This is a genomic window from Dyadobacter subterraneus, assembly GCF_015221875.1.
Taxonomy (GTDB): Bacteria; Bacteroidota; Bacteroidia; order Cytophagales; family Spirosomataceae; genus Dyadobacter; species Dyadobacter subterraneus.
This window is the reverse complement of record NZ_JACYGY010000001.1, coordinates 5,523,742-5,581,412: the sequence shown is the minus strand read 5'-3', so window position 1 is coordinate 5,581,412 and position 57,671 is coordinate 5,523,742. Positions and strand designations below refer to the sequence as shown.

Annotated in this window: 52 protein-coding genes (2 of these 52 only partly in view); 18 read left to right on the top strand and 34 right to left on the bottom strand. The window is 39.5% G+C overall.

The genetic code is table 11. From position 1 onward, the window contains the following. From IEE83_RS23365 to IEE83_RS23355, 3 genes are all read right to left on the bottom strand, one after another. Positions 1-717: the 5' portion of an SDR family oxidoreductase gene (locus tag IEE83_RS23365; RefSeq protein WP_194122888.1), read on the bottom strand. The gene continues 174 nt to the left of window position 1, outside the view; the window shows 717 of its 891 coding nt (coding positions 1-717); its start codon is at positions 715-717; its stop codon lies beyond the left edge, outside the window. Positions 718-806: 89 nt separating this feature from the next. Continuing rightward, the gene (locus IEE83_RS23360) at positions 807-1,616 is read right to left on the bottom strand and encodes a crotonase/enoyl-CoA hydratase family protein (RefSeq protein WP_194122887.1); all 810 of its coding nucleotides are present in this window, start codon (positions 1,614-1,616) and stop codon (positions 807-809) included. A gap of 253 nt (positions 1,617-1,869) precedes the next feature. Further along, positions 1,870-2,790, bottom strand: a complete 921-nt coding sequence (locus IEE83_RS23355; protein ID WP_194122886.1) for an aspartate carbamoyltransferase catalytic subunit — start codon at positions 2,788-2,790, stop codon at positions 1,870-1,872. Positions 2,791-3,088: 298 nt separating this feature from the next. Here IEE83_RS23355 and IEE83_RS23350 point away from each other — a divergent pair, with 298 nt between their 5' ends. After that, positions 3,089-3,535, top strand: coding sequence for a transcription elongation factor (locus IEE83_RS23350; protein ID WP_194122885.1), 447 nt, complete (start codon positions 3,089-3,091; stop codon positions 3,533-3,535). Positions 3,536-3,608: 73 nt separating this feature from the next. Here IEE83_RS23350 and IEE83_RS23345 read toward each other — a convergent pair whose 3' ends face one another. Then, positions 3,609-4,325, bottom strand: coding sequence for a YebC/PmpR family DNA-binding transcriptional regulator (locus IEE83_RS23345; RefSeq protein WP_194122884.1), 717 nt, complete (start codon positions 4,323-4,325; stop codon positions 3,609-3,611). A 260-nt stretch (positions 4,326-4,585) separates the two neighbouring features. Between IEE83_RS23345 and IEE83_RS23340 the strand changes: the two genes are divergently transcribed. Both IEE83_RS23340 and metF read left to right on the top strand, forming a co-directional pair. Beyond that, entirely contained in the window at positions 4,586-5,053 is a 468-nt protein-coding gene (locus IEE83_RS23340) for a GNAT family N-acetyltransferase (protein ID WP_194122883.1), read from the top strand. Positions 5,054-5,463: 410 nt separating this feature from the next. Then, on the top strand, positions 5,464-6,420 hold the full coding sequence (gene metF, locus IEE83_RS23335; RefSeq protein WP_194122882.1) for a methylenetetrahydrofolate reductase [NAD(P)H]: 957 nt from the start codon (positions 5,464-5,466) through the stop codon (positions 6,418-6,420). A gap of 11 nt (positions 6,421-6,431) precedes the next feature. Here the strand turns inward: metF and IEE83_RS23330 are convergent, their stop codons facing one another. Next, on the bottom strand, positions 6,432-6,752 hold the full coding sequence (locus IEE83_RS23330) for a heavy metal-binding domain-containing protein (RefSeq protein ID WP_194122881.1): 321 nt from the start codon (positions 6,750-6,752) through the stop codon (positions 6,432-6,434). Between the two features lie 161 nt (positions 6,753-6,913). Here IEE83_RS23330 and IEE83_RS23325 point away from each other — a divergent pair, with 161 nt between their 5' ends. Together IEE83_RS23325 and IEE83_RS23320 are read left to right on the top strand one after the other, a co-directional pair. Beyond that, positions 6,914-7,489 carry a nitroreductase family protein gene (locus IEE83_RS23325; RefSeq protein WP_194122880.1) on the top strand — a complete coding sequence of 192 codons (576 nt, stop codon included), beginning with the start codon at positions 6,914-6,916 and terminating at the stop codon, positions 7,487-7,489. A 123-nt stretch (positions 7,490-7,612) separates the two neighbouring features. After that, a complete protein-coding gene (locus IEE83_RS23320; RefSeq protein ID WP_228101943.1) occupies positions 7,613-8,578 on the top strand; it encodes an ABC transporter ATP-binding protein in 966 nt (321 codons plus the stop codon). Positions 8,579-8,585: 7 nt separating this feature from the next. Here IEE83_RS23320 and IEE83_RS23315 read toward each other — a convergent pair whose 3' ends face one another. The 6 genes from IEE83_RS23315 to IEE83_RS23290 form a co-directional block, all read right to left on the bottom strand. Next, a complete protein-coding gene (locus IEE83_RS23315; RefSeq protein ID WP_194122879.1) occupies positions 8,586-11,096 on the bottom strand; it encodes a DUF5686 and carboxypeptidase-like regulatory domain-containing protein in 2,511 nt (836 codons plus the stop codon). 37 nt (positions 11,097-11,133) lie between these two features. Further along, positions 11,134-11,787 carry a SanA/YdcF family protein gene (locus IEE83_RS23310; protein WP_194122878.1) on the bottom strand — a complete coding sequence of 218 codons (654 nt, stop codon included), beginning with the start codon at positions 11,785-11,787 and terminating at the stop codon, positions 11,134-11,136. Positions 11,788-11,939: 152 nt separating this feature from the next. After that, positions 11,940-14,681 (bottom strand): DNA gyrase/topoisomerase IV subunit A, encoded by a 2,742-nt coding sequence (locus tag IEE83_RS23305; RefSeq protein WP_194122877.1) that lies wholly within the window; start codon positions 14,679-14,681, stop codon positions 11,940-11,942. A 175-nt stretch (positions 14,682-14,856) separates the two neighbouring features. Continuing rightward, entirely contained in the window at positions 14,857-15,501 is a 645-nt protein-coding gene (locus IEE83_RS23300) for an NUDIX hydrolase (protein ID WP_194123526.1), read from the bottom strand. Between the two features lie 144 nt (positions 15,502-15,645). Beyond that, the gene (locus tag IEE83_RS23295) at positions 15,646-17,223 is read right to left on the bottom strand and encodes an NAD(P)/FAD-dependent oxidoreductase (protein WP_194122876.1); all 1,578 of its coding nucleotides are present in this window, start codon (positions 17,221-17,223) and stop codon (positions 15,646-15,648) included. 98 nt (positions 17,224-17,321) lie between these two features. Beyond that, the gene (locus IEE83_RS23290) at positions 17,322-18,731 is read right to left on the bottom strand and encodes an SGNH/GDSL hydrolase family protein (RefSeq protein WP_194122875.1); all 1,410 of its coding nucleotides are present in this window, start codon (positions 18,729-18,731) and stop codon (positions 17,322-17,324) included. A gap of 219 nt (positions 18,732-18,950) precedes the next feature. On the opposite strand from IEE83_RS23290, the gene IEE83_RS23285 reads away from it, so the two are divergent. From IEE83_RS23285 to IEE83_RS23275, 3 genes are all read left to right on the top strand, one after another. Then, on the top strand, positions 18,951-20,789 hold the full coding sequence (locus IEE83_RS23285) for a glycoside hydrolase family 9 protein (protein WP_194122874.1): 1,839 nt from the start codon (positions 18,951-18,953) through the stop codon (positions 20,787-20,789). A gap of 111 nt (positions 20,790-20,900) precedes the next feature. Beyond that, positions 20,901-21,821 carry a sugar phosphate isomerase/epimerase family protein gene (locus tag IEE83_RS23280; protein ID WP_194122873.1) on the top strand — a complete coding sequence of 307 codons (921 nt, stop codon included), beginning with the start codon at positions 20,901-20,903 and terminating at the stop codon, positions 21,819-21,821. Between the two features lie 100 nt (positions 21,822-21,921). Beyond that, positions 21,922-23,085 carry an acyl-CoA dehydrogenase family protein gene (locus IEE83_RS23275; protein WP_194122872.1) on the top strand — a complete coding sequence of 388 codons (1,164 nt, stop codon included), beginning with the start codon at positions 21,922-21,924 and terminating at the stop codon, positions 23,083-23,085. On the opposite strand, the gene IEE83_RS23270 is transcribed toward IEE83_RS23275, so the two are convergent. The 3 genes from IEE83_RS23270 to IEE83_RS23260 all read right to left on the bottom strand — a co-directional run bounded on the left by IEE83_RS23270 (position 23,078) and on the right by IEE83_RS23260 (position 26,617). Then, complete coding sequence (locus tag IEE83_RS23270; protein WP_194122871.1) at positions 23,078-23,992, bottom strand: sterol desaturase family protein; 915 nt, start codon at positions 23,990-23,992, stop codon at positions 23,078-23,080. The two genes, IEE83_RS23275 and IEE83_RS23270, sit on opposite strands and share 8 nt — an antisense overlap. A gap of 264 nt (positions 23,993-24,256) precedes the next feature. Continuing rightward, entirely contained in the window at positions 24,257-25,747 is a 1,491-nt protein-coding gene (locus IEE83_RS23265; RefSeq protein WP_194122870.1) for a helix-turn-helix domain-containing protein, read from the bottom strand. A 207-nt stretch (positions 25,748-25,954) separates the two neighbouring features. Beyond that, positions 25,955-26,617, bottom strand: a complete 663-nt coding sequence (locus IEE83_RS23260) for a porin family protein (protein WP_194122869.1) — start codon at positions 26,615-26,617, stop codon at positions 25,955-25,957. 387 nt (positions 26,618-27,004) lie between these two features. Here IEE83_RS23260 and leuS point away from each other — a divergent pair, with 387 nt between their 5' ends. After that, entirely contained in the window at positions 27,005-29,830 is a 2,826-nt protein-coding gene (gene leuS / locus IEE83_RS23255; RefSeq protein WP_194122868.1) for a leucine--tRNA ligase, read from the top strand. 84 nt (positions 29,831-29,914) lie between these two features. Here leuS and IEE83_RS23250 read toward each other — a convergent pair whose 3' ends face one another. Further along, positions 29,915-30,295, bottom strand: coding sequence for a T9SS type A sorting domain-containing protein (locus IEE83_RS23250; protein ID WP_194122867.1), 381 nt, complete (start codon positions 30,293-30,295; stop codon positions 29,915-29,917). A gap of 371 nt (positions 30,296-30,666) precedes the next feature. Beyond that, positions 30,667-30,897, bottom strand: coding sequence for a helix-turn-helix domain-containing protein (locus IEE83_RS23245; protein ID WP_194122866.1), 231 nt, complete (start codon positions 30,895-30,897; stop codon positions 30,667-30,669). A gap of 284 nt (positions 30,898-31,181) precedes the next feature. Here IEE83_RS23245 and IEE83_RS23240 point away from each other — a divergent pair, with 284 nt between their 5' ends. From IEE83_RS23240 to IEE83_RS23205, 8 genes are all read left to right on the top strand, one after another. Beyond that, positions 31,182-31,985 carry a glycoside hydrolase family 25 protein gene (locus tag IEE83_RS23240; RefSeq protein ID WP_194122865.1) on the top strand — a complete coding sequence of 268 codons (804 nt, stop codon included), beginning with the start codon at positions 31,182-31,184 and terminating at the stop codon, positions 31,983-31,985. A gap of 275 nt (positions 31,986-32,260) precedes the next feature. Further along, complete coding sequence (locus IEE83_RS33650) at positions 32,261-32,956, top strand: CPBP family glutamic-type intramembrane protease (RefSeq protein ID WP_369009349.1); 696 nt, start codon at positions 32,261-32,263, stop codon at positions 32,954-32,956. A gap of 42 nt (positions 32,957-32,998) precedes the next feature. Next, positions 32,999-33,241, top strand: a complete 243-nt coding sequence (locus tag IEE83_RS23230) for a hypothetical protein (RefSeq protein ID WP_194122863.1) — start codon at positions 32,999-33,001, stop codon at positions 33,239-33,241. A gap of 3 nt (positions 33,242-33,244) precedes the next feature. Continuing rightward, a complete protein-coding gene (locus IEE83_RS33645; RefSeq protein ID WP_194123525.1) occupies positions 33,245-33,553 on the top strand; it encodes a CPBP family glutamic-type intramembrane protease in 309 nt (102 codons plus the stop codon). A 12-nt stretch (positions 33,554-33,565) separates the two neighbouring features. Then, positions 33,566-33,973: a hypothetical protein gene (locus tag IEE83_RS23220; protein WP_194122862.1), complete on the top strand. Its 408-nt coding sequence runs from the start codon at positions 33,566-33,568 to the stop codon at positions 33,971-33,973. Positions 33,974-34,228: 255 nt separating this feature from the next. Beyond that, a complete protein-coding gene (locus tag IEE83_RS23215) occupies positions 34,229-35,149 on the top strand; it encodes a carboxypeptidase-like regulatory domain-containing protein (protein ID WP_194122861.1) in 921 nt (306 codons plus the stop codon). Beyond that, entirely contained in the window at positions 35,079-36,125 is a 1,047-nt protein-coding gene (locus IEE83_RS23210; protein WP_194122860.1) for a hypothetical protein, read from the top strand. Before IEE83_RS23215 ends, IEE83_RS23210 begins: the two co-directional genes overlap by 71 nt. Positions 36,126-36,223: 98 nt before the next feature. Next, positions 36,224-36,943, top strand: coding sequence for a hypothetical protein (locus tag IEE83_RS23205; protein WP_194122859.1), 720 nt, complete (start codon positions 36,224-36,226; stop codon positions 36,941-36,943). A 66-nt stretch (positions 36,944-37,009) separates the two neighbouring features. Here the strand turns inward: IEE83_RS23205 and IEE83_RS23200 are convergent, their stop codons facing one another. From IEE83_RS23200 to IEE83_RS23165, 8 genes are all read right to left on the bottom strand, one after another. Then, on the bottom strand, positions 37,010-38,068 hold the full coding sequence (locus tag IEE83_RS23200; RefSeq protein WP_194122858.1) for an agmatine deiminase family protein: 1,059 nt from the start codon (positions 38,066-38,068) through the stop codon (positions 37,010-37,012). A 185-nt stretch (positions 38,069-38,253) separates the two neighbouring features. Beyond that, positions 38,254-38,847, bottom strand: a complete 594-nt coding sequence (locus tag IEE83_RS23195) for a hypothetical protein (RefSeq protein WP_194122857.1) — start codon at positions 38,845-38,847, stop codon at positions 38,254-38,256. Between the two features lie 13 nt (positions 38,848-38,860). Beyond that, positions 38,861-39,955, bottom strand: a complete 1,095-nt coding sequence (locus tag IEE83_RS23190) for an AEC family transporter (protein WP_194122856.1) — start codon at positions 39,953-39,955, stop codon at positions 38,861-38,863. Positions 39,956-40,104: 149 nt separating this feature from the next. After that, on the bottom strand, positions 40,105-41,292 hold the full coding sequence (locus IEE83_RS23185; RefSeq protein ID WP_194122855.1) for a pyridoxal phosphate-dependent aminotransferase: 1,188 nt from the start codon (positions 41,290-41,292) through the stop codon (positions 40,105-40,107). A gap of 956 nt (positions 41,293-42,248) precedes the next feature. Further along, positions 42,249-43,142: a carbon-nitrogen hydrolase gene (locus IEE83_RS23180; protein WP_194122854.1), complete on the bottom strand. Its 894-nt coding sequence runs from the start codon at positions 43,140-43,142 to the stop codon at positions 42,249-42,251. Between the two features lie 52 nt (positions 43,143-43,194). Next, positions 43,195-44,181, bottom strand: coding sequence for a glycosyltransferase family 9 protein (locus IEE83_RS23175; protein ID WP_194122853.1), 987 nt, complete (start codon positions 44,179-44,181; stop codon positions 43,195-43,197). Beyond that, positions 44,178-45,092 carry a lysophospholipid acyltransferase family protein gene (locus IEE83_RS23170; RefSeq protein ID WP_194122852.1) on the bottom strand — a complete coding sequence of 305 codons (915 nt, stop codon included), beginning with the start codon at positions 45,090-45,092 and terminating at the stop codon, positions 44,178-44,180. Before IEE83_RS23170 ends, IEE83_RS23175 begins: the two co-directional genes overlap by 4 nt. An 89-nt stretch (positions 45,093-45,181) precedes the next feature. Further along, on the bottom strand, positions 45,182-46,090 hold the full coding sequence (locus IEE83_RS23165; RefSeq protein WP_194122851.1) for a lysophospholipid acyltransferase family protein: 909 nt from the start codon (positions 46,088-46,090) through the stop codon (positions 45,182-45,184). Positions 46,091-46,193: 103 nt separating this feature from the next. Between IEE83_RS23165 and IEE83_RS23160 the strand changes: the two genes are divergently transcribed. Next, positions 46,194-46,487, top strand: a complete 294-nt coding sequence (locus IEE83_RS23160) for a hypothetical protein (RefSeq protein WP_194122850.1) — start codon at positions 46,194-46,196, stop codon at positions 46,485-46,487. A 28-nt stretch (positions 46,488-46,515) separates the two neighbouring features. On the opposite strand, the gene cobA is transcribed toward IEE83_RS23160, so the two are convergent. The 10 genes from cobA to IEE83_RS23110 all read right to left on the bottom strand — a co-directional run. Continuing rightward, positions 46,516-47,268 carry a uroporphyrinogen-III C-methyltransferase gene (cobA, locus tag IEE83_RS23155; protein WP_194122849.1) on the bottom strand — a complete coding sequence of 251 codons (753 nt, stop codon included), beginning with the start codon at positions 47,266-47,268 and terminating at the stop codon, positions 46,516-46,518. A gap of 198 nt (positions 47,269-47,466) precedes the next feature. Next, positions 47,467-49,689 carry a ferredoxin-like domain-containing protein gene (locus tag IEE83_RS23150; RefSeq protein WP_194122848.1) on the bottom strand — a complete coding sequence of 741 codons (2,223 nt, stop codon included), beginning with the start codon at positions 49,687-49,689 and terminating at the stop codon, positions 47,467-47,469. Positions 49,690-49,767: 78 nt separating this feature from the next. After that, a complete protein-coding gene (locus IEE83_RS23145) occupies positions 49,768-51,012 on the bottom strand; it encodes a sulfate adenylyltransferase subunit 1 (RefSeq protein WP_194122847.1) in 1,245 nt (414 codons plus the stop codon). 77 nt (positions 51,013-51,089) lie between these two features. Then, positions 51,090-52,046, bottom strand: a complete 957-nt coding sequence (cysD, locus tag IEE83_RS23140) for a sulfate adenylyltransferase subunit CysD (RefSeq protein WP_090333866.1) — start codon at positions 52,044-52,046, stop codon at positions 51,090-51,092. Positions 52,047-52,106: 60 nt separating this feature from the next. Beyond that, positions 52,107-52,835 carry a phosphoadenylyl-sulfate reductase gene (locus IEE83_RS23135; protein ID WP_194122846.1) on the bottom strand — a complete coding sequence of 243 codons (729 nt, stop codon included), beginning with the start codon at positions 52,833-52,835 and terminating at the stop codon, positions 52,107-52,109. A gap of 105 nt (positions 52,836-52,940) precedes the next feature. Further along, complete coding sequence (locus IEE83_RS23130) at positions 52,941-53,387, bottom strand: type II toxin-antitoxin system VapC family toxin (RefSeq protein ID WP_228101941.1); 447 nt, start codon at positions 53,385-53,387, stop codon at positions 52,941-52,943. Further along, the gene (locus IEE83_RS23125) at positions 53,384-53,731 is read right to left on the bottom strand and encodes a hypothetical protein (RefSeq protein WP_194122844.1); all 348 of its coding nucleotides are present in this window, start codon (positions 53,729-53,731) and stop codon (positions 53,384-53,386) included. The genes IEE83_RS23130 and IEE83_RS23125 overlap by 4 nt, the downstream gene beginning before the upstream one ends. A gap of 27 nt (positions 53,732-53,758) precedes the next feature. Then, the gene (locus tag IEE83_RS23120; protein ID WP_194122843.1) at positions 53,759-54,946 is read right to left on the bottom strand and encodes a trans-sulfuration enzyme family protein; all 1,188 of its coding nucleotides are present in this window, start codon (positions 54,944-54,946) and stop codon (positions 53,759-53,761) included. Between the two features lie 155 nt (positions 54,947-55,101). Continuing rightward, positions 55,102-56,277: a sulfite exporter TauE/SafE family protein gene (locus IEE83_RS23115; protein WP_194122842.1), complete on the bottom strand. Its 1,176-nt coding sequence runs from the start codon at positions 56,275-56,277 to the stop codon at positions 55,102-55,104. 170 nt (positions 56,278-56,447) lie between these two features. Beyond that, positions 56,448-57,671 carry the 3' portion of an FAD-dependent oxidoreductase gene (locus tag IEE83_RS23110; protein WP_194122841.1) on the bottom strand. It continues 1,053 nt past the right edge of the window, so only the last 1,224 of its 2,277 coding nucleotides appear in the window; its start codon lies off the right edge, out of view — the gene reads right to left on this strand; it ends in the stop codon at positions 56,448-56,450.

The window sequence follows — 57,671 nt, the reverse complement described above, 5'->3', positions numbered from 1 at the left end:
TGCTGCCAGATTAGCTAATTCCTGATGATCACCGACACGTTGTAATGGGATCCGGTTTTCAAAAGAGAATTTTTTTGCCAGTTCTTCCGGGAATAAACGATCCCAGGCGCCTTTTGTAGGAAAGGGACCTGGTGCAATTGCATTCAGGCGAATGCCATGCTCTGCCCATTCGAATGCCAGTGATTTTGTCATGGCCAGAACGCCGGCTTTCGCCATCGCAGAGGGAACAACCCATCCGGAACCTGTCCAGGCATAGGTTGTGGAAATATTCAGGACGGTTCCTTTAATTTTATTTTCAATCCAGTATTTGCCTAGTGCCAATGTAAAATAATATGTTCCGCGCAAAACAATATCGACTACGGTATCAACAGCTTTGTATGATAATCTTTCAGTTGGACTGATGAAATTTCCGGCTGAATTATTTACCAATCCATCAACCTGACCAAATTTTTCGATCGATTTGGTAATAACATTTTCAATTTCTTCCGTTTTTCGCACATCGCAGGCAATTGCTAAAATCTGGCCTCCGGTTTGTTCTTCAAGTTCTTTGGCCGTAGTTTCCAGAACTTCCAGCCGGCGACTGCAAATGACAACATTCGCACCAAGTTTTAAAAAGTAAGTCGCCATTGACTTTCCCAATCCTGTTCCACCACCGGTAACAATGACCGTTTTATTGTCAAGCGCTCCGTCGCGCAGCATTCCTTCTTTATAGCCCATTTTTTAGTTGAAAGTTAAGAGTTGAAAGCGGCCGCTGCGCGGTTAAAAGTGATTTCGCGCGACTGAGTTTTCAGAAATTTTACAATTGATTAATTTCGGAATTCGGGGAGGCGTTTGTCTGATTTTGATTTAAAAGATTCGTTTAAATCTTCTGATAATAACATAGCAGCATTCCAGGTTGCCATGTATTGAAGCCCGTCCGCTACTGAATGATCCCTGCTGTGATTAAGAATATGTTTTGTTCCTCTGATTGAAACAGGAGATTTTGCTGCAATACTGGCTGCAATTTCGGTTACACTGTTAAACAAATTGTCGACTGTCTCATAACATTTATTGATCAGGCCGATTCTTTCTGCTTCGGCACCGAAAACTTCTCTTCCTGTAAATGCCATTTCTCTGGCAAAGCCGTCGGAGATTAATTTTGGTAATCTTTGCAAGGTTCCCAGATCCGCAACCATGCCCATATCGATTTCCTTTACCGTGAAAAATGCATCCTGAGTCGCATAACGCATATCACATGCACAGATAATATCGACGCCGGCGCCAATGCATCCGCCTTTTATGGCAGCTATAACCGGTTTGCTGCAAAGTTCAATTGCAGTTACAGCTGCCTGTAATTCCAGAATTTTTTTACGAAGTTTCTCTCGTTTTCTTGCATCACAGGTTTCTTCCGGCCGTGTAACTTCTGCCAAAAGCGAAATATCAATTCCTGAACAAAAATGTTTTCCTGCACCACTCAGTACAACCACTCTGACTTCTTCATTTTCATCCAGCTCTTCAAAAACAGATTTAAGTTCTTTCCAAGCAACTGCGTTTAACGCATTCGCTTTTTCAGGCCGGTTTAACTTGACAAGCGCAATGTTGTTATCAATCGTAAAGGATATCGTTTCGTAAGCCATTTTAGGTTGTTGAGAATGAAGACGCAGAAAATTTTTGATAAAAATCAATTTTGGTATGCATGCATACTATTACAAAGGTATTGTTTCGTGCCAATAATTTGAGTTATTGAAAGAAATAATTTTGTTAAATGATGAAAATGGGAAAATTAATTTACTGCAACAACTTTTAGAGCAAAGTGGCAGGAAATAGAATTTTTGATCGAATTAATTAAGAATTCGAATGAAGAAATTTGCTTAAAATAAAGTCGGCTACTTACTGCTGCGCTAACAAATATAAAGCTGCCATGCGTACCGCCACACCATTTTCAACCTGATTCAAAATAATCGAATGATCTGAATCCGCTGCGTCAGAGGAAAGTTCTACGCCACGGTTAATTGGTCCCGGGTGCATTAAAACGATTTTTTTATCCAACTCGTCCAGCATTGCTTTGTTGATACCGAAGTACAAAGAATATTCTCTCAAAGAAGGAAAATATTTTATCTGTTGTCTTTCAAGCTGGATTCGAAGAACATTAGCAACATCACACCATTGAAGTGCTTCCTTTACATTATGTCCGATTTTTACGCCAAGATCGGCAAGGAATTTCGGAATTAAAGTTGATGGTCCACAAACCATAACCTCTGCACCTAATTTTTGAAGGCAGAAAATATTGGATAGCGCAACACGTGAATGCAAAATATCACCGATAATCGCGATTTTCTTTCCTGCAAGATCTCCCAATTGTTCCCGCATCGAAAAAGCATCAAGTAAAGCCTGGGTTGGGTGTTCGTGCGTTCCATCTCCGGCGTTGATCACATTGGCAGGAATACGGCTCGACAAGTAATGCGGTGCTCCCGGACTGCTGTGACGCATGACGATCATGTCCACTTTCATTGCCAGGATATTATTCACGGTATCGAGCAAAGTCTCTCCCTTTTTTACCGAACTTCCGGAAGCTGAAAAATTAACAACATCCGCTGAAAGTCTTTTCTCTGCAAGTTCAAAAGAAAGTCTTGTTCTGGTCGAATTTTCGAAAAAAACGTTGGCAATTGTAATATCCCGGAGTGAAGGTACTTTCTTGATCGGACGGTTAATTACTTCCTTAAATTGAGTAGCAGTATCAAGGATTGTTTGAATGTCATTCTCGTTCAGATTTTTAATTCCAAGTAGGTGCCGAACTGAAAGTTTTGTCATTGCGTCTGTTTGGGAAAGTTTTGCAAAGATAATAAGGAAGTGCGCAATGAGAAATTCAGAAAGAGGAAAACTTCAAATCCCGTTGATTGTTACATCTGTTTCGGTCTGGTTATCAGAAAGGATTTATAAAAATCCTGACTTAAAATTTTTTTGAACCATTGAAAAATACGCTTCCTACGGAATAGAATTAATTCTTTCTGTCACTTTACAATTTACCTGATTGAAATAGTAAAATCTTAATCTTCTGACTAAATTGATTAATTATGCAAGAAATTAAAATACCCTGCGCAACACCGATATGAATAAGAAGGAATTAACGGAATACATGAAAGGGCTTTTGGATGAACGTATGCAGGTTGCCTGGGAAGCCATGGAAGCGGCGCAGGATTCCGCTAATGACCAGAGCAAAAGTTCGGCAGGAGATAAATATGAAACGGCACGTTCAATGGGTCAGCTTGACCGGAATATGCACGCCAGACAATATGAACAGGTAAGACAGGAGCGGGTAATTCTGGAAAGGATTGGAGAGACAGAAACTTTATCGCGCGGTGCAGTAGGAGCGCTGATGGAAACCACGGCAGGCTGGTTTTATATTTCCGTTAGTCTTGGAGCTGTAAAATTTGATAATCAAACCGTTCTTGCCGTATCCTCTTCATCACCGGTCGGACTTTCGTTTTTGGGAAAAGAGGCTGGGGGAGAATTTCAGTTTTTAAATAAACCTCATAGAATTATTGCGATACATTAAATGGCTTTCGACGATCGGCTGTCAGTTAACGGGATTAAGTAATTCTTGCCCATAAACTGACAGCCGACAGCTTTTACGCCATATTATGATAGACGCGCTGAACGTCGTCGTCGTCTTCAATTTTTTCAATCAGTTTTTCTACATCCGCGATTTCTTCTTCGCTTAGTGATTTGGTATCGCTTGGAATGCGTTCAAAATCCGCTTCCACGATTTCAAAACCGTTTTCTTCCAGATAATGCTGAAGAGTACCAAATGAAGAAAATTCTCCGTAAATGTTGATCTGATTTGTTTCTTCGTCTAGGAAAACTTCTTCTCCTCCTACGTCGATCAATTCAAATTCCAATTCTTCCATGTCACGCTTTCCGTCATTTTTAACCTTGAAAATACATTTCCGGTCAAAAATAAAATCAAGCATTCCCATAGTACCCAGACTTCCGCCCAGTTTATTGAAATAACTGCGAACATTTGCTACGGTACGCACTGGATTGTCGGTAGTACTTTCAACCAAAATAGCAACACCGTGTGGTCCGTAACCTTCATAAACCATTTCTTTGTAATCTTCCTGATCCTTGGATGTTGCCCGTTTAATTGCACGTTCAACGGTTTCCTTAGGCATGTTGGCAGCTCTTGCATTTTGAAGCAAAACTCTCAGACGTGCGTTGGTGTTTGGATCAGCTGTTCCGCTTTTTACAGCAAGAACAATATCCTTTCCAATTCGGGTAAATGTTTTTGCCATTTTATCCCAACGCTTAAACATCCGCGCTTTTCTATATTCATAGGCTCTTCCCATGCGTATTGTACTTAAGTTTTAATAGATTTTAAACTGATATGAAATTTTACTACTTCAAAATGCTAAGTTCGAGTCAGATTTGGATTGGAAAAAGTGCGGAAATGCTGCACTTTCGTTTGGTAAAAATCTGATTAACAAATATTTAAAGTAATGTTTTGCAATTGTTCAGGATCACAGTTACCCCGAATAATTTGCAAAAATACAAAAGACTGTGAAACTCAGGCAAAAATAAGAACCTTTCAATCTCTTTTTACTTAAAAATGAATCAAAAATTACAATGGGATATCAAATCCTTTGATGTGCTTTCCAATCAGGAATTATATGAATTGCTCCGTTTGCGAAATGAAGTTTTTATTGTGGAGCAAAACTGCATTTTTCCGGATCTTGATGGTAAGGACCAAAATTGCTATCATTTGCTTGGAAGGGAAAATGGTATTTTAATGGCTTATTCCAGAATTGTACCTCCCGGAATTTCTTATGAATACGCATCCATCGGCCGCATTTTAGTTTCACCGCTTGGCAGAGGAAAACAGTTTGGTATTGAATTGATGGATATTTCAATACTTAAACTCGAAGAAATTTATGGAAAGTCGGTCATAAGAATCGGAGCACAGCTTTATCTTAAAAAGTTTTATGAGTCATTTGGATTTGTTCAGTCGGGCGAGATCTATGATGAAGACGGAATTGATCATATTGAAATGACCCGGACAAATAATATTGTGGAATAGTGGGAAACACTATGCATCATTGTGTAGAATTATTCATCAAAGAATGGTTTGAATTCTCTTGGTTTTATGACATTTACCATGGGTAAAGGAATTTTTGAAATAAATAAAATAGCCATTCTAAGCTTAGAATTGACCAAAAGCAATGAATGATTGAATCTTTTTTAGTCAATATATAGTAATGTATCTATCTGGCATGAATATTTTGTATTTAGAAGTCAGTCAAGCAAACTGCAACTCGTATCTGACGCCTGTCAGTTTTACTTTGCAGTTTTGACGAACACTGATAGAGGAGGGTTTACGTGGAATGGCCTACTGTTATGCGGTAGGCCATTTTTTTGTTTTATAGGTTGGTTTGGTTCTATAAATGGTGTTCTTTTGTATACGCTTAAGCAAACCAAGAAAACCAGTACATGACCAAAGTTACCGAATTCATACGCCAGGCTCAGGGCAAGACACTCTTTTCGATTGAGATTATCCCACCTTTAAAAGGACAAAATATAACCGAATTACTGGATTCTATTGAGCCATTGATGGAATTCAAGCCGCCTTTTGTTGATGTCACTTACCATAGAGAAGAACTTATTGATATTAAAGGACAAAATGGCCTTATCGAGAGAATTCCTATTCGGAAGCGTCCGGGAACTGTTGGTATTTGTGCCAGGTTAATGGAGCGATTTAAAGTGGATGCCGTTCCTCATGTGATTTGCGGAGGTTTTACAAAAGATGAAACAGAAGATGTTTTGTTCGACCTTCATTATTTGGGAATCGATAATGTACTCGTTTTGCGTGGTGATCCAGAGAAATCTGCGGGTGTATTCAAAGCAAAATTAGGCGGACATACCTACGCCTCTGAACTTGTCACGCAGGTTGACAATATGAACCATGGCATTTTGCTTCACGCTGAAACCGAAGCTGCCCACACGAATTTCTGTATTGGAATTGCCGGATATCCTGAAAAACATTTTGATGCAGAAAGTCTTGATACAGATTTTGAGCATCTGAAAAGAAAAATAGATCTGGGCGCAAATTATATTGTCACCCAAATGTTTTTCGATAATCAGAAATATTTCCGTTTTGTTGACCGCTGCCGTGCAGAAGGCATAACGGTTCCAATTATTCCGGGTTTAAAACCTTTGGCTACCAAACGACAACTTACCGTGCTTGCTGATATTTTCCATCTTGAATTTCCACAGGAACTTGTTAACGAAGCTGAAAAATGTGCTTCGGATAAAGAAGTTCGCCAGCTTGGCGTGGAATGGGGCGTTCAGCAATGTAAAGAATTGATTGAATACGGAGTGCCGGTTTTACATTTTTATACCATGGGAAAAGCTGACAATGTTGCCAAAATTGCCAGTCAGGTTTTTTAGTCTGATAGAAATTATTCCAGGCAGACGGCCGTTCCGTTGCAGCTAACCATAAGCATGGAACCGCTTCCGCCAATGGTTTCAAAATCAAGGTCGACACCAATAACGGCATGAGCACCCAAGCGTTGGGCCTGGTCCATCATTTCGCGGAGCGCAATACTTTTAGCTTCGCGAAGGCTTTGTTCGTAAGCGCTCGACCGGCCGCCAACCACGTCGCGCACGTTGGCCATAAAATCTTTGACAATGTTGGCTCCAATAATAGCTTCACCATTTACGAGCCCGATATATTTTATGATTTTTTTACCTTCAATATTTGGAGTGGTAGTAACAAGCATGGAGATATTAGTTAGTTAAAGGTTTGAAGTAATTCATATTAACGGGCACAATTTACAGTTTTTTGACGTAGTCATATAATAATTACTATTTCAACGGTTAACAGAGCTTTTATGCAGCTTTCACACCATATAAACGGATAGAATAAATTTTAAGCAATCTCATGAGTACCATTTTAGAATCAATCAATCAGGTCATTCGTAACCGCCGCAGTATATTTCCACCAAGTTATATTGAAAAAGAGATTCCAAAAGAATTGATACAAACGATTCTTGAAAATGCCAATTTCGCTCCCACGCACAAACTGACAGAACCATGGAGATTCCGTGTTTTTACAGGTGCAGGCTTAGTGCAGCTGGCCGATTTTATGGGTGCAGCTTATAAGGCTAACACAATGCCGGAAACTTTCTCGGAGGCGAAATACGAAGGCACGCGGTCTAAATCTTTGAAGTCAGCAGCGGTAATAGCGATCATCATGGAAACCCACGCCGAAAAAATTCCGGAATGGGAAGAAGTTGCAGCCGTAGCCTGCGCAGTGCAAAATATGTGGCTTACAGCTACCGCAAATAATATCGGAGCGTATTGGAGCAGTCCATCTGTGACTGACGCTTTGAAAGCCTTTTTGGAATTAAAGGAAAATCAAAAATGCATCGGCTTCTTTTACATGGGATATCACAATCTGGGTGAAATTTCGGTACGTCGGACACCAATTGAAGATAAAGTTACCTGGATTAATTAATTGGCTGTCGGCTTTCGGCAGTCAGCTATCAGACGTAGAATGATTCAAAATCATTCAAATTTCCAAAGCCTGACCGCCGACCGTCGAAAGCCGAAGTTGAATTTCATCATTATAATGTTCCCAATGCCTGTTCTTCGCGCTGAATCAGTATCAAAAAAATTCGATTCCAAAACTGTTTTGTCTGATGTTTCACTGGAATTAAATCCAGGAGAATGGCTGGGGATTTTAGGAGAAAGCGGATCGGGTAAAAGTACATTTTTAAGAATTCTGGGCAGATTTATGGATGCTGATTCCGGCGATGTCTATTTTCAGGAATCACTATTAACTTCAGTTAAAGGAGAACTTATTCCCGGGCACGATTCCATAAAGTTGATTCACCAGGAATTTGAGCTTTTCCCAAACCAAACCGTAGAAGAAAATATTTCGTATTCAGTTCGTTTTTACGAGCCGGATTACCGGAAGCAGAAAGTGGAGGAATTATTGAAAATTACCGGCCTGTCAAACGTTCGTGGACAAAAAGCCAAACTTTTGTCGGGAGGAGAAAAACAAAGAACTGCGATTGCAAAATCCCTGGCCGAGCAGCCGGATGTTTTGTTGCTCGACGAACCATTTGCTCATTTAGATAACAGAAATCGCAGGATCCTGGCTGAGGCTATTGAACAGATGAGGCAGGAACAACAAATGGTTTGTATTTTCGTAACCCATGAAGCCGCGGATGCACTGGCCTGGTCAGATAAAATTGCTGTTTTAAGAGACGGAAAAGTAATTCAGATCGGAACTCCGCAGGAAGTCTATAATCAGCCAAATGACGGCTACGTTGCAGAACTTACGGGTGATATAAATTGGCTTGGTGAAAATCCTGAACTTAAAAAATCTTTCATTCGTCCGGAGAAAATCAAGCGTACCAAATTTTTCGAAAAAAGTAAATGGACGGGAATTGTTGAAGCCATCCGTTTTCATGGAAATCACTGGGAAATCCGTTGCAGAAACGAAAAAGGGTTACTGGTTTTTTATCGAAACAAAAAAGATGTAGAAATAGGGGAAGAAGTTTTTCTGACTTATTCGGGCAAAGATTTGAGGACGATTTAATTATCACCTACAAGCTAAACCAGAAAGAAATCTTCAACGCAAAGGGAGTAACGTTAGGATTGTTTTTATAAGTAAGTCTGTGGATAGCATCGATCCGACCAAATTTAAAGATGTTATCAATACCGTAACCCAGTTCCAGATAAGGCATATTTCCAAGTTCATTAAATGTCTGAATTGGATTTCCCTGCGCATCCACAGTTGAAGCCAACGCAAGATTTTGTTTGCTCACCTGACCATAAAAAACTCTTCCTGTCGCCAATAATCTCCATTTCAATTTTCTTACCGCCGGAATACGGTTCAAGATAAATCCTTCGTCGTTATGTTCAACACGAAGTGTCAGATATCGATCGCTGATAAATTCGAAATACTTCATCAGGTTGAATGCATTATCCACATAAAACAGCGATTCATTACCCAAAGGTGTGTATAAGAGTGTGTAAGGAATTGTTGAAGGAATATATCCGACTGTAAGGTTATAGTAAGTCCGGCCAAAAACACCTGCCCGGAAAGTCTGTTTCACGTTAAGTGCAAACTTGTGATAATTAAAATCACCTTTCAGGAAATTTTTCATGCCCATCGTATACCGAAATGTAAAAGCCGGGGAATTTCCTGTTCCCATACTGATACGTTCATTATCGTTTTGCAAAAATGTTTCATTGCCGGCCAGTCGGGTTTCAACATTAAGCTCGGTAATTTCATACTTGCTTTTCAAAGGAGAATCGGCTCCCATTTGTGGTTCTGAACGATAAGCAAAATCAAATAGAGGATCGAAATTTCTGTGTCGAAGCTGAATATTTGCCGTAAATCCTTTCACAATTTCTCTCTTGAGATACATAGAAAAGTCTTCCTGATAATAAGCTCTCCTGAAAGTCCCGAATTTTGAAAATGCTCCAAAAAGCGTATTGGTACCAATTGTTTCGGCAGAAAGTCCTAATCTTTCCAGATCTTTTGAATAGGAAATCCCGGCCATTGTCCATGGTTTTCGGGAGAAAATATAGTCTAAACCACCGCCATATTTAAATTTCTGATCCTTAAACCCATAAGCACCATAACCGCTGACAATCCACTTTCTGCTGAATCCGGGATCAGTTTTAAAACCAAGTCTGAGCCGGTTTCCTTCAATATTATTATTGGCATATAAAAACAGATACGGACCGATATCTATATTCCATTTGTCAATTCTTTTATAGCCGTTAACAAAAATGTTCAGTATTTCGGTGTACGTTTTTACAACAGGTAAAACCTTTAAAGAATCAACCAATTGAAAACTTAACTTTTCGGATTTGGAAAGAGATTCAGGACGACTTTTATTCCAGAAAGTAGAATCATGCACCATATAATCTTCTTTCAGTTCGATGGCTGTATCGAAAAATTTTGGTCCTTTTGGGACATTCAGTTTGTAATTTGAATTGGAGGAATAAAACTTCAATAGCAAGCCGGCGGTTTGTTTTGTTGGTTCATCTACATCAATTAAAACCCTGGTTTTAGTCGGAACCCAGGTACTGTCATCTTCAAAAAGATCGTACGAAGTCTGGATTTTTATTCTTTCGATGAAATTCAAATTGGCTTTTTTCCCAACATTCGCATCCATTTGGGTTAGTGCATAGGTTTTTCCATCAATCCAGAAAGAGCCGCTAAAAGCAAGATCTTGTTCCTGACGTGGTTCAAAATCAATCTGGTAATCGTAATTTGTTCCGTTTGAAATACTGTCGGCCAGATAATAATCATAGTATAATTTCCAGCTGTCGGAAATCGGCGAAATAAAATCTTTTTCCAAAACATTCAGCCAGTTATTGTAAAAGTTATATTGCTGAAAAGATGAACCTACAATTTGAGAAACAAAACTTCCATCCGTTAATCCTACACCGGAAACCTTTGTTTTATTGATAATCTCCTTTTTCTTCTTGGGATCTCTTCTGAAATAAACATTGGAAACAGATTCAGAAATGAAAATCGGAATAACTGTTTGGCCGTCATCACCTTTGACTTCATCATATTTGTCCACGATATGCGTCATTTTTTTTACGGCGCGACGATTTCTGAATTTCTCTGAAAGGTTATCTATATCAATCTGGATCTTGTTATAACTTTCAAATTCATAAGCATCCAGATTTTCAGTATTGTTATGTTTCCTGTTAGCAACAATCTTGCGCATAATTGCCCAGGCTGGATTTTCTCCGGCAAATATTTTGACTTCCCTAAGCTGCAAGGCGCCGGGAGTCAGCTGAACGTCAATGGTCTGAAAGGTTGTGTCGGCAATGGCTTTACTTTTTGTAGTATAGCCAATGTATGTTACAAGAATTGAATCAGCGGGTGGTGTGAAGGTAAGCGTATAAAAACCGTCGAAATTTGTTGTTGTTCCAGCCGGAGTATTTTTTACGCCAATATTGGCAAACGGGACCGGATCACCGGAAGTTGCATCTGTTATTCTGCCTTTTATAGTATGTGTGGTTTGTGCGAAGGATCGGACAGATAATAGTATAATTACAAAAAAGATGATTGGTCTAATTATTTTCATATCTGATATCTCCGGTGAGTAAAATCTTTCGCTTCGTTCAGGGTCCTTTTTTCTTTTTTATCTCAACATTAGACGTAACATCTGCTTTTGGTCTCAAAAAATGTACGTCCAAAACTGCTTTTGGCCTCGCCAGATATTCCCGGATCAGGGTACGAATTGAGTACCCGTCGGGAACGTCCTGAGCAGCAAATGATATCGCGTTTATTCCTTCGTTATGCGCAATGTATAATGCCCGTGCATTGTGGAAATTTTGGGATATAACTGTAAAATTATCCTGGTTAAAAACTTCCTTGCAGCGAACCACCGAATCAAAGGTCCGGAAACCGGCATAGTCCAATGTCATCACATTTTCCGGAATTCCCAAATTGAGCAAAGCTCTTTGCATATCCAGCGGCTCATTGTAATACTGTGAGTCGTTGTTTCCGCTCAAAATAATGTATTTGATTTTACCTTCCTTGAAAAGTCGTGCCGTGGCCTCCATCCGGTACCTGAAATACAGGTTTTCTTTTCCTCTTTCCGTATTCCTGCTGGTCCCCAAAACCAGCGCGACGTCATTTGAAGGAAGGTCGTTAATTGAAAAATAGTTATACTGCTTGGTACAGTATACTACCCAGAAGTTGCACAGCAGGATAAAAACCAGGCTGGCAAAGAGAAGGGCAATAACTATTTTTATCAATTTTTTCACGAGCATCCTTAAAGTTAACCTCTAAGTTGATGTATATAATATGAGGGTATTGCAAATCTTCCACAGGTTGCCGTTTATTTTCTATACGCTTTCAACATGGTATTTTGTTGCTAATCGTAGAAAAACGTTTGAATAACATGTGTATTAAAAGACACATGTTATTCAAAAAGACCAAGTTGTGATTTTGGATCAGTACCTTTTTTGGGTTCCTTTTTTGGTTTGGAATCATCCGGGGTTTCCTCATCCTTCTTATTTTCTGGTTCAGTATCCTCCTCGTTTGTCTCGGATTCACTGTTCTCAGATTCCTGTATTTCGTTATTTTCTGCTGTTTCGCTGCCACTTTCTTCTGTGTCATGATGAAGATCCGGAATATCAATAACCAGCTCATCTTCTACCAGAACTGCCAGAGATTCCAGCCAGCGGATTTCTTTATATTTATCAATGGATAATTTGTAACCCATTGCTTTCCATCCTCTTACATCAACAAGATCTTCAACCACGAATTCTTCATGCAGCTGATCACGTTTTTCGTTTTTAGCATGAACAACTTCAAAGCGAGGACGTTTGTCGGTCGAAGCAAGGATTAATTTACTGTTTTTTGCATCACTGATAAACAGGAATTTCTTATCCAGTGAAGAAGTTTCTATCGTGAAACGTTTGACAAAATAATGTTTCTGTCCTCCGTCATAATACAAAGCCGTAACCGGAAGTTTTGGATCAAACTTTTTGACCAGTAAAACTTCATTGGAAACATAATGATTGGTCAGGTCAAAGTTGGTCAGCTCGTAAGATCCTTCTTTGTAAATAACCAGAATGCTATCCGTAGACCCGAAATTCCCCAAATATTCTCCACGTTCGTCACGGTTTAAACGGCCGATAATCGGATCAAACCACATGTCAACACCACCCAAAGTAGAGCGGCCGGCTTGTTTCATTACAATTTTACGAACCGGATATTTTGTCAGAATATTTCCCATCGCGCTCCGGTTTTTGATCAGCAGATCAGCAAAATTGAAATCAAATTGTTTCACTTTTGCTTTGCTCTGAGCAGTCAGGCTGACAGTTATAATCTCAGCTTCACCATTTTCATTGGAAGTGAAATAGGTGATTTTTGATTTTGGCGTACCTTGTGTCAGATCATATTCCCTGTCACGCGTAACTGCTGTAACCTGGAATCTTTTGATGTAAGAAACACCGGTTTTTCCGTCGAGATAGGTTAAGTTATAAACTTTCCGCTCGTCATTTTTAAGAAAAACGGCACAGTAAATAATGTCTTTTCCTACAAATATTTTATCCTGAACTTTGGTAACCAGACATTTGCCGTCGGCTCTGAAAACGATGATATCGTCAATATCAGAGCAATCCATGACGTACTCATCTTTTTTCAAACCAGAACCAATAAAACCTTCGGCACGGTTGACGTAAAGTTTCTGGTTATTGGCAGCAACGACGTTCGCAGAAATCTGGTTGAACGCTCTGATTTCAGTTCTTCTTTCTCTGCCTTTTCCGTATTTCTTTAAAAGATCTTTGAAATAATCAATTGCAAAACGGGTAATATTGGCCAGGTTGTCTTCCGTTTCCGCAAGTTCTTCCTGCCATTTGCGCATCAGTTCATCCGCTTTATATCCGTCATATTTTGAAATACGTTTGATACGGATTTCCGTCAGCTCAACGATATCATCGTCTGTAATTTCTCTGTAAAATTGTGGCTTGAAAGGTTCAAGTCCCTTATCTATGGTCCGGATTACATCTTCAAAAGTTTCACATTCTTCAATGTCCCGGTAAATGCGGTTTTCAATAAATATTTTTTCCAGCGAGCCGTACAGGATTTTTTCCAGTAAAGCCAGTCTCCGGATTTCCAGCTCACGTTTTAAAAGATGAACCGTCTGCTGCGTATTGTAACGTAAAATATCCGTTACGCCGACAAAGTGAGGTTTGTCCTCAATAATGACACAGGCGTTGGGAGAAATGGAGACTTCACATTCCGTAAACGCATAAAGTGCATCAATGGTAATATCCGGCGAAACCCCAGGAGCCAGATGCACCTGAATTTCTACATCCGCTGCCGTATTATCAACAACCTTTTTAATCTTGATCTTTCCACCATCATTTGCCTTGATGATAGAATCGATCAGGGATGATGTGGTTGTACCAAAAGGAATATCACGGATGACAAGCATTTTCTTGTCTTCCTCTTCGATTTTAGCACGAACCCGTACTTTTCCGCTACGATGGCCATCGCCATAATTGGAAACATCGATCTGTCCGCCGGTAAGAAAATCAGGATAAATGATAACTTCCTTACCCTGCAAAATATCGATGGATGCGGCAATCAGCTCACAAAAGTTGTGCGGTAATATTTTGGTTGAAAGTCCAACCGCAATTCCTTCAACACCCAGCGATAGTAAAAGCGGGAATTTTACAGGAAGTGTAACCGGTTCCCGTTTCCGTCCGTCATATGATAATTGCCACTCGGTGGTATCGTTATTGAAAACAATTTCCTTGGAAAATCTTGAAAGGCGAACCTCAATATAACGCGCTGCTGCGGCACGGTCGCCGGTGCGCAAATCGCCCCAGTTTCCCTGTGTATCGAAAAGAAGTTCCTTTTGACCAAGGTTAACGATGGCGTCATTAATGGAAGCATCACCATGCGGGTGATACTGCATGGTTGAACCGATCACGTTGGCAACTTTGTTGAAGCGGCCGTCGTCCATCTCATTCAATGCATGCATGATCCTGCGCTGAACCGGCTTTAAACCGTCTTCAATGGCAGGCACTGCACGTTCCAGAATTACATAGGATGCATAATCAAGAAACCAACTTTCGTAAAGGCCCGAGACGGGTAACTGACTGTGTAATTCGCTATCTTCTACGTTAGGCGTAGCTCCGTTTTCGTCCATAAATTGAGGCGGAAACTAAGGGTTTATATGCTGAAAATTTAAGTAAGATCAGCCTCTTATCGGATTTCCGCACATGGATAATCGATTTTTTCAGGATTAAAATGCACGAAGAAAGCCGGGAGGCATGGATGAAAATACTCGCTAATATAGGAATAAAAGGGATTATTTCCCAGTTTCAGACTTCCAAATCTACCGTTCCAATGACAGAAAGTAGTTCACTGATCATCATGGCTGTTGCTCCCCAGATCTTATACCCGTTTACTTCATAATGCGGTGCAACAATCTGTACACCGCGAATCTGAATTTCGCTGCTGCCAATTATGGATGCGTCAGAGATTTCTTTTAATTTAATCTGGAAAATGTCTTCAACTTCCCTTGGATCAGGATAAAAATCCGGGCGATAAGGGATGGTTGCAACAACGGGCAAAACGTAAAAATTGCTGGCAGGAATAAAAAGTTCGGTTAGTATGCCCAGCACTTTTACATCATTCAGGCGTAATCCGATTTCTTCCTGCGCCTCTCTTAATGCAGTCCGGATAAGATTTTCATCTGTTTTTTCATAACGTCCACCCGGAAAAGCTACCTGGCCGGAATGTACGCCATCATATGCCGGCCGTAAGATCAGTGGGAAATAAATTTCGTTGGCGTAAGGATAAAACAAGATCAATACGGCACTTTTTCTGGTTCTTTCGTTTGGTTTAACAGTAAATCTCAGTTTTGAGGTTGACTGCATAACCTGATGGGCCGTTTCACCGGGAAGCGGATCTTTTAATTTTTGAAATAATTCATTCGTGAAAACCGAGAAAGATCCCTGAGCCATAGAGGCGAGTATAATTAATTTTAATTGGTGTCTGTATTTTACAACAGCAGAAGTGTTATGCTTCACGCATTTTAATAACGTTCCACGAAAGGTTCTGGTGTTTGAACAATGATACTAAATATTTTGATGTTAGGCAAATGAGCTTTATACCGAGGCGTATAGTCCGACAAGCTGTTCCGCACATCTTTGTCCATCCATCGCAGCTGACATAATTCCACCTGCATAACCCGCACCTTCGCCACATGGAAAAAGTCCTTTTACGACCGGATGTTCACAAGTTTCACGTTCCCTTGGAATTCTGACGGGTGAAGAAGTACGGCTTTCTACGCCAATTAATTGCGCTTCCCCTGATAGATATCCTTTCATTTTTCTTCCAAAATCGGAAAAAGCATCTCTTAGTGGAAAAGCAATATTTGGAGGCAAAACTTCGTACAAATCAACCGGTATAATACCTGGCTGGTAGGAAGTTTCACGAAGCTGGCCAGACATTTTTTTATTGACAAAATCAGTAACAAGCTGTGCGGGTGCTGTTTGTGTTTCTCCCGCGAGTTTACACGCGGCTTGTTCCACTTCTTTTTGATATTGTAAACCGGCCAATGCACCAAATTCTTTATAAGGCTGTAAATCAATATCTTCAACAGAAACTACAATTCCAGAATTGGCGTAAGCAGAATCACGGCGGGAAGGCGACATCCCATTCACAACCACTTCTCCGGAAGCCGTTGCTGCCGGAACAATAAATCCTCCCGGACACATGCAAAAAGAAAAAACGCCACGCTGTACACCCTGGTAACGGGTTTGGGTAACGAGGCTGTATGAAGCTGCCGGTAGATATGGTCCGCGATCTGTCTGGCAATGGTATTGGATCTGGTCAATTACACTTTGCGGATGTTCTATCCGAACGCCCATGGCAAAAGATTTACTTTCAATCAGAATATTTCTCTGGTCCAGTAATTCGTAAATATCCCGGGCTGAATGTCCTGTGGCCAGAATTACACCGATTCCGGTATGCTCGGTTTTATCCTCTGTAATAACGCCTTTTAAAGTATTTCCTTCTAAAATGAAGTCGGTAACTTTTGTGTCAAAATGAATTTCTCCGCCCGCTTCCAGAATACTTTTTCGCATTTCACTGACAACCATCGGAAGTTTATTGGTGCCGATATGCGGATGGGTATCAATCAGGATTTGTTCATTGGCACCGTGGCCAACAAATATTTCCAAAACCCGGCGAATATCCCCACGTTTGTTGGAGCGTGTATATAATTTTCCGTCCGAATAAGTACCGGCACCGCCTTCTCCAAAACAATAATTGGATTCGGGGTTGACGATATGTTCTTTATTAATAGCAGCCAGATCCCGTCTTCTTGCACGGACATCTTTTCCGCGCTCAAAAAGAATCGGTTTAATGCCGAGTTCAATTAAACGCAAAGCCGCAAACATACCAGCCGGGCCGCAGCCGACAATTAAAGCCTGTGGACGATTACTTACATCCGGATATTCCAGTGGCGTTTCAATGAGTGAAGGCGGCTGTTCATTGACATAAACTTCTGCCTGAATATTGACTTTTACCTGCCTGCTTCTCGCGTCGATAGACTGACGCGTTTTCCTGATAAAAGGCTGATCAGTAACCCGGAGGTTAAGTTTTTTATTGATATACTGACGAAAAGCGTCATCATCCAGAGCAATCTCTGGTACGAGTGTAAGTGTAAGATTATGCTGCATTTTTAGAAAGGGATTTATCCTTTAATAATGCAAATATAAGAATTTTAATATTTAAACCCGGCCACAAATCAAGCAAGCTTTTAACCGGGTTCGAAGATTTATTTGACTTTTGAAATTTCAGTAGCGTAAATCCCGATATTGATCAGGGGAATCTGAGCGTGATAACTGCTGTTCAAAACCTTGATCACTTCATTTGCCAAAACAGCCTGACCAATGGCAGAAGGATACAAACCATCAGCGGAAAAGAAATTTCCGTTAGGGTAGGAAGGATCAATTTTAAAACCGTCCTCCGAAACGTAATTTCCTGCAATAACCTTTTTGTAAACCGCATAAAAATCAACAAGCGGTTGATTGTATTGTTTTGACCACATGAGCAATAGCTCGTTATATTTTTCGGGTTTCGAAATTTCATCTTTTCTGATCACATCTTCATCCGTAAGATAGGAATACTTGAAATTACCGTTATAAAGATTGACCACATTCGTCGTTGGAAGAAATATAATATCGGATGTAGCTGCTGCGGGTGTTGAGACATCGCTGACCTGGATACCAATTGGCTTACCGGTTTTCTTCATTAGATTTTCATAAGTATACCACTTGAAATAAGGAAAATTAAGCACCTCAGGCACTGTGGCTAATATTGATTTTGTACCTTTTTCTTTCAGATAATTGAGAATCTGCCGTTCCCAGATAAATTCACTTCCACCGAATAATCCACTTCCGCCTCCACGCAAATTATTTAATATATAAACATCAATTCCAGTTTCGAATAAAGCGATTTCAGGAGTAATGGTTTTGGCATATTCCCATGCGGAATTGTATCCGGCTCCCACGTATCGGCTAAAAAGTGAGGCATTTAAATAACCGTTTACCCACAAATAATTGGTATTTGAAAGATAAGCGGGCTGCGGATTATTGATGTAGAAATTATTTTTATAAGCCAGTTCTTGCGCCGGGTTTGCAGCGAATATATTACGACCGCCAAAAGGTGCGGAAAAATTGTCCGTGATCTTTCCCGAATAAGGCTTCATAAGCGTAGAGCCTTTTTCAGTATAAGCAAGGTTATTAGTGACTTCGTTGAAAATAGGAATTGCACCAGAGTTACTTCTGACCAAATAACCGGTACCATTGCCATTTTCCTTTTCAAAAAGTGCCTGGTCAAAACCGGCAAGTCCCATTTGGCGTGCAACCAGATTTGGATAAGAAGTTAGCTGACCCTGACGATATAAACCGCCATCACGATAACCAGCCTCCACACCTTCGCCAATAGAAATCATCAATGGTTCGGTAGAAGAATTTCCTTTAAGATCACCAAGATTGACCGAGCCAATAGCAGGTGCCCAGCTAAACGAAGGATCTGCTTTTACAGGAGCAGATATTTCTCCTGATTTTAACGGATTGTTGATATCTGTCGGTACAGTTGGCGCGTCATCGTTGTTTTTATCTTTGCAGCTTAATGTGCTAAATAACAGAAATGTAGCGAAAAATAGGATGGAGAATTTTTTCATTGACTTGTCAGGAATACGTGAGTAGCACTATTAGTATATTAAAAGTGACTAAAAATATTATTATTCGCAATAATTAGTCGAAATATTTTGTGAATCAGGCACTTGCAGGTCTGTTTTGGTATTCCAACTTGATTTTCCTGAATTATGATTTTCCGGGCTGATATACTTGTTGAAATAATTTAGAGCGATATTGTATTAAAAATAAAACTCCTATACCTGATGATTAATTTTTCCAAACAAAAATGGACAATTCTGTTTTTCCTGTTCTTCTTTCCATTACTTCTAAACGCGCAATCCTCGAAAATCCTGACAAATCATGTCGGTTATGAAGATTCAAAAGCTAAGAAAGCGATCATCATAAGTGATAAAAAATTGGATTTTACGGCCTTTCAACTTGTCGATGCAGAAACCGGTAAAGTTGCCTTTTCCGGAAAACCTGTATTTAGCGGTCCTGTGAATAAATGGAAAAACTGGCTTTTCTGGACGATTGATTTTAGCCCGTTCACTAAAAAAGGAAATTATCTGATCAAAGCGATTGGTTCGGGTAACACAGTTGCTTCTTATCCTTTCGTCATTGATAAGAATGTTCTGGAACAATCGACCCTTTCCAATGTTGTCTACTATTTCAAAGGGCAGCGGAGTTCGGGATTGTTGGACAAAGCGGACCGGACTTTGATACTTTCCGGTCATCCAAAAGATACGATTGATGCGCACGGAGGCTGGTATGATGCTTCGGGGGATTATGGAAAACATTTGTCACACCTAACTTTTTCTTCCTATTTCAATCCACAGCAAATTTCGCTGACGGCCTGGACTTTGTTTAAAACCTATGAACTTTCGGCAAAAAGGAAGGGAAATGATTTTCGTCAATATAAAAGAAGATTATTGGACGAAGCCATGTTTGGTGCTGATTATCTGTTGCGGATGCAGGCGAAGGATGGATCGTTTTACCGTTCTGTTTCTGCGCCGGGAGCTGGAAAATTTGCAAAAGACCGGGTCATTCGTGCAGAAGATCAAAGTTATAGAATTAAAAAAACAGAAGGGCAGGCATTTAGTGACAGTGACAAATCGGACGACTGGAAAAAATACCAGGTGAGTTACCGTTCCGGCGGAGGCGTAAGTATTGCGGCTTTGGCCATGGCTTCGGCATATGATTCTTCGGGGGATTTTTCCAATAAGGATTATCTGATAGCTGCGGAAAAAGCGTTTGACTTTTTGGAAAAACATAATGTGGAAATGACCAATGATGGAAAAGAAAACATCGTCGACGATTATTGTGCACTGACCGCAGCCACAGAATTATTCAAAGCAACAGGAAAAGAAGTTTACGCAAAAGCAGCCGAAAAACGTGCTAATAGTCTGGTTTCCAGGTTGACGTCATGGAATAAGGAAACAAACTTCTGGCGCGCGGATGATAAAGATCGCCCGTTTTTTCACCCGTCCGATGCAGGATTTCCAATTGCCAGTCTGAGTTATTATTATCCTTTGGCGCCAAAGGCTGATCAAGCCAGAATTAAGGAAACAATCAGAAAATCGCTGGTGCATGAACTGGAAATTACCAAAGAAGTGAACAATCCATTTGGATACAGTCGCCAGCTTGTGCAGGATACGATTGGAAATAAGCGGACAACATTTTTCTTCCCGCATGGCAGCGATGCTTCACCGTGGTGGCAGGGAGAAAATGCGAGATTGGCCTCCATTGCCGCGGCAGCCAGACTTGCTGCTCCTTTATTTAATGAGGATAAAATATTCAAAAACAGTCTTGAAACTTTTGCGTTGGACCAGTTAAACTGGATTTTGGGTTTAAATCCTTACGATGCCAGTATGCTGCAAGGTTCAGGTCACAACAATCCGACTTACGGTTTTTTCGGAACTTTTGAATATACCAACGCGCCGGGAGGAATCGCAAATGGGATTACTTCGGGATTAAATAATGAAGATGATATTGATTTCAATTTGTCATACGCCAAAACGGGTATGGATAATGATTGGCGCTGGGCTGAACAATGGCTTCCGCACGCAGCCTGGTATATGCTGGCGATATCTGTAAATGAATAACTATTTGTTAAGAATTAGCTTTTAGCAGTTATCTTAACAAAACATGGTATTTATGATTTGAATCTGGCTTTATGTTTAAAAGCATATTGTCCGATTTAAATCATACATCTTATGGGACTGAACCGTCGTCAATTTATAAATTCGGCTTTGTTGGCAACCGGATCTGCGCTGCTTCCGGAAACTGTTTCTTCGAGAGAAAGTTTAGAATCATTTCCAATTTCCTGTAATCAATACGACTGGATTACTTTTTACCAAAGAGATGGAAAAGACTGGTTTTCGAATCTGGATGCTTCTCTGGCAGATTTTGCTTCAACCGGCTTGAAGGCTTATGAGCCCGGCTTGAATACGGTTGACGATGTGAAAAAACTGCTTCCATTACTTCAAAAACATAAATTAGTAATGCCTTCGGTTTATGTCAACAGCTCTTTGCATGAACATGATGAAGGACAAAAATCAATACAGACCGTGTTGTCTATTGCCGATGCCTTGAAACCTGTCAATACCAAAATTGTAGTTACCAATCCAAATCCGATTCAATGGGGCGGACAGCAAAATAAATCTGACTCACAACTTACGGAACAAGCCAAAAACCTGGATTTGCTTGGAGCTGAATTGAAAAAACGGGGAATGACTTTGGCTTATCATACGCATGATGTTGAATTACGTGCCGCCGGACGTGAATTTCATCATATGCTCCTGGCCACAAGTCCACAAAATGTTTCGCTTTGTCTTGATGTGCACTGGGTTTATCGCGGGTCGGGCGATTCACAAGTTGCGTTATTTGATATTGTTAAATTGTATGGCAAAAGAATCGTAGAACTTCATTTGAGACAATCGAAAGGTGGAATCTGGCAGGAAACTTTTGGTGAAGGTGATATCGATTACAAGCTTTTGATGAGTCGTTTAAAAGAAATTAATATCAAACCGCATCTGGTTATCGAGCAATGTCTGGAAAAAACATCGCCCAAAACCATGAATGCAGTGGAAGCACATAAAATTAATTTAAAGTCTGTTTCAGAACTCAAATTTTGATTAAAACTCGATTTGAACAAAATCTACAATGCTTTGGTAAGGTTTTTTCAGAGGAATCAGAAGCAAGTTTTAAATTCTTCTCCATCTAAATGAATTGCTTATGCTGACCACCGACTTTTTTCAAATAGAAGAATTACTCACGCCGGAACAGCGTTTGATTACTCAGGTTGTTAAGGAATTTTCAGATATTGAGATAAAACCTGTCATCGAAGGATACGCCCAACGGGCAGAATTCCCGATACAATTTGTTAAGAAATTTGGAGAACTGGGCGTTTTTGGTCCGACAATTCCAAAAGAATATGGCGGTGGCGGGCTGGATTATTTAAGTTACGGTCTGATGTGTCAGGAAATTGAGCGGGGAGATTCTTCCATGCGTTCAACAGTTTCCGTGCAAAGTTCGCTCGTCATGTGGCCGATTTATCAATTTGGTTCGGAAGAACAAAAACGTAAATATTTGCCGGGACTTGCAACGGGAGATATTTTGGGATGTTTTGGATTGACAGAACCCGATCACGGTTCTGATCCTGGCGGATTAAAAACTTACATATCAAAAACACAGGGCGGCTATTTACTCAATGGATCCAAAATGTGGATTTCAAATGCGCCTTTTGCAGATATCGCAATAGTCTGGGCCAGAAATGAGGATGGCCGCGTTCAAGGCGTCATTGTGGAAAGAGGAATGCCGGGCTTTTCAACACCAACAATTCATGGGAAATGGTCGTTAAGGGCAAGTTCCACGGGAGAATTGGTTTTTGATAAAGTACTTATTCCAAAAGAGAATATTTTACCGGATGCCTTGGGTTTGAAAGCGGCTTTGCAATGTCTAGATCATGCAAGATACGGAGTGGCCTGGGGAGGAATCGGGGTTGCGCTGGATTGTTATGAAACTGCTTTAAGATACTCAGGAGAAAGATTTCAGTTCAATAAACCAATTAGCTCTTTTCAATTGGTACAGAAAAAACTGGCCGAAATGCTGACTGAAATCACCAAGGCACAATTGCTGGCCTGGCGTTTAGGTATTTTAATGAATGAAGGAAGAGCGACGACCACACAGATTTCAATGGCCAAAAGAAATAATGTGGAAATGGCGTTGGCTGTTGCCCGCGATGCACGTCAGATTTTGGGTGCAATGGGCATCACGGACTCATTCCCGATTATGCGACATATGATGAATCTGGAATCTGTCACCACTTATGAAGGAACTCACGATATTCACCTGCTGATTTTAGGTGCAGAAATTACAGGAAATCCGGCTTTTAAATAACAATTTCGTTTGCCGGACCTTTTTCAAGAATTTCTTTTTGAAGCTCTTTGCTGGTTTGTCTGGATCCATCCGGCGACCAGCCGGGAGCTTTAATCAAATATTTCAGCTTGGTTTTTAAGTCGATCGGCTGCTCAAAATCCTTTTTGATTTCTTTCCATTCATGAAAAACCGTTTCGGATAATCCTTCCGTTTCAGTATGTTTTGTCAATCCGTAACGTGGAGGAACGGAAGGCATTTCTTCCTGAAAAGTACCAAATAATCTATCCCAGATAATCAGACACATGCCCATGTTTTTATCCAGATACTGAATATTGCTGGCATGATGAACGCGGTGATGTGATGGTGTGACAAAAATATATTCGAGCCAGCCAAGTTTATCCACATATTCGGTATGCACAATTATACCGTAAATCTGCGTCAATGAATACATAATCACGATATCTGCCGGATTGAAGCCAACCAATACCAACGGAATAAAATAGACAAAGCGATACAAAGGCTGAAAGACGGATGAGCGAAATCCTGTCGTTAGATTGAAATGTTCCGAAGAGTGATGTGTCACATGAACTGCCCAGAAAAGCCGACTATGATGATCCACATAATGTAAAGTATAAAATGCCAGATCTTCAAAAAGGAAAAGTGAAAACCAGTACAGATATGGATTAGCAATGGGCTCAACAATCCGCATGTTATAAAACCAGATCAGCACACCCACATAAACAGCCCGGAAAAGTAAATCAATGCTGCCATTGATCAGCATTAAAGCTGCGTTGGTAAAAGTATCTTTCAAACCATATGAAACTCTGTGCGACCGGTACGTAATAAATATTTCCAGGCAGATCAGGGAAATATAAAATGGCGTGGAGAGTTTTAAAAGAAGATCTTCAAATGCGTAAGTACCTGGCATAATTCTGCAAATATTTTACAAAGATAAGACGTAAGGTTGACGTAATGTGGTTGTCGTTCTTTTTTAAGAATATTCTAATAAATGCGTTTGGAGTACTCAAATCGAGATTTCCTGAATAGTCTGTTTGATAAAGTCTTGTACTTCTTAAACAATAATAAGATTTTTTCCATCGAATTAGTTCTTCAAGACGTTTCAAACGATTTTATTAAAAGGATATCAGCAAAAATTGGTTCCGGAAAATTTAAAGTACTTCACTTTTTTGATTTAGTTAATCAATCGTCTCAGCGCTTTTCTTAATTCCTCGTTTTTGTGTTTTTTCTGTAAAATCACAGGCGCGGCAATACGTTCTTTGCAATCAAAAAGAGAACATCTCTCGCAGGTTTCATTGACATCTCTGGAAGGGATGGATGGATCGTTCAGGAACCGTATCGTTTTACTGGTTTGCTCGTCCAGATAAACGCCCATCGAAACACTTACATTGAGATTTGGTGTTGTCGCCGTTGGTTGTGCAAAACTGATGATCAGATAATTATCCTGTGTATCTATATATCTGGATTTCTGCGCTTTACAGATTGTATTGACGTAAGTTTTATTTTTCACAGATTCAGCCAGATCATTTAAAACTGTGAGCGCTATCCATCTTCTGCAATAATGTTCATCCTTAACTGTATGTGGATTATGCTTACGGGAAATGTGCATTTCCTTTGTCATTTCAAAAAGATTCTGGCCGGCAAAATTGTTGAATCGGGAGAAGAAAATTTGTTTGATACCGAAATTGGTAGGTAACACATTGCTCAGCCGGTAACAGAATGATTCCGGCGTGGTATTAAATTCCTCGACCAGTGAAACCAGTTTTTCAGGCTGCCAGGTAGTAAGTGCAAAAAAATCTTTCAGTTTTGGGATAAGCAAACTTCGTTTTATGATAACCGCACTGGCGAAATAGGACGCCTTAAAATTGTTCAATAACTGTTCAAACGATTCTGCTTCTACCAAAGCTGTTGTGTGAAGCCTGTTTTTTAATTTCAAATAAACATATCCGATTTCTCGCCCATATATAAACGCCCGCTGCACTGATGATAAATGGACATTGATGAGCAACCGATTTCCTTGCGGACGCGTTATCGTGAGTGATCTGACACTTGCAAACTCAGGATTCAGCTTTTCATTGATATTCTCAATTTTATAATTGTATTCTGTTTTCAGGATTTCTGCCAGATAAGTTTCGTCCAGTAATTTGTCGGCCGGAACTCCTCTTTCCTCCATAAATCTTTCAGCTTCCAGCTCAATATCCTCAAAACAATTGTCGTGCATTTCCTGATAAGTCCGCAGCGCAGAGAAATAAAATTTCTCGACCGACATATTATAATTTCTTGCAATTTCAATGAGCGTGCCAACAAAAGCGCTGATTTTGGTAGGAGCGTCGGATAGTAATTCCAATAAGCTGGCGGGGTCAATGCCAAAAAGTTCAAGTGGAAGTTCTGTAAGAATATTGGAGCTTAATAACTCAGAAATCGGTTCGAGCCTTTTGCTGAGCTTTAACGAAACCAATGTGTCATAATCAACATCCATCGCCCCGGCCAGAGCAATTATTTTATCAGATTTAGGATATTTTTTCCCTTTTTCAATTTCATTAATATAGGAAATAGACAACCCCGACTTTTGGGAAAGTTCATTCAGCGATAGCCCTTTGTCGAGGCGGAGCTGTTTCAGTTTTAGTCCAAAAACCAGTCGTACGTTGTCGGTATTTAAAGCCACGTTAATTATTCAGTTGATTCCAATATCGTCAAATTATGTCATTTGACATAATTTTGACATAAAGGGCAAAATTACTTTATCTCAGTCAATTCCCTAAACAACAAAACAAATTAACCATCCTGATCAGATTTCGATTAACCTGAAAATCAAAAAGGGCCATTCGATTGAATAGCCCTCCTGATTATTTTCTTTTAGCTCTAACTCAGATCAGAAAATTGCAAAGCCCAAAGTTGCCTGGAACAAATTGCTTTTTTTACCGAATTGAGCTGCTGTTGTTGCATTGTTGTAGTTGATTTTAACAATGTCGTTGAAATTTCCTTCATAACGAACATCAAGACTTAAGCGTCCAAAGTCAAAACCTACACCTGCCTGATAACCGAAAGCCAGTTTGTCGTTAAACTCAGCTTTTGAATCAGTATTTGTTGCGTCATTAAACGAATCATTAAGTTTTCCGTTACTCGACAATCTGTAAGAAGCCATTGGTCCAGCATTGATACGGAAGAATTTAGCGATACGAACCCCGAAAAGTACAGGTACATCTAAATTTGAAAATCTTACATCAACTTTGCCATCATTTACTGAATTATCAAAGTTGAATTTTGCACCTTTTTGAGAAAGTGAAACTTCTGGCTGCACATAAAAATTACGCCCAAAACGGAAGAAAACACCGCCTGTAAATCCAAGCGTGCGATCTGAATTATCTTTGAAATTGAAGGCATTGGTACCTGAACCCAAAGCAAGATCATTACCATTAATGTTTGATAAATTGGCACCTGCTTTGATACCAAAACGGAATGCCGGATCATATTGTGCGGAAGCTGAAAAACTGATTCCAATTGCGCAGAGTGCTATTAATAATACCTTTTTCATAATCTGTTTTTAATTAATTGATGAATTATAATTGCTTTTGTAATTTAAGTTATAAAAATCTTATGCCGCTTGTTTTAGCTAATTTTAGGTAATAAAGTGGGAATTTGTTTCTACATGATCGTTTTGAAAATTAAATATAATTCAGGCCTGCAACAGCATTTGATATAATCCTGTATGGGCAAAAAGTATTGGTTTTGTTACATTTAAAAATAGGATCAAAATAAGATGGGTAAGTTGTAACACATTATTTGTCTTACAAATCAATCTATTTTTGGCAAACTTAAAATTGATATGAATTGGGGCAAAAGAGGGACGAATACAATCAAAAACGCTATTTTTGCGGGCTGTAAAGACCAAAGTTAATTTTAGACTAAATTGTTGAGAAAGATGAGTGAATATAGTCATCGGGAAATCGAAAAGAAATGGCAGAATTTTTGGGAATCAAATGAGGTTTATCGTGTGCAAAACGAGTCAAATCTTCCCAAATATTATGTTTTGGATATGTTTCCATATCCTTCCGGTGCCGGCTTGCACGTAGGGCATCCGCTAGGATATATCGCTTCTGATATTTATTCCCGCTATAAACGTTTGAAAGGATTCAACGTTTTGCATCCAATGGGATTCGATAGTTTTGGTCTTCCTGCCGAACAATATGCTATCCAGACCGGACAGCATCCGGCAATTACAACCGAACAGAATATTACCCGATATATTGAACAATTAAAAAATCTGGGTTTCAGCTATGACTGGAGTCGTGAGGTACGTACTTCTGATCCGTCATATTATAAATGGACGCAATGGATTTTTACCGAGCTTTTTGAAAGCTGGTATAATAACGATGCGCAAAAAGCGGAAAGAATTGAAACACTTGTAGCCATCTTCGAAAAAAACGGTAATCAAAGCGTAAATGCTGCCTGTGATGAAGACGTTGCCTCTTTCACTGCTGATGAATGGAATGCTTACTCCGAAGAGGAAAAATATAAGATCACGCTTAAATACCGGATTACTTATGTTGCGGATGCTACCGTGAACTGGTGTCCGGGATTAGGGTCTGTTTTGTCAAACGACGAAGTTAAAGACGGCGTTTCTGAACGTGGCGGATTTCCGGTAATCCAAAAACTGATGCGACAGTGGATGATGCGGATTACTGCATATTCACAACGTCTTTTGGATGGACTTGACCATGTGGACTGGACGGAATCTTTAAAAGAACAGCAAAGAAACTGGATCGGACGATCGGTTGGAGCATTGGTTAAATTCCCGGTTGCAACTTCAAAAGACGGAGTTGCTGGTGAAGAAACAATTACCGTCTTCACAACACGTGTGGATACGATTTATGGTGTATCATTTATGGTGATTGCTCCTGAGCATGAACTTGTAGATGTGATCACCACGCCTGAGCAAAGAGGAAATATTGACGCTTACATTGATTTAACGAAAAAACGGTCGGAACGTGACCGTACAAGTGATGTTAAAACGGTTTCGGGTGCCTTCACCGGCGCTTATGCGATTAATCCGTTTAATGACGAAAAAATTCCGGTTTATATCGCGGATTATGTTTTGGCAGGTTATGGGACTGGTGCGGTAATGGCGGTTCCGTCAGGTGACCAGCGCGACTGGAATTTTGCAAAACATTTCGATTTGCCAATCATTCCAATTCTTGATTCGCAAAAAGAAATTGATATTCAGGCGGATAATACCAAGGAGGGAAAATATATTAATTCCGGTATGATCAACGGTCTTACTTTTCATGAAGCCAATAAGGTTTTGGTGCAATGGCTTGAAGAAAAGGGTGTTGGTAAAGGAAAAATAAATTACCGTTTGCGCGATGCAGTTTTCAGTCGTCAGCGTTATTGGGGAGAACCTGTGCCTGTTTTTTACAAAAATGACAGCACTGGAGAGCCGTTACCTTATTTGTTGAAAGAAGAAGAATTGCCGCTTAATTTGCCGGCAGTTGATAAATATTTACCAACAGAAAATGGTGAACCACCATTAGGTCGTGCTGCTGGTTGGGCACATGGAAGCGGAAATGGATATGAGCTTAGCACCATGCCTGGATGGGCGGGGAGCAGCTGGTATTGGTACCGTTATATGGATGCAAAAAATGAAAATGAATTTGCATCAAAAGAGGCGATCGATTATTGGAGAAATGTGGATTTGTATATCGGTGGAACGGAACATGCGACGGGACACTTGTTGTATAGCCGTTTCTGGAATAAATTTTTGAAAGACAGAGGTTTTGTGCCGGAAGAAGAACCGTTCAAAAAACTGATCAACCAGGGAATGATTCAGGGACGAAGCAGTTTTGTGTATCGTGTAAAAAGTGACGAATACAGCAAACCTGTATTTGTAAGTGCTGGGTTGAAATCTCAGTATGAAGTTTCGGCATTGCATGTTGATGTGAATATTGTTGAAAATGACATTCTGGATATTGAAAAATTTAAAGCAACGCGACTTGACCTGGCTGCAAATAACGCGGAATTTATCCTGGAAGACGGCAAATATCATTGTGGTGTGGAGGTTGAGAAAATGTCAAAATCCAAATTCAATGTGGTGAATCCGGATGATATCGTTACCAAATACGGAGCCGATACATTGCGTCTTTACGAAATGTTCCTTGGACCATTGGAACAGGCTAAGCCGTGGAATACAAACGGAATTGACGGTACATACCGTTTCATCCGTAAATTCTGGCGTTTATTTTACAACGACCAGGGACAATGGCTTGTAAAAGATGAGGCTGCAAAACCGGAGGAATTGCGTGTTTTGCATAAAACGATCAAGAAAATTGAAGAAGATATTGAGCATTTCTCATTCAATACCGGTGTAAGCGCATTTATGATGTGTGTGAACGAACTGGGAAGTTTGAAATGTAACAAACGAGCAATTTTGCAGGAACTTGTGATCCTGATTTCGCCTTATGCGCCACATTTGAGTGAAGAACTTTGGGACGCGCTTGGTAATGAAAAAGGAACGGTTTCAAAAGCTGCTTTCCCGAAATGGGAACAGCAATATGTTGTGGATGCGATTTTCGAATATCCAATTCAGATCAACGGAAAAGTACGTGTGACTTTACCTTTTGCACTGGATACTGCTGCAACAGAAATTGAAAAAGAAGTACTTGCCAATGAAATTGTAATCAAATGGCTGGATGGAGCGACGCCTAAAAAGGTGATCGTGGTTCCTAAACGTATAGTGAATGTAGTTATGTAATCAACATATAATTATTTAAAATAAGAAAGCAGGAATTATGGCCATCGCGTCATTTAATTCCTGCTTTCATTTTTTATAGGAATTCTAGTTAATTGTAACGGCACGTTCAATTGTTTTTTCGGTTAATTGTAAAACTTTGGTTTGTTTTTCTCCTTTGCTTGAAATTTCAAGCGTATAGTCACCGCTTTTCAAGTCATTCACATCAATTTCACGTCTCAGTTTTTTCGCATTTCTGCCGGCGTTTTCGCTGTAAATAATTTTACCTTTTGAATCCTGAAGAAGGATCGCTGTGCTGGCGTTATTGTATTTGTCGATGTTGATTTTAATTTTTCCATCTTTGGAAGCATAAATACCAGAATCAAACCCGGTAGTTTTTTTTACTTCTTTGTCTTCTGCGTTTGCAGAGAAAATTGTAGTTGCTGCCAGAACAACGGCGATAATTGTGGATTTGAATGAAGTTTTCATGGCTAATAGTATTTAGAGGTTTATGATCTGTTGTTCTTAAAGAACATGATAAAGGTACGTGTTATACTAGGTACTATGCAATGCATAGTACATGAATGGCGATATTTCAAAGTGGACGGCAAAATGGATAGATATTTATATCTGATGTTGAACAATCAAAAAATTCCCGTTATAAAAACGATTTCGTTTTTATAACGGGCTTCAAGTGTGTGTAAAATGGAGGTGTAGAATTTATATTTTGTTGATGAAGTGTTTAAAAGTGTGTGATATAACTTCAACTTTAATGGTGTGTGTATAATATGATTTAACTTTTTCCTGAAATTCCCTATGTAGACGTCAAATCAATAAAGACGTCACATTAAGAATAGAATTTATTTTAAAACATTTTCTTCCCAGGATAGTAATTCTGTAAGAGACATGCCGAAAAATTTCGCAATTGCCGCGGCTCTTCCAATGGTCAGGCTGGTATCTCCGGTCTCTATTTTGCTATACGCTGTCTGACTAAGACCGATCTCACGGGCAATGATTTCCTGTTTGTAACCGTGTAATTGACGAAGTTTTTTAATTCTTCTTCCAATGGTTTCCAGATTTTCTTCTTTCATATCCCGTCTTTTTTGTAGTATCAAAACAAAGAATAATATATGCTACATTTGATTAGACTAACCTGATTTTAATGGGTCACTCTTCAAGATCGGTAAACGACATAATTTTGGCTTATTTTGCTCTCTTAACCGGAATAAGATTAGAATATTCAATATTTGATTGAAAATCAGACAAAGAGTAGGTAACATTCTACAAAATTTTGATGTAGTAGCCTGAATAGAATTCTCATTCAGCAATGGTCATGCAGTCAACCATTCCTATCTTTTCGTACTTTTACAGGCGTATGGCAAAAAAGAAAGTGCGAAGTACCACGGCCGGTAAGCCCGACTATTTGAAACCGCTGCCTCTGAAAGGCTGGCTGATCATAGCTGGTATTGTATTGCTGATTGGTGGGCTGGTGTGGTGGAATGACAGCAAGGATGAAAATCGCTGGACTTATATTGCAAAATTCGGGATCAAACTTCCGCTCAAATATGCGGTGCACGGCATTGATGTGTCGCATCATAACGCGCGTATCAATTGGGATAAATTAAAAAAATCAAGAACCGATGAAGTCGGGATAGACTTTGTATATATCAAAGCTACCGAAGGAGCCACGCACCTTGACCGGGAATTTCAGCGTAACTGGAAGGAAGCCAGGCGGGTAGGGATGAAACGAGGTGCTTATCATTTTTACAATCCGCGGGTGATGTCAGACAGACAAGTTGATAATTTCATCGGACAGGTACAGCTGCTTCCCGGAGATCTCCCACCTGTGCTCGACCTGGAAACGGACGCCAGAAAGCCAAACGATATCATTGTCAAAGGTGTACGTAACTGGCTTGTACTGATAGAAAAACATTATGGCGTGCGTCCGATCATTTACGTGAATGAACATTTTTATAAAAAATACATAGCAGGAAATTTTGACGATTACCCGCTTTGGCTTGCCGGTTATTCAAGAAATCACGTCGACGATCTTGCAGCGGATGCCCACGTTCTTTTCTGGCAGCATAGTGAAAAAGGCTGGGCAGATGGCATTCACGGTTTTGTGGATTATAACGTCTTTCTGCATGAGCCGGGGGATTGGGCTGGGTTGGGGGAGTAATTTTTCCTCTCTTATTCTCTCAAATTTTCATCTACTTATTAATTTTCCGGTCTTTTTGTGTAGACCAATATCGTCGAAGTTTATCGGCAACATCATGACTTTTGTTTAGCTATTATATAGAATTTTGGCTTTCCGGCGATCGGGATTTTCATATAATCAATATAGGAATATCGTAATCAATCTTTGATTAAAGTAGTGTAGAATAGCTGAATGTGATTTCGAATGGAGTTTTTACATTGCAATGTGAATTTGTTAGATACAATTCGCCTATACACATGATCAAAATTTTATTCGAATTCTTCCGAAATCCTTATTCACTTTTTGGTAAAGGTCAAAACGAAACAGTACCAGAAAAGCTCGATTTCTTAAAGAAGGCCATATTGTTCTGTCTTGTTTCTTGCTTCGTCATTTTAATGATAATTATTTTGATGATCGAAATGCCGCTTAGAAATTTACTTGATATTTCTATTTTGGCAAATCTGACACACAACAGACAAGCTTTTCGTGAATCCACCACTCCGTTGGGCGTAATTTTAGATATATGCCTGGCTGCTCCGTTTTTAGAGGAGGGAATTTTTCGGTTTATCCTGATCTTGAAATCCCGCTGCCTGCAAATAATTTCCATTTTGCTAATACTTGATTTTATTACTTCATTTCACTCTTTCTATATTTCTTCCTATCAGTATACTGTTATTGTGCTGCCAATTTTGTGTATGCTCTTTTTTTACAACAAGCTTTTGACACGTCCCGGGGAAGAGGTGTTGCAGAGGAAGTTTTACAATTATGCATGTTGGTTTTCTTGTATAGCTTTTGGTCTTGCTCACATAAGAAATTTTGCCCCACTCCAACTATCGTTAATTTTCTTATACCCTTTTTACGTGCTGCCCCAGATGGTTTATGGCGTTGTTTTAAGTTATGCAGTAGTTAGATACAAATCCATTTTTTTAACTTTTCTGATTCATGCGGAATAAATTCTTCGTCGGAAGTTCTAAGAGTGCTGACCAATAATTAATATGAATCATCTCAACACACTTTTTTTACATTTTGTCGCCTTTGTGCAGAATCCAAATAACCCGGATTATCTTACCATTAGCGACAATAAAAAGCTGAAAGATGTAGGAATTTACATTGCTATACTTGCTTTTGTATTTGGAGAATTATTATGGTACCCTGTAAAGCTTGCAGAGAAACTGAAATGGTATAATCCGCTTGTGGAAATTGATAGTGGCCAACGGATTCTGCTTGTTTTTGTCTAAGCCATTGCCATTGCGCCGCTTGTAGAAGAATTCATTTTCCGGTATTCGCTGGGTAAGATCAGGAACAAGTTATATTTCAAATGTGCCTACTATTTGTCCGCCGTTCTTTTTGGCTGGATACACATAGTGACCTATGAATTTGATTCTTCCCATTATTTGTTCATTCCCCTTATTACGCTTACACAAACTTTTGCAGGCTTTTTATTAGGCTACGTCAGAATAATCTATGGATTTTGGTATGGTGTATTATTACACGCAGTTTATAATACCTTAGCACTTATTTGGATATACACTTTTGATTTTGACTTTTAACACACATACACTATGCTATCTTTTTCCTACAAAAAAATCGGTTATTTATCGGTTGTTCTTGCCATGATGGCCTTAGTGTCAACGCTTACTCCGGTCTTTTCACATTTTACAACGGCTGTAAAGTCTTCAAGTGCATTTGGGTGGTTTCTGGTAGTAGGGCTTATCGTGATCACGTTTTCGAAAGAGAAATATGAAACGAATGAAATTGAAGTATTGCGGTTAAGATGCTTCTTTAAAGGGTTCTCCGCAGCTCTTGCTGGTATTGTCGTGGGTTCTTTAGCGAACTTACTCATCCCGGGAAAAGCCGTTACTTTGGAAAGAGCCATTGGGTATCTGGATGACAATAGCATATTGAAATTATGCGTGCTGACCCTGATTCTGCATTTGATCTTTTTTCGGAAGGAGTTAAAAAAGCTTTAATTTTTCTATTATTAAGTCTCTTGACATTTTGAAAATGATAAGGTTAAATATAAAAAAGGAAAAGGTGCTCAACAATATATCTTTAATATTGCTGGGAGCATTTATCGGTCCGGTGGTGAGTAAGACTTATGTTATTTTCAAAGGTTTTATTATTTCTATTCTGTATTGATGGAAAGAAGATTTCTTACAAAAACATCAATTCCCTAATGATTTATCATGATATCCAAAAGCAAATATTTACAAAATGTATGAGTATTGCTATTAATTTTCATAAGTCATGTCTCTCACGCAAAGGTCGTACATATTAACGGAAGAGTTTTGGATGGGAAAGAACAACCTGTTCCTTTAGTGTCTATTCAAATTGGAGGATCTAATTATGGAACTGTTACCAATGAACAGGGATATTTTAATCTGGCAATTAAAGGTTTTGTTGACGGGATGTTGATCATTAGCTCCCTTGGATATAAAACTTCTTACCAGAAGATCAGCAAGGAAAGCCAAAAGCTTAAAATCATTTTAGAAGCCGACGCGAAGCAACTACATGAAGTCTTTATTTTTCACGATAGCTCATTAAAAGTCCTTCTTGCAAAAGCATACAATAGGATCAATGATAATTATCCACAAAACTCAATTGAGTTAACTGGATTTTACAGATCTTATCACAAATCAGTGAAAGATGATAGCTATCTGGATTTTTCAGAGGCTTCTTTGAAGATTCAGGAAAGTGGATATCAAAACACACAGGAAGATGCCCAGGTGGAAGTGTTAAAAGTGCGTAATCTCAGATTTCCACAAAGGGACAGTGTCGATCACGTAAGATATTACGGCGGCGCATTTATGGCCAATTGGAATGATCCCGTTAAAATGAGGGGGCCTTTTTTAAATCCTGCATCTTTCAATAAACGTTTTATTTATCAGCTGGAATCAATTTCGACTTACAATAAGGGAAACGATTCTGTGTATGTAATTCAATTTAAATCAAATGATAAGCTCTCGACAAAAGAAGGGAGAATCTGGATTGATAAAAAAACGATGGCTTATCAAAAAATAGAATGGAGCGATAAAGATCCTAAAAACCCAAATCCTTTAATTCCAATTAATAGAATTGTCAGAAATTTGCCTAACTATTTATCAGGTACAAGATCAGACGAATGTGCTGAAATATGCTTCCGTTAGTGGTAAGAACTACAATGGAAAGACAAAACAAGAAAATAATTATGTGCTTGAATTTGTGACTACCACCTGTGATCTGAAAAAAAATTCTAAGCCAATACCCTTTAAGAAAAGACTTAAATATGGAGAGCTCTTTACAGAATTAGAGAGTAGCGAGGATGTGCATTTTTGGGATGAGTATACCACAATTGAAATGGATTCCGTATTGAAAATGGTGAGGATTGGCATGCGCGGAAACGAATATTTTAAAGTTACTAATGGTGGTTTTAAAGGAAAGTCCAAAAGATATTTTAAAATAAAACTTTACAATTTAACAAAACGCATAACAATCGGATACGCATTAAATGGAGCTTTCTTTAAATCAATAGACGAGAATCAGGTCTGGTTAGGTTACGTTGGTCAAACTAATAGGAGTTCAAAGGATATCTCCAGTGCAAGAATCATCCCGGCGACAACGTTCGGTTTTGGCTACGAACTAAATCCATATCAACAGTTAAGGATAGATTTTTCGGATGGTTTATTTAATTCTAATTTTTATAAGGACACAGCAATTAGATTTTATCAATATTATCTTATTAAAAAGAGAGGCAATCCACTCTTTATCACAGCCTCAATTGGACTTTCAAATGGCAAAACCGGATTGCGCTTAGGAGAGATTTCTTCCGGGAATGATATAATTGTTAGCGGTAAGAACTTAGGGAAGAAGTCAACAGTTTTTTTGGGTAATCGATATACAAATGGTCAGATTGGTTTAGGGCTTGAATATAGAAAAAAGCGACTTTCTTATTTTGGTGAGTTCAGCTACACGCAAAATATCCATACAAAAGACATATTGCTGCTCAGAATTAAAAAAAATATTTTCTTTACAAAAACTGTTGTCACGGATAACCCGTCTAAAGAAATTTCAATATTACCGGAAAATTTAAATTTAGGTGTTTCTCGCACCTCCATGGCCTTTGGGATACGTTTGCGACTTTAAGTTAGACATTATCTACCGCTCACTCAACTAAGTAATTCTACGCTTAAAACCAGAAATCAGTCTCTCTACTTTTGATGAAATTTAAACTTTTATCAAAAATGAAAAACTATCAACTTGTTGCTATTTTCCTGTTATCCTGTGCGTTAACTTCTTGTAAAACAACCGCAATTCTGACCGACACTTTTGAAAGTGACGTTGTTGGTAACTTACCAATTAAAGATATTCCCGGAGCTCCGTCAGGAGATGAAGTTGTATTTGAAACGGTACTTAATCCAAGGTTGAAGATAACTACTTCCAATAACAGTGCCGGACAAAAGGCTTTGACTTTTTCACAAGCACCCGCAACCGGACTTACTGCCCACAACCAGTTTCTTTCATTTCGGGGAATTTCTACTGATTTCACAAAGCCTTTGTGGTTTTCTTTTGTTGGCACACTATCGGGTTCTGGCAGTGATCTTATGATAGATATTGCGGACGGATCAGCTGGTTTGATTGCCAGGATGTATTTCAGAAATAACGGAGATGTTGAACTGGAAAGGAGTTTGGCAGGAACCCCAGCAGAATTGATAGGAAATATTCCACTAGGTACAATTCACACGGTTGTTTTTACCCTTGATATGAACAAGAAAACATATAATCTGACAATATTTAAATCGGTTGGTAATATCCTTGTGAAGGATCATCCGCTTCTTCTGGAAAATCCATTGGCTTACGCAAATCCTGCACATCCGCAGATTAGTTTTCGTTTTGATGCCAGTACTTTTGAAACGAGAAAGTACGTAATTGAATCAGTGAATATCAGTCGGAAACAACCTTAATCGGGAACGTCCTGATTTAACATTTTCATGTGTTAAATCAGGACGGTATATCTCTGCAAAATATTTTTAGATAATTGGCTCCTGCTGGCTCAAACAGTGGAAGCTTCCCTGCCCCCAGATAATTTCAGTAGCCTCCAAAGGAATTATTTTTCTGTCAGGCATCGCTTTTTCCAGAATATCAATAGCAATCTGATCATTTGGATTGTTGAAAACAGGAACAATTACGCCCGCATTACACATCAGAAAATTGACATAAGAACCCGGTGTACGGAAATCGTCAATGATAACGGCTTTTGGCATTGGAATTTCAATGATATTCAGCTGCTTTCCATTCAACAAACGCATTTCCTTCATCATTTTGAGATTTGTTTGAAGAATCTCAAAATTCTCATCATTCGGATCGTTTTCTAGGGCTGCAATGATGGTGTCTTCGCTGATAAATCGTGCAGTGTCATCAATATGCCCATCGGTATCATCACCTTCAATTCCTGCTTCAACCCATAAAACCTGATCGATTCCATAATAATCAGACAGGAATTTTTCGATCTGATTCTGATTAAGATGAGCATTTCTGTTTTGATTTAACAAGCAGGATTTGCTGGTTAATAAACTTCCGGCACCGTTGAATTCAACAGATCCACCTTCCATAATAATTCCCGGTGTCACAAACGGCAAATCCAAGTATTTAGCAATGGCTTGCGGTGTGCGATTGTCATCATCATAAGGCGGATATTTTCCACCCCACGCATTGTGTCCCCAGTCCACGATCATTTTTTGCTTTGTTTCCGGATTGATCAGAAATGCAGGACCGTGATCACGGCACCAGGCGTCGTTAGTTGGTTTTACTACAAATTCAATTTTGGATAAATCAACCTGAATTTTTTCCAGTTCACCAATAATGAATTGTTTAAGGTTTTCATCATTCGCAATAATGCCCACATTTTCACCCTGACTTATTGCCTTGATAAAAGCCAGATATTGGGGATACATTTTGGAAAGACGGTCGCCTTGCCAGGAAGCATCATTGTGTGGAAATGTTAACCAGGTCGCACGATGCGGATGCCATTCGGCTGGAAAAGTAAATCCTGATGCTTTGGGTGTGGACGACAAGTGAAATTCTGACACGGTATTTTATGCTAAATAATTATTGAAGGAAATCTATTGACCGCGTAAAGGTCGGAAAGGTTTTTCAAAAATGACAGTAAGGATGAGAAAGTAAGACAGAAGTGGGGTAGGAAATGAAAAATCCAAAGACGCCGGTTTTAAACGGGCTTTGGATTTTTTTCAAAACGTTGGTAAAGAAAATGATTCTATTTATCTGATACGATTACATTTTCAACAATATAGGAGCCTTCTTTTGTGGTAAGATTGTAGGCTTTTTCAACTTTTCTGGCGTTTGTCTGCACTACACCCACTTTCCAGCTCGACACTTCACCCGTTTCCGGTTCAACATGATACAGAATATCATTTTTTGAAAGCTGTTTCATCGCTTTGTTACCTTTGTCGGTTTGCACCTGATGGTGAGGTGTTGCTTCCAAAAGGACTGCCGGAACTAACGGGAATGATTCACTTTTGGCAGTGTTTTCTTTTGCAGGGCGAAGATAAACTGCTGTTAGCGCCGCATCCGGATTGTAAAAAACTTCAACGCCTTTTACCTGTGTTGTAATGCTCTTTCCTTTATGACATGTTCTGACTTCTTCTCCAACCTTAACTTCATGTATAGGCTTAGAAGTACCGTCGGCCATGGTCACGTTTGCAGTCGCGCAAAAGTATTTGTAACGTTTTTTTTCTTTTGCCGAATTCCTGTCCGCTATTTCCGTTTTCTCCGATCCATTATATTCTGACTGCGCAATGGCAGCAAAAGATAAAAGGGAAAGAAACGGAATGATGATTTTTTTACGCATAATACGGGTTAGGTCAGGCTTTTGATACTCTGACAAAAACTTTGCTGAACAAATTAGGCAATCCTCCCAAAGCAATCAGTACGACACCCGCAATGATTAGTGTCGTTAAATGTGTAAATAAAGCACCTGTTGACAAGATTCCCAAAATAAGGATTGTCGAAAATGGTAATGAAAATGCCAAAAGCAATACCGCCAGTTCCATGTCAAAAGTTCTTTTTTCCTTTGCCAGTCCCATTGCATCTTCACGTAAATTGAATGCAGAAATATGTGCAAGTGGCCAGAAACTCGCTGCACTCAAAGGAATAACGATTGCAAGCAAAATCATGGATTGATCTGTCAGATTTAAAACATAGATCATTCCAGCACTGATAAGCATTGTACTTCCAGCTCTGAAAAGCAAAATACTGGCTACAATGGCTTTTTTCCCTTCTTTCAATTGTACGGCCAGGCCAATAAAAAGAAGTACAAGCGGCGTCATCATCGCACTTGTTTTGTCAAAGATCTCGGTAAGAAAAAAGGGCAAAGTTTTATAATTGATACCAAAACCCAAAAGCACCAATGCCAGAATGATCAAAACATTGATGGGTTCCTGCAACATATTGCCAAAAAGACTTTTAAGTTTTCCACCCATTTTGGTTTCTGTGTCGTGACTGTTTTTCAGAAACATATTCATCGCCAGAATATAAAGCGAAATAAGTACGAAAAATTTGTTTCCAACATCGGCAAGTGCCGCAATGGCCAGACTTTTTTCACCTAAAAATTCTGCAATAAATGGAAAACAGGATAAACCAGGAGCCAGGGAAGGAATTAACATCATCAGCGTCCGGCCTGTCGGACTGTTTTTTTCTATGCCAAAAAGTGCAAAAGCAAGCGGCGCTGAAAAAAACATAAGAAAGTTGAAAACCAGCGTGACAACAGGAATAATGATCATTGACGAATCAATGTCAATTTTCATTAATGAGATAAAGATTGTTGATGGCAACGCAACAGAAAGAATGATTTCTTTAATACCGTTGGTTTGATCCTTACTTTTAAACTTTCCTCTGAGCAAAAGTCCGAGGCCGATTAATAAAAGTAGGGTGATGGTTTTTTGTAAGGCATCACTCATAATAAATACTTTTTTATTGACTATGTACCCGACATGAATATGTCCGGTGAAATGAATAAAAATCAAAAAAAGATTGGCTGGTTTTTCGGGGTCTTATCCGGTTTGGATACACGTTCCGAAAAACCAGCCATCAGTCAGATTTCAGCGAATTAGCTGATTGTTCCAAGAGCGCTTACGAAAGTTTTCATTTCGTCCATTGTTCCGATACTAACGCGGCACCATGGTTTGTTCTGAATGTCAAAAGCACGAACGGAAATGTTTTTTGCAGCCATTTTAGCCAGCAAATCTTTGCCTGACATGTTTACAGGGAAGATTACGAAGTTGGTATAAGACGGGATATATTTGTAGCCCATTTTGTCCAGATTCGCGTAAAGATATGTTTTCGCTTCGTGGTTCAGTTTACGCGTCATGCCCTGGAATTCATTGTCATCCATTGCAGCAGAAGCAGCAGCGATTGACGTGTAAGAAATTCCCATTCCGCCACGAGTGATTTTTTCAATTTGTTTAATGAATGCAGGTTGAGCAGCCATGTACCCAACACGAATCCCAGCCATTCCCATAATTTTGGAGAATGTACGTGCGATAATCACGTTTTTATTTTTAGTAAGCAACGATACCATACTCTGCGTATCAGCACCAACAGCTAGCTCAATGTATGCTTCATCAACGAAAATAGGTACTTTCTCAGAAACACGTGAACAGAAATCTAACAAGTCCTTACCAGAAGTAATTGCACCCGTTGGATTGTTTGGGTTACAGATGTAGACAAGTTTTGTGTCTTTATCAACAGCTGCTTCCATCGCTTTCAAGTCGTGAGAATGATCTGCCGTTACAGGAACTGCTTTCCATGTTGCACCAACAGATTTTGCAACCTGAATCAATGACATATAACAAGGATCAGCAGAAACGATATTTCCGCCGTTCATGAAAAGTACCAAAGCTACTTTTTCAAGAAGATCAGAAGAACCAGGTCCCATCATGATATAATCTGTGGAAACGCCTTCTTTTTTTGCAATTTTTTCAACAAGGTCAGACATTTCTTTCCATGCATAGCGATTTCCACCAGCTACGGAGTCACAAACTGCTTTTTGAGCTGTTTTAGGTGGGCCGTATGGGTTTTCATTCGCACCAAGACGTACCATTTTTGAAAGATCCGGCTTCTTGTCAAGAAAATGCTCACGAACCATTGGGCTGCGATAAATGCGGTTTTCCGGATCAAGAGATAAAGGCATATCTGAGAATGCGCCGCCGAAACTCAAATGAGGGGCTAGCGTCATACCACCTATGGCCATTAAGCCTGACTTCAACAAATTGCGACGGTCGATTTTCTGATTCATTTTCCTGTAAAAGTTAAGTAATAGTAATTGGAGTGATTGATAAGCTAAATTTAAATAAATTTTTTATAATTCCCTATTTTGCTGTTACAGAGGTTTATAGTAATCTGATCATGCACAATTTTTAATATGTTATCGTTCTGGGCATGCTTTAAAATCTCTATTACGCTATTTGGCACAGGTAAGAAATTCGTTACCGGTAAAGAGCAAAAAGTTATGGCTGTGGTGTCCACGTTTCTGTGCGCCGCACACACGTTCACATAGACATTTCCAACAGCCATAATCTTGCAAAACTGCTTTTCCGGAAAGCAATACCCTCTTAATCGAGGACAAACAGTAGCGTCGGACACAGAATAAACGTAAAAAATTCATGTGTTGACAAAATGTTTGTCCACGTAGTCAGGTTAATAATTGACAAAATTATATTGTAAAAAAGCAGAACTTCTTCGAAGCCGCGCCTAAGCATGGCAATCGCAGAGGATCATATTTCCACTTCTTACATTCGGATATATTCATGTGCGGCTGGAATATATCTGGCAGTTTGAAAGTCCAGTCATTCGTTTAATGACATTTCAAATATACTGACAAAGTGGATAAATACAAGAGAATAAATCTAATACTTGTTATTATTTGCAATAAAAATTGGTTTAAATGAAAAGTGGAGAAATATTATATCATTATATTGATATTTTATTACAATTATCAAGCTTTAATGCAATCTATAAAATATGTAGACTTACAATTCCTTTGACATTTCCTGAAATCCGGATCGGCTGTAAAAATGAAGAGAAAGAATTTTTAATTTCCAGATTTTTTATTTGTTTGAATAGCAGTTACTTATGTAACCCAGTAGTCATAAATTTTAATACAAAACTAAAAAATTCTAATAAAGCCAGAATGCCGGTTAATTTCGGCTACTCCGGCTTTATTAGAATAGTTATATTTTTGAGTATGTATTTTTAGTCGATGTAGCGGCTCAGAATTGGCTTATAAGAATCCACTCTTCTGTCGCGCAGGAAGGGCCATGTAGTTCTGTAATGGTCAAGTTTCTGCAAATCGATTTCTTCGACATGTACAATTTCTTCTATGTGTGGGGCAAGATATAACAGGCGGCCCTGAGGATTTGCTATAAAAGATCCGCCCCAAAACTGCTGATCTGCTTCACGTCCCACGCGATTTACAGAAACAACGTAAACGCCATTTGCAACAGCATGTCCACGCTGAATTGTCTGCCAGGCTCCGTATTGTTCATCATTAATGACAGGATCTGTTTCATTTGTATCCCAGCCAATGGCAGTAGGGTAAAACAGAATTTCGGCACCCATAAGACTGGTAATTCTGGCTGCTTCCGGATACCACTGATCCCAGCAGATCAATACGCCGATTTTAGCAAATTTTGTATCGAAAGTACGGTATCCGTTTTTGTCAGATTCTTCCAAAGAGGCATCACCAGGCGTGAAATAGAATTTTTCGTAATATCCAGGATCGTCCGGAATATGCATTTTACGATATTTCCCAAGATAAGTTCCGTCCGCATCTAATACTGCTGTTGTGTTATGATAAAGTCCGTGCGCACGTTTTTCAAACAATGAGGCAATAATCACAACACCCAATTCTTTGGCAAGACTGCTTAAAGATTCTGTTGACGGACCAGGAATTGCTTCGGCCAGTTCAAAGTTTTTATGATCTTCAACATCACAAAAATAGAGCGATTTGAAAAGCTCCTGCAAACAAACAATCTGAGCACCTTTAGCTGCGGCTTCTCTTATTTTATTTTTTGCTTTTTCGAAATTATCTTCCACATCAGCAGAACAGCTCATTTGAACGATTCCGATATTTACTTTTTTATTCATCCAACAATTAAATTAAGATTTGGGTGAGTGCTTTTACACCGGATTTGAAACATTATTTACTAAGAGGAAGTTCTTTAATCTCAAAATTGAAAGATACTTCATTCATACATTTGAAATGTTTCTTTGGACACTCCTTGTATCCGATTTTCGAACAAGGCCTGCAATCCAGATTGTTATTTTCGATGACTTCGAAGGCAGTTTTGTAAGGATACATGCCAAAAGCCGGAACTGTATTTCCCCAAAAAGAATAAACTTTTTTCTTGAATGCAGCTGCAACGTGCATCAGTCCGGTGTCGTGAGAAAAAACAATTAACGACTGCTCAATTAAAGAAGCGGATTGGTTAAAATTATATTTACCAGAGCCGTTGAAAATTAATTTTTCTCCCAATGCCTTTACAATTTCTTCTCCGGCTTCAAAATCTTCTTTTCCTCCCAGAAGAATAATGGGATAGTTAATTTTTCGGCAAAGTTCTATCATGCGGTGAACCGGCAGCTTTTTGGTAGTATGCTGTCCGCCTATAGCATAAGCTACAAAATTCCTCTGGTGCGTTTCCGGAATCCAGTCACGTTCAACTTTGTCTTTGTAAGGAATAAAATAATTCAGTCCGAGGTCATCATTTATAACACCCAATGGTACAAGGGTTTCCAGATACCGGTCAACAATATGAATGTCAGGAAGATAATTTATTTTAAACTGGGTTTGAAGCCATTTCTGGGCATTCAGTTTTTTGAAGCTGTATGAGCGTTTAAAAAGGGCCAGTTTGATATGAAGCGTACGTAAATTGGTATGGAGATCAATGATATAATCAAACTTTTCTGCACACAATTCTTTAATCATTTTGTTAAGACTTCCGTCTAACAACCAGATTTTATCAACGTAAGGATTATCTTCAAGAAGGAAACCAAATTTGCTTTTGGTAAAATAATGAACCTCTGCATCAGGATATTGCTGTTTCAAACAGCGTATTACGGGCGTTGTCAGTACAATATCACCGATCGATGAAAAGCGCAGAATTAAGAATTTTACAGGTTTGTTCACGATTTTTCTTTTACTTCCAATAATTGATCCCGGTGCAATACTTGCGGACGTTTATGCTTCCAACGTTTATGGCTCCATAACCAATTGTCGGGCTGCCGGATAATATCTTCTTCTAAAAACGAAATTTGCTTTTGAAGAATATAATTAGTCGGCTCTTGTTTCGGCGTTTCGGTAATCAATTTAAAATAAAATTTGTAGAATCCGCGCTTAAAATTATTTCTTAACACACCCATATAAAGCACGGGAGCGTTCAGCTTTCTGGCAATCAATTCAACACCCCTGAAAACACCAGTATCCTGATTCAAAAAGGTTGTCCAGTAAGCACGTTCAGGAGCAGGAGATTGATCATTGATCAGGATAAATAGAAATGGCTTTTCCCGTGGACTGACCGCCCGCTGAAAAGCTTCCTGCATTGGAACCATTTCAGTACCAAATTGCGTCCTGACATCCTTAAACCAATTATCAAATGTTTGATTTGCAAGCTGATGATATACTACGACCATCTGATAACGAAATCGAAGTGACCCAAACAGATTAAGCATTTCCCAGTTGCCAAGATGTCCTGCAACGACAACCAGGTTTTTCTTTTGAGCATAATAATGATCAAGAATATCCGATTCGGCTTCAAAACGGTTCAATAAATCACTTTTGGAAATACTTCTTAATTTGATTGTTTCAAAAATAATATCCGTAAAATTCTGATAATATTTCTTTGCGATTTCCTGAATGGTATCTTCTTTTTCCTGCGGGAAACTGTTTCGGAGATTAGTAAGAATTACTTTTTCACGGTAATGAAAAACATCAAAAATGAAGAATCTCAGAATGTCGGAAAAACGATACAATGATTTCCAGGAAAATCGGGAAACGGTGTCTAAAAGCTTAATGACTATGCGGGTAAGGAAATTTTCCATACAAGACTTACTTCAAAATAACAGCTCTGGTGCGAAAACAACATAACCTTACTCAAAGAAAGCAATGGACTGACTTGGATTTTACTTCGTCAGGGTACTAAACTCAGTAGCTGTTCAGGTTTCAGACATTCAGGTTTACAATGTTTCCAGCGTCTGTGGCTCCAAAGCCAGTTGTGTGGCTGAAGACGGATATCCTGTTCCAATATCTGAATCTGCTTTTCCAAAATTCCGTTGACCGGAACTTCCTTAGGCGTGTCGGTTATCGTTGTTATGTCAACATGATAATAACCCCTTTTGTTCTCTACTTTGCTGAATTCTGCATATAATACAGTAAGATTTAATTTTCGTGCTATCGCTTCTACACCACGAAAAACTCCGGTATCCTGATGCAGGAATTTTGTCCAGAAGGCCGTTTTCGGATTAGCAGACTGATCATTTGCGAGAACGACTACAAATGGTTTTGTTCTGGGTGTCAATAACTCTTTAAATATTTTGTCCATTGGAACAAGTTTCGCCCCAAAACGGGTCCGGTAATCCAGAAACCACTTGTCAAATACTTTATTTTGCAAAGGGCGATACACTACGATGCAATCGTGGGAAAATTGAAGCGAAGAAAATAAATTCGCAAGCTCCCAGTTTCCCCGGTGGCCCATAAGAAAGATGGCACTCTTGTTTTGTGCATATAAATTATTGACGATCGTAAGATCGCCTTCCAGCCGTTCTCGAATCACTTTCGGAGACGCGGTTCTGAACTTTAAAGTTTCTAGAATGAGATCAGTAAAATGAATGTAAAAGTTGCGGGAAATAACTTCAATTTCTTCCGGCGATTTGTCGGGAAAACTATTTCTTAAATTTTCAAAAATTACTTTTTTTCGGTATCCAACTACATCAAAAAGCAACCAGCTAAGCGCGGTGGATACTCTGAATATGTTTTTCCAGGAGAGGCCGGCAATGGAATCAAGAAAGAAAATTGAAATTTTTGCAACTATTTTATTCATATATTAATTTTTTACAATATTACATATAACGTAGGTGTATAAAAAATTAGCATTTGTTTTTAAAAATGGTTAGCTTCACTATGTCAATCAAATACGTATCACTGTGTTAGAAAGCTTATTTGACATAAAGAATGATCGGCGCCTCAGCGTATATCTGTATCGAATGGGATTCTGTATGTGGCTGATGTATCTGGCACTTGGCGCGCCTGCGCTGCATGCGTACAAACATTACCGTTTGGATTGCGGAGTATTTTCCGTTGTATTGATGGTGGTAGGATTTTCAGCTTCTATGGTTTTTGATTATTTCCACAACCGTGAAGCGTATGAGTATAAGAAAAAATGGCTTTTTGTAAGCTACCTTGTACTTGCCGGTGTTATCTATTTCTTCATTTTGTAAGAAACATTACCAACAAACCGATCTCTTATTAAATCTGCTTGTTGACCATTTCTTCAATTTTCTGAAACGTTAATCCAGGAAGTGCTGCAACTTTCCCGATAACAATTACTGCCGGGGATTTAATTTCTGCTTCTTTTGCCAGAGGTAAAATATTTCCAATCGTTCCTGAAACAATTTTTTGTTCAGGTAAAGAACCGTTTTGAATGATAGCGATTGGTTCGTCAAATTTGTCCAGCCCGGTATAGATGTTAATAATTTCTTCGAGTTTGTGTGTTCCCATCAGGATCACTACTGTCGCCGAAGAGCGTGCGGCCCAGGGAAGATCTGCCGATAATTCATGAGATTTTGTCGTTCCGGTAACAACCCAGAAACTTTCACTCACGCCGCGTGAAGTTAAAGGAATTCCTGCCAAAGCCGGAACTGCATAAGTACTGGAAATGCCGGGAATTACTTCCGACTCGATTCCATGCTGTGCTGCATATTCAATTTCTTCATAACCACGGCCAAAAATAAAAGAATCGCCGCCTTTCAAACGTACAACTTCGCCATATTCGCTGGCAGAAGCTACAATCAGTTTATTGATTTCATCCTGCCCGCAGCTTACTTTTCCAAAACGTTTTCCAACATGAATTTTCAAACAATCTTCCGGACAATGATCAAGGATTGCAGGATGCACAAGCGCATCATAAAGCACAACTTTGGCAGTTTGTAATACTTTAATTCCTTTTAAAGTGATCAGATCAGGATCGCCAGGGCCGGCACCGATTAATGTAAGTTTCATGAGGAAATGGCTGTCGGCTTTCGGCGATCAGCTGTCAGTGGGTTAGTGAATACGAATTCCTTAATTATAAGGAAATTGATGAATAGGGAAGATTAGTTATTATTGAGAGAAGTCAATTTTTCAAAGTTGACTTCTCTCAATAAACTACATGTTAGCTACCAATTGATAGCCGACTGCCGATAGCCGACAGCCACAATATTATGAGTCTTTGCCAAACGAAAGCTCCTGCAAAACAGGCTCACCTGTTTCCATCAACTGCGCTCCACGTGTATTACGAACAAAGTTCAAAAAGTCTTCTGCGGTATTAACAAAGTAGGTTGCAAATTCTTCTGTTGGTTCGAATTTGTTGATACTGAAAGCAAGAGAACGGAAAGGAGTTTCTTCTGAATCCGGAAGAACATATTCAGCCGGAATTTCATATTTGAATTCTTTTCCAAAGTTACTTTCGAAATCGTTGATGATGCCGTATTGTGTATTCGTACTCACATCTTTGGTCATCAACAATCCTTTTGCACCTGTGATCAAAACGTTATAAGCATGATAAATCGCATCAGCCCAGATTTTCAATTCGTAGTTTTCTTTGGCAAGATTTAACTTTTCCTGTCCTTCTGTAATTGTAGTAGCTACTAAATCCACCAAAACGCTGGCACATTCTCCAACTCCAATTTCAGTTTTGAATATTTCATCATGATCCCAGTCGCGGTAATCATCTTCCTGAATCGTAGAAAGATCTGCGATCGGTTTCAAAAGCTGGAAGAAGTAATTCTTAGTTTGACGGGTATAATACTGGTTGAAATATTCTCCGTCGTATGCGTTTGATTCGTAATCGTTGAAGATCGTACGAAGTGCTTCCGGTCCGCGTTTTGCTGGGACTTTGATCACTTTATCGCCAATCAAACCAATTCCGTCGCCAGAAAAACCACCGCCTAGCAAAACCTGCAAAGCTGGTAAAACCAGTTTTCCATTTTTAATAGAACTTCCGTGGAAACCAATATTAGAAGCATTATGCTGGCCGCAACCATTCATACAACCGCTAATTTTGATCTTGATATCCTGGTTGTAAATCATTTCAGGAAATTCATCCTTCATCACATCTTCCAGAACACGGGTGATTCCGTAACTGCTTGTGATGGCAAGATTACAAGTATCTGTACCCGGGCAGGTTGTGATATCCATGGTACTGTCAAAACCAGGATTAACCAATCCTAATTTCGCAAGTTCATTATAAATTGCTGCCAGATCTTCGCCTTTAATAAAACGAAGAATATATCCCTGGTTAACTGTTACACGAATATCGTCAGCCGCATATTGACGAACGATATTTGCCAGTGAACGTGCTGTATCCGAGCTCATATCACCCAGCAATACACGTAACTGAACGGCGTACCAGCCTTTTTGTTTTTGTTCAAAAGTATTGGTTTTCAACCATTTTGTAAATTCGGAAATGTCTGAAACACTTTCAGAAGCAATTTTCAAAATTTCTTCTTCGCTCAACGATGGGCGAGGAGCGTGGTTGATAGATTCCGCCTCGTTCGTACCAAATAAATCGGCAGGAATCTGGAAAACCTTGTTTTTTACGGCAGTGCGTTCTTCTTCCACCTTCGCCATCATTCCTTCCAATCCAAGATCGTTCAAAAGGAATTTCATACGCGCTTTATGGCGGCGAACACGTTCTCCGTAACGGTCAAAAACACGAAGCAAAGCTTCTATGAAAGGAATAACATCTTTTTCTTCAAGGAATTCGAAAGCAGTTTGTGCCGAGAAAGGCTGCGCGCCTAAACCTCCGCCAATCAGAACTTTGAAACCTTTCACTTCTTCGCCAGCTTCGTTTGTTCCCATTTTGGCGATAAGGCCAACATCGTGAATAAACGCCAGGGCAGAATCTTTTTCGGAAGAAGAAACCGCTATTTTGAATTTCCGTCCCATATCCTGATTAATAGGATTGCGAAGGAAGTAAGTAAAAATCGAATGTGTTATCGGTGTAACATCAAAAGGTTCGTCTGGATCAATACCTGCCACCGACGAAGCTGTTACATTACGGATTGTATTTCCACATGCTTCTTTTAGAGTAATTCCGGCGTCTTCCAGATCTGCCCATAATTGTGGAGAATCTGAAAGTTTTACAAAGTGCAGCTGAATATCCTGACGGGTTGTTGCATGCAAATTTCCAGTAGCAAATTTGTCGGAAGTATCTGCTATGCGAACAAGCTGATCCGCCGTGATACGTCCATAAGGCAGTTTGATACGGATCATCTGCACGCCTGGCTGACGCTGACCGTATACACCGCGCGTCAGACGAAACTTACGAAAAGCTTCTTCCGGCGTTTCACCCGTGTTAAATGCGTTGATTTTGTTTTGTAAATCAACAATATCACGTTTTGCTACGGGTGATACTTTGTCTGAAATTACTAAATTATTCATGGTGATGTATTCTTATAACCTATCGGAATAGTATATTAACTTTATAATGGGAAAAAAGGTGCGGTTAATCTGCTCCTTTTATTCAACCATACAAGCGCCTACGGTAACATTCGACGTTTCGTCAATCAAAATAGCAGCGCCATTGGCTCTGTTTTGCTGATATGGGTCGTAAGCGATCGGTTGTGCTGTTCTCAAAACAATTCTTGCGACATCATTTAATTTCAAACTTTCAACCTCATCCAGTTTTTCGTAAGAGTTGATATCGATCTGATATTCTATACTTCTAACAGAACATTTTGTTCTTGCAGTTCCGTGCTGAAGAAGATATTTATCACCAGCTTTCAAGGTCTTGCGGTCGTCCATCCAGCAAACCAGCGCTTCCACATCCTGACTCACGATTGGTGAATTGTCAACCGAAACGATCATGTCTCCACGACTGATGTCCACATCGTCTTCCAAAAGAATGGTAACTGATTCAAAAACACCCGCTTCGATAATTTCCTGTCCACCAAATTCAATTCTTGCGATTTTGGATTCTGTTCCCGAAGGCAAAATTTTAACAGCTTCACCTTTTCTCAAAGAACCACTTTGTAAACGACCGGCATAACCACGGTAATCATGCAGTTCCTCAGTCTGAGGGCGGATTACATACTGCACTGAGAAGCGTCCGTCTGTCGTGTTTTTGTCTTTTAAAACATTTACGTTTTCAAGAACTGACAACAACGTTTCGCCTGTATACCAGGGCATGTTTTTAGACCGGTCAACGATATTATCTCCGTTCAGCGCGCTAACCGGGATAATTGTCAAATCTTTAATGTTCAATTTCTGAGCAAGATCCTGGTATGTTTTTGCAATTTCCAAAAACGCATCTTCGGAATTTCCTACCAAATCCATTTTATTGATCGCCACAACCACGTGAGGAATTCCTAACATAGAAGCAATCAGCGAGTGACGGCGTGTTTGCTCTGCAACACCGTGACGCGCATCAACCAAAATAATTGCAAGATCCGCATTTGACGCACCAGTTACCATGTTACGGGTATACTGAATATGTCCCGGTGCATCGATTGATATAAATTTACGGTTTGGTGTCTGGAAATATTTATAAGCTACGTCAATTGTAATTCCTTGTTCACGTTCAGAGCGAAGTCCGTCCGTCAAAAGAGCAAGATCAATTTCACCGTCGTTACGGCTTTTGCTGGCGCGTTCGATGGCTTCCATCTGATCTGCCAGAATATTTTTTGTATCAAAAAGCAAACGCCCGATCAACGTACTTTTACCGTCGTCTACGGAACCTGCTGTTATAAATCTTAGTAAATCCACCTTTTTTTAATTTCGAATTTGTGAATGAGAGAGTGATTGAATGGGCTCATAGCAAGCTTTCTGTCAGTTTCTCATTGTTAGAAATATCCTCCTTTTTTACGGTCTTCCATTGCAGCTTCGGTTTGCTGATCGTCGATGCGGGTTTCGCCGCGTTCGCTGATTCTTGAAACTGTAATTTCAGCAATCACTTCTTCTAATGTTGCAGCGCTTGATTCCACAGCAGCAGTACAAGTCATATCGCCCACCGTACGGAAACGCACTTGTCTGGTTACAATCTGATCGTCCGGATCTTTTTCTATAACCGGCGTATTGTATAACAAACGTCCGTCGCGTAGAATACACTCACGTTCGTGAGCGAAATAAATGCTTGGAAGTGTAATTCCTTCTCTTTGAAGATATGCCCAAACGTCTAATTCAGTCCAGTTGGAAATTGGGAAAACACGTACATTTTCGCCTTTATGAATGCGTCCGTTGAAAAGATTCCAAAGCTCAGGTCTCTGACGTTTTGGATCCCACTGACCGAACTCGTCACGGAATGAGAAAATACGCTCTTTTGCACGTGCTTTTTCTTCATCACGACGCGCACCACCGATGCAGGCATCAAATCCGAATTCTTCAATCGTGTCTAGTAAAGTGAAAGTCTGCAACCAGTTACGGCTAGCGTTTTTACCCGTCGGTTCTTTCAGATTTTTCGCTTTGATGGTATCTTCAACATAACGAACAATCAGTTTTGAACCTGTTTTTTCAGCAAGCATATCACGGTAATCCGTAGCCTCCACGAAGTTATGGCCCGTATCAATATGAACTAACGGAAATGGAATTTTACCCGGAGCAAATGCTTTCTGAGCAAGACGAACCAGGGTTATTGAATCTTTTCCTCCTGAAAATAGTAACGCCGGACGTTCAAACTGACCAGCCACTTCACGCATAATGTAAATCGCCTCTGCCTCTAGCTGATCCAGGTAGTCCGGTTTTCTACGGTCAATATTTCCTTGGTCGCTAAGATCCGACGCCTCTTTTACTGAAATTGACATACTTACTTCATTAGACATTTAATACTTCTTCTTTATTTACGTAGCATTGGGATGCTTTTATTACTTCGCGTGCAAACCACATTCTTTCTTCGACTCATCTTCCCACCACCAGCGTCCGGCACGGAAATCTTCGCCTTCCTGAATAGCACGTGTACAAGGCGCGCAGCCGATACTTACAAAACCTTTGTCATGCAAAGGATTATAAGGAATGCCATTCGATTTTACATAAGTTTTTACTTCTTCAAAATTCCAATCCAGAATCGGGTGGAATTTGATCAGATCGTGCGCTTCGTCGATTTCCAGCTTGTGCATAGCCTGACGATTTCCTGACTGTTCTGCCCGGATACCGGTAACCCAGATTTTTGCTCCTTTCAGAGCTCTGTTCAAAGGTTCAACCTTACGGATAAAGCAGCATTCTTTACGGTTTTCAACAGAATCGTAAAAACTCAAAGGACCTTTGGTACTTACCAATTCTTCCGCGGCACTGGTTTGAGGATAATAAACTTTTATTTTGGTATCATACCGGTTGTTTGTTTTTTGAAGCGTCATGTACGTTTCATTAAACATTCTTCCGGTATCCAACGTGAAAATGCTGATATCCAGATTATTCTTTAAAATAAAATCTGTAATAACCTGATCTTCATAACCAAGACTCGTAGAAAATACGACCTGACCCGGAAAAAGATCTGCCAGAATAGCCAGCGATTCAATTTCGCTTTTGCCTTCAAGGGCGGCGGTTAATGCGTCTATGTTTGTGTTCATGGTGATTCGCCTTGTATTGCTTCTCATATTGTTACACAGAGGAAGATGGAGTTAAAAAGGAGGGGCACAGAGTTTTTTATTATATTCTCTGTGGGTCTCTGACTTTTCTCTGTGAAACTCTGTGTTATCTATTTATTTTATATCAAAATATGCAACTTCCAAAAAGTGAGTATGCAAATGTTGAAAATCTTGATCTGTTGTTATCAATGTTGCATTTAAAACACTGGCCGTCGCTGCAATCCATAAATCGTTTTTACCCATATTTCTGGAAGAACCTGTAAGTGGCTTTTCTTCAAGTCTTCCCTGGCTGAAAGCGTCTATTTCTGCGTAAGAATTTATAATTTCCTCTGTTATGAAATCGATTATCATAAATTCTTTTATGAACATTTGCAGCTCGCTTCTCTTATTAAATCCCCAATTATTTTGAATAGCAAGCGATCTTAATTCTCCTATTACGACTGCTGGAATATATACATTTGAATCTATTTCAAATATTCCAATCTGCAATTCAATTAAATCCCAGATTGAATGTTTTCTCAAATATGCCAGGATGACATTAGTATCCAGGACATATCTCATTTTGTCAATTGCGAAAGAAGAACTTCAAGTGGCTCCTGAATATCAATAGCATCTCTCAAAGCTTCCAGTCTTTCTTTATTTAAGCCTTTATATTCCTGTTTACTTTTCAGTTTTTTAACTCTGTCTTCAAATGACAAATTTTTATCTTCTGGATTACTAATCATAGATTTCAAAGGATCATCATCCGAAAGTGTACTGTAAACTAATTCGTTCATCGTAACACCGGCTAAATCAGTTGCCTGTTTTGCGGAGAGTGCTCCTTGTTGATAAAGTTGGCCGGCGATTGAAAGCAATACCTTCTCCTTCTCGAAATCTTCCGGCAAATTGATGGTTAGTGTTTTCATATTGCGACCAATTTAATCTATTGATTTTTACTCTAATATATCACTTTTGACCGACACTTCCACAGCATTTGTGAAATCCTCGATCAGGTCTTCGATATCTTCCAAACCAACGGAAATACGGATTAAGCCTTCCGTAATGCCCAAAGCCAGTTTTTCGTCTGCTTTCAGTTTCGCATGTGTTGTCGTGAACGGATTGGTAACAATTGTTCTCGTATCACCAAGATTTGAAGAAAGAGAAGCAATTTCCAGTGCATCCATAAATGCAGAAACTCTTTCAAAACCACCTTCAAGTTCTATCGTTACGATCGCTCCTCCAGCTTTCATCTGCGACTTGGCAAGGTCATGCTGAGGGTGAGATGCCAAAAATGGATATTTAACCAGTTTTACATCCGGATGTTTTTCCAGAGCCGAAGCCAGCGCCAACGCGTTTGAGCAATGTTTTTCCATTCTCAAATTCAACGTTTCAAGACTTTTGCTCAATACCCAGGCATTGAATGGAGACATAGACGGTCCGGTGTGACGACAGAAAAAGCGAACATGTTTGATATATTCTTCTTTTCCAACCACAATACCACCTAAAACACGGCCTTGTCCATCCATGTATTTAGTAGCCGAATGCACAACCAGATCCGCTCCGAAGTCAACCGGATTTTGCAATGCCGGAGAAGCGAAACAGTTATCGACATTAAAAATCAGATTATGCTTTTTGCAAAGTTTCCCGATCATTTCAAGATCTACAAGATCCAATCCTGGATTTGATGGCGTTTCAAGGTAAACCATGCGCGTATCTGGTGTTACCGCAGCTTCCCAATCTGCCTCACTTGCGTCTGCGTCAAGATAAGTATATGTGATACCCCACTTGCTGATAATTTGCGTAATGATCTGATGTGCAGAACCGAACAAAGCGCGACTTGCCAAAATGTGGTCACCGCTTTTCAATAATGCAGCCATACTGGCAAAAACCGCAGCCATACCCGTAGCCGTTGCAACGCCATCTTCACAGTCTTCAAGAAGACAAACTTTGTCTATAAATTCCTGAACTGATGGGTTCGAAAAACGACTGTAAATATTTCCTTCTTCCGTTTCTTCAAAGAGCGCTTTTCCTTGCTCAGCACTTTCAAAAGTAAAGCTGCTTGTCAAAAATAAAGGCGTAGAATGCTCACGGTACTGTGTTTTCTTTGTCTGGGTACGTATCGCTTTGGTCTGCTTTTTCATAGGTCACTAGGTATTGGCTATTAGCTGTTAGCGTTTAGCTCATAATAAATACTTCATATTTGTCGAGAGTATTGAGACTCTCTTTTATATCAAATTCTAATTTTCCGGGTCAAGCTAAAAGCGGTCCGCTGCGCGGCCAATAGCTATTAGCTAAACTAAAAAAGAACCATATAAATTATTCTCAAACTCACGATGATGACGATTGTTCCAACCATAATCATCATTGTTTTTATTGGCAATTTTCTGGAAAGGTTTGCTGCGATCGGTGCTGCTACCATTCCTCCCAAAATCAATCCCAAAACAACCTGCCAGTGGGAAAAACCGATCAGCGTTATAAAGGTAACTGAACTTGCCAGGGATACGAAAAACTCCGCCAGATTCACCGATCCAATGGTATATTTTGGGTGACGGCCTCTTGCGATCAATGTTGACGTTACAATAGGTCCCCAGCCACCACCGCCGATGGAATCCAACGATCCGCCCGCAAATGCAAGCCATCCGATTTGTCTGATTGGTCGTTTTTCAATCCGTTTCTTTAACGCTTTCTGGATGATAAGAATTCCCAGAACAAGGGTATAAACAGCTACTAACGGTTTAATGATATAAATATATTTTTCAAGTGATGTCAAAAGATAAGCACCCGATATCGCGCCTATCACACCCGGAATCAATATTTTCTTGAATAACTTGCTGTTTACGTTTCCAAATTTAAGGTGCATATACCCAGAAACGCCGCTGGTGAATATTTCAGAAGCATGCACACTGGCACTAACCGCAGAAGGAGGAACGCCTAGTGTAAGCAGAAAAGTAGCAGATGTTACGCCATAAGCCATTCCGAGCGCACCATCAATCATTTGCGCTATAAAACCACCAAGAATGTAATAGAAAAAGCTTTCGTTCAATTCAAGATCATCCCAGAGAACGGAAAGTCTGTCATAAGTAATGTAGGTGAACACCAAATGCCCGACAATCATCAAAGCGATGGCTGCAAACAAGTTCATACCAATTTCTGTCCGGCTTCTTTTGCGCAAAGTGGCAGCCCAGATTTTGTTCTGAATAGTATCCCAGGAAAGTGCTGATTTTGGATTATTTTTAGTTGCGTCAAAAGCGGCGTTTTGCTGTTCAGCCTTTTGTGCAGCCTTATTGAAACGAGAATCGGATTCCTCCGGCAAATTAGGTAAAAAAACAACTTTTCCCTGCTCTCTTGCGATAGCTGCCAAACGGCGATCTTCCTGAGGATCACCGCTTGCGATATAAGCGACTTCCAGGGATTCCCAATTAACTGGCTCCTTAACTTCTGATGAGGGCAATGATTCTGACGCGTCCTTCAAAGTCTATCTAGTATAGTATTATGATAGAGTAAAGTATTAATAAAATAGCAAACTAATGTTTGCTAAATGAGGTGCAAATTTAGTATCAAAATATTAGCTTTCAAAGAATAAAAAAAGACGAACCCGAAGATCCGTCTTTTTTAAAACGATTATACATTAAAAATTAAGACTCAATAACACCGGATTTCAAACAGCGAAACAGGCGTATTTTCGTTCGAATTTGCCAGTTCAATTGTGAGGTTTTGCGTTGAAACTGGTTCGCTCAGTGTAATCTTTCTTCTATTCTGATGATTATTTTCAATCGATCCGACGAGTTCAATTTTGTCATCATAAACCTTTACCTCCGTCACACAAAACGGCATCACGGTTTCGGGGTGGAGGAAAATTACATTTTCCATCGGGTGGTCGTAATCTGCGTCAAAGACAAATTCAATAGAAGAAATTTTTGTTTCTTCTGCCCATGCTAAATTAATTGTTGGTTTTCTGTCATCGTAATCTGCAACCCAGGCATTCGGACTGGCGATTGGACGTTGCAAACCATTTCTCAAATTTTCAGGTTTAAAAAGATTAATTTCAGTACCCAAATTCATGGCAATATTTCGTCCTTCTGGTCTGCGCTGTGGACACCAGAATTCGAATGTATCTACGCCGATATCTTCCGTCGGTTCCTGTTTGCCATAATTAGAAACAGCGGGATTTGTTGCGTTAAAAACCGTCACGATTCCCGAAATTCTTGTCTCGCTATACTGAATTTTGACTTGTTCATTTTTCATGAAACAAACAAAAGCATAACAGGCATCATCAAATTCTGCATTCCACTCCAATGTAATTTCCTGCCTTCCTTTTTTCAAAGAAACGGATTTTGTTTCAAGTGTAATATCGGGTGTATGATTGTAAGATTTGCTGCTTCTTCGTAATTCAACGGTCAACTCTGTTTCTTCTTCAGCATCAAGCCAAACCGTAACGGAAGGCATTTTACCCATAGAAACCGGCAGCATTTGTCCAACCGAATGATTAATGGCCACCCAATAATCAGCACCCGGAATTTCTTTCAATTTTAACGTTGAACTCGCCTGAATGTTTATTGCTTTTTGAACCAGATCTTCCTGATCTGACAATTTCAAATGTGGAATATACTGGCCCGATTTGATCAATTCACGCTGCAATTCGTCCAAATGAAGTGTTCCGACTTCTCTTGGTGAAATACCATATTTTTTTGCCAAAGAAGCAGCAATTGCAACAGCTTGTCCGCCATGCGCGCTTGTAGCCATTACCCGTGTGGACGCAAAAGCCACGTGTGTTGTACTGATAATCCGCCCTGCAATAAATAGGTTATTGATGTTTTTACTGTAATAACTGCGGTAGGGAATACTGAAAACACCCTTTCCATGCCA

Excerpts from the sequence above, each read along its gene's own strand:
- IEE83_RS23185 (WP_194122855.1), bottom strand. The coding sequence starts at position 41,292 with ATGAATCAGAAAATCGACCGTCGCAATTTGTTGAAGTCAGGCTTAATG.
- metF (WP_194122882.1), top strand. The coding sequence starts at position 5,464 with ATGACCAAAGTTACCGAATTCATACGCCAGGCTCAGGGCAAGACACTC.
- IEE83_RS23125 (WP_194122844.1), bottom strand. The coding sequence starts at position 53,731 with ATGAAAACACTAACCATCAATTTGCCGGAAGATTTCGAGAAGGAGAAG.
- IEE83_RS23150 (WP_194122848.1), bottom strand. The coding sequence starts at position 49,689 with ATGAATAATTTAGTAATTTCAGACAAAGTATCACCCGTAGCAAAACGT.
- IEE83_RS23165 (WP_194122851.1), bottom strand. The coding sequence starts at position 46,090 with ATGAATAAAATAGTTGCAAAAATTTCAATTTTCTTTCTTGATTCCATT.
- cobA (WP_194122849.1), bottom strand. The coding sequence starts at position 47,268 with ATGAAACTTACATTAATCGGTGCCGGCCCTGGCGATCCTGATCTGATC.
- IEE83_RS23120 (WP_194122843.1), bottom strand. The coding sequence starts at position 54,946 with ATGAAAAAGCAGACCAAAGCGATACGTACCCAGACAAAGAAAACACAG.
- IEE83_RS23325 (WP_194122880.1), top strand. The coding sequence starts at position 6,914 with ATGAGTACCATTTTAGAATCAATCAATCAGGTCATTCGTAACCGCCGC.
- IEE83_RS23355 (WP_194122886.1), bottom strand. The coding sequence starts at position 2,790 with ATGACAAAACTTTCAGTTCGGCACCTACTTGGAATTAAAAATCTGAAC.
- IEE83_RS23305 (WP_194122877.1), bottom strand. The coding sequence starts at position 14,681 with ATGGACGAAAACGGAGCTACGCCTAACGTAGAAGATAGCGAATTACAC.
- IEE83_RS23300 (WP_194123526.1), bottom strand. The coding sequence starts at position 15,501 with ATGGCTCAGGGATCTTTCTCGGTTTTCACGAATGAATTATTTCAAAAA.
- IEE83_RS23350 (WP_194122885.1), top strand. The coding sequence starts at position 3,089 with ATGAATAAGAAGGAATTAACGGAATACATGAAAGGGCTTTTGGATGAA.
- IEE83_RS23260 (WP_194122869.1), bottom strand. The coding sequence starts at position 26,617 with ATGAAAAAGGTATTATTAATAGCACTCTGCGCAATTGGAATCAGTTTT.
- IEE83_RS23310 (WP_194122878.1), bottom strand. The coding sequence starts at position 11,787 with ATGCTCGTGAAAAAATTGATAAAAATAGTTATTGCCCTTCTCTTTGCC.
- cysD (WP_090333866.1), bottom strand. The coding sequence starts at position 52,046 with ATGTCAATTTCAGTAAAAGAGGCGTCGGATCTTAGCGACCAAGGAAAT.
- IEE83_RS23205 (WP_194122859.1), top strand. The coding sequence starts at position 36,224 with ATGAAAAACTATCAACTTGTTGCTATTTTCCTGTTATCCTGTGCGTTA.
- IEE83_RS23270 (WP_194122871.1), bottom strand. The coding sequence starts at position 23,992 with ATGCCAGGTACTTACGCATTTGAAGATCTTCTTTTAAAACTCTCCACG.
- IEE83_RS23285 (WP_194122874.1), top strand. The coding sequence starts at position 18,951 with ATGATTAATTTTTCCAAACAAAAATGGACAATTCTGTTTTTCCTGTTC.
- IEE83_RS23135 (WP_194122846.1), bottom strand. The coding sequence starts at position 52,835 with ATGAGAAGCAATACAAGGCGAATCACCATGAACACAAACATAGACGCA.
- IEE83_RS23245 (WP_194122866.1), bottom strand. The coding sequence starts at position 30,897 with ATGAAAGAAGAAAATCTGGAAACCATTGGAAGAAGAATTAAAAAACTT.
- IEE83_RS23170 (WP_194122852.1), bottom strand. The coding sequence starts at position 45,092 with ATGGAAAATTTCCTTACCCGCATAGTCATTAAGCTTTTAGACACCGTT.
- IEE83_RS23330 (WP_194122881.1), bottom strand. The coding sequence starts at position 6,752 with ATGCTTGTTACTACCACTCCAAATATTGAAGGTAAAAAAATCATAAAA.
- IEE83_RS33650 (WP_369009349.1), top strand. The coding sequence starts at position 32,261 with ATGATCAAAATTTTATTCGAATTCTTCCGAAATCCTTATTCACTTTTT.
- IEE83_RS23315 (WP_194122879.1), bottom strand. The coding sequence starts at position 11,096 with ATGAAAATAATTAGACCAATCATCTTTTTTGTAATTATACTATTATCT.
- IEE83_RS23290 (WP_194122875.1), bottom strand. The coding sequence starts at position 18,731 with ATGAAAAAATTCTCCATCCTATTTTTCGCTACATTTCTGTTATTTAGC.
- IEE83_RS23250 (WP_194122867.1), bottom strand. The coding sequence starts at position 30,295 with ATGAAAACTTCATTCAAATCCACAATTATCGCCGTTGTTCTGGCAGCA.
- IEE83_RS23295 (WP_194122876.1), bottom strand. The coding sequence starts at position 17,223 with ATGCAGCATAATCTTACACTTACACTCGTACCAGAGATTGCTCTGGAT.
- IEE83_RS23360 (WP_194122887.1), bottom strand. The coding sequence starts at position 1,616 with ATGGCTTACGAAACGATATCCTTTACGATTGATAACAACATTGCGCTT.
- IEE83_RS23190 (WP_194122856.1), bottom strand. The coding sequence starts at position 39,955 with ATGAGTGATGCCTTACAAAAAACCATCACCCTACTTTTATTAATCGGC.
- IEE83_RS23240 (WP_194122865.1), top strand. The coding sequence starts at position 31,182 with ATGGCAAAAAAGAAAGTGCGAAGTACCACGGCCGGTAAGCCCGACTAT.
- IEE83_RS23340 (WP_194122883.1), top strand. The coding sequence starts at position 4,586 with ATGAATCAAAAATTACAATGGGATATCAAATCCTTTGATGTGCTTTCC.
- IEE83_RS23345 (WP_194122884.1), bottom strand. The coding sequence starts at position 4,325 with ATGGGAAGAGCCTATGAATATAGAAAAGCGCGGATGTTTAAGCGTTGG.
- IEE83_RS23275 (WP_194122872.1), top strand. The coding sequence starts at position 21,922 with ATGCTGACCACCGACTTTTTTCAAATAGAAGAATTACTCACGCCGGAA.
- IEE83_RS23130 (WP_228101941.1), bottom strand. The coding sequence starts at position 53,387 with ATGAGATATGTCCTGGATACTAATGTCATCCTGGCATATTTGAGAAAA.
- IEE83_RS23220 (WP_194122862.1), top strand. The coding sequence starts at position 33,566 with ATGCTATCTTTTTCCTACAAAAAAATCGGTTATTTATCGGTTGTTCTT.
- IEE83_RS23195 (WP_194122857.1), bottom strand. The coding sequence starts at position 38,847 with ATGCGTAAAAAAATCATCATTCCGTTTCTTTCCCTTTTATCTTTTGCT.
- IEE83_RS23180 (WP_194122854.1), bottom strand. The coding sequence starts at position 43,142 with ATGAATAAAAAAGTAAATATCGGAATCGTTCAAATGAGCTGTTCTGCT.
- IEE83_RS23230 (WP_194122863.1), top strand. The coding sequence starts at position 32,999 with ATGAATCATCTCAACACACTTTTTTTACATTTTGTCGCCTTTGTGCAG.
- IEE83_RS23280 (WP_194122873.1), top strand. The coding sequence starts at position 20,901 with ATGGGACTGAACCGTCGTCAATTTATAAATTCGGCTTTGTTGGCAACC.
- leuS (WP_194122868.1), top strand. The coding sequence starts at position 27,005 with ATGAGTGAATATAGTCATCGGGAAATCGAAAAGAAATGGCAGAATTTT.
- IEE83_RS23320 (WP_228101943.1), top strand. The coding sequence starts at position 7,613 with ATGCCTGTTCTTCGCGCTGAATCAGTATCAAAAAAATTCGATTCCAAA.